The organism is Shewanella sp. S1-58-MNA-CIBAN-0166 (assembly GCF_040310085.1).
Lineage (GTDB): Bacteria > Pseudomonadota > Gammaproteobacteria > Enterobacterales > Shewanellaceae > Shewanella.
Genome location: NZ_JBEOPN010000016.1, coordinates 1 through 57,671 on the forward strand (window position 1 = coordinate 1; position 57,671 = coordinate 57,671).

The 57,671-nt window shown below is 41.8% G+C and carries 52 protein-coding genes and 1 riboswitch (1 of these 53 running past the window's edge); of the genes, 8 read left to right on the top strand and 44 right to left on the bottom strand.

Going from position 1 to position 57,671, the window contains the following annotated elements; all coding sequences use genetic code 11:
* Nucleotides 1–194 precede the first annotated feature (194 nt).
* From AAEY99_RS11205 to AAEY99_RS11225, 5 genes are all read right to left on the bottom strand, one after another.
* Nucleotides 195–926 carry a BUD32 family EKC/KEOPS complex subunit gene (locus AAEY99_RS11205; RefSeq protein ID WP_351010525.1) on the bottom strand — a complete coding sequence of 244 codons (732 nt, stop codon included), beginning with the start codon at nt 924–926 and terminating at the stop codon, nt 195–197.
* 407 nt (nt 927–1,333) lie between these two features.
* Nucleotides 1,334–1,510 (bottom strand): Trm112 family protein, encoded by a 177-nt coding sequence (locus tag AAEY99_RS11210; RefSeq protein WP_101086858.1) that lies wholly within the window; start codon nt 1,508–1,510, stop codon nt 1,334–1,336.
* A complete protein-coding gene (gene lpxK, locus AAEY99_RS11215) occupies nt 1,500–2,507 on the bottom strand; it encodes a tetraacyldisaccharide 4'-kinase (RefSeq protein ID WP_351010526.1) in 1,008 nt (335 codons plus the stop codon). The genes AAEY99_RS11210 and lpxK overlap by 11 nt, the downstream gene beginning before the upstream one ends.
* A 16-nt stretch (nt 2,508–2,523) precedes the next feature.
* Entirely contained in the window at nt 2,524–4,326 is a 1,803-nt protein-coding gene (msbA, locus tag AAEY99_RS11220; protein ID WP_101086856.1) for a lipid A export permease/ATP-binding protein MsbA, read from the bottom strand.
* Between the two features lie 37 nt (nt 4,327–4,363).
* Nucleotides 4,364–6,853, bottom strand: a complete 2,490-nt coding sequence (locus AAEY99_RS11225) for a DNA internalization-related competence protein ComEC/Rec2 (RefSeq protein WP_351010527.1) — start codon at nt 6,851–6,853, stop codon at nt 4,364–4,366.
* 31 nt (nt 6,854–6,884) lie between these two features.
* Here AAEY99_RS11225 and AAEY99_RS11230 point away from each other — a divergent pair, with 31 nt between their 5' ends.
* Nucleotides 6,885–7,391, top strand: coding sequence for a DUF2062 domain-containing protein (locus AAEY99_RS11230; RefSeq protein ID WP_101086854.1), 507 nt, complete (start codon nt 6,885–6,887; stop codon nt 7,389–7,391).
* A 188-nt stretch (nt 7,392–7,579) separates the two neighbouring features.
* Here AAEY99_RS11230 and AAEY99_RS11235 read toward each other — a convergent pair whose 3' ends face one another.
* The 4 genes from AAEY99_RS11235 to AAEY99_RS11250 all read right to left on the bottom strand — a co-directional run bounded on the left by AAEY99_RS11235 (nt 7,580) and on the right by AAEY99_RS11250 (nt 11,231).
* A complete protein-coding gene (locus AAEY99_RS11235) occupies nt 7,580–7,819 on the bottom strand; it encodes a DUF3624 domain-containing protein (RefSeq protein ID WP_351010529.1) in 240 nt (79 codons plus the stop codon).
* A 210-nt stretch (nt 7,820–8,029) separates the two neighbouring features.
* Nucleotides 8,030–9,271: a lipoprotein-releasing ABC transporter permease subunit LolE gene (gene lolE, locus AAEY99_RS11240; RefSeq protein ID WP_351010531.1), complete on the bottom strand. Its 1,242-nt coding sequence runs from the start codon at nt 9,269–9,271 to the stop codon at nt 8,030–8,032.
* Nucleotides 9,268–9,987 carry a lipoprotein-releasing ABC transporter ATP-binding protein LolD gene (gene lolD, locus AAEY99_RS11245; protein WP_351010533.1) on the bottom strand — a complete coding sequence of 240 codons (720 nt, stop codon included), beginning with the start codon at nt 9,985–9,987 and terminating at the stop codon, nt 9,268–9,270. The genes lolE and lolD overlap by 4 nt, the downstream gene beginning before the upstream one ends.
* Nucleotides 9,987–11,231, bottom strand: coding sequence for a lipoprotein-releasing ABC transporter permease subunit (locus tag AAEY99_RS11250; protein WP_350978132.1), 1,245 nt, complete (start codon nt 11,229–11,231; stop codon nt 9,987–9,989). The genes lolD and AAEY99_RS11250 overlap by 1 nt, the downstream gene beginning before the upstream one ends.
* A gap of 157 nt (nt 11,232–11,388) precedes the next feature.
* Between AAEY99_RS11250 and AAEY99_RS11255 the strand changes: the two genes are divergently transcribed.
* From AAEY99_RS11255 to AAEY99_RS11265, 3 genes are read left to right on the top strand one after another with little or no spacing between them, the layout of a single operon-like run.
* Nucleotides 11,389–11,988, top strand: a complete 600-nt coding sequence (locus AAEY99_RS11255) for a hypothetical protein (protein WP_162023358.1) — start codon at nt 11,389–11,391, stop codon at nt 11,986–11,988.
* 54 nt (nt 11,989–12,042) lie between these two features.
* Nucleotides 12,043–15,579 carry a transcription-repair coupling factor gene (mfd, locus tag AAEY99_RS11260; RefSeq protein ID WP_351010536.1) on the top strand — a complete coding sequence of 1,179 codons (3,537 nt, stop codon included), beginning with the start codon at nt 12,043–12,045 and terminating at the stop codon, nt 15,577–15,579.
* Nucleotides 15,569–16,561: a peptidoglycan binding protein CsiV gene (locus AAEY99_RS11265; protein WP_101086845.1), complete on the top strand. Its 993-nt coding sequence runs from the start codon at nt 15,569–15,571 to the stop codon at nt 16,559–16,561. Before mfd ends, AAEY99_RS11265 begins: the two co-directional genes overlap by 11 nt.
* Nucleotides 16,562–16,699: 138 nt before the next feature.
* On the opposite strand, the gene nagZ is transcribed toward AAEY99_RS11265, so the two are convergent.
* Entirely contained in the window at nt 16,700–17,725 is a 1,026-nt protein-coding gene (nagZ, locus tag AAEY99_RS11270) for a beta-N-acetylhexosaminidase (protein ID WP_162023361.1), read from the bottom strand.
* A gap of 233 nt (nt 17,726–17,958) precedes the next feature.
* Between nagZ and AAEY99_RS11275 the strand changes: the two genes are divergently transcribed.
* Nucleotides 17,959–19,335, top strand: a complete 1,377-nt coding sequence (locus AAEY99_RS11275) for an L-serine ammonia-lyase (RefSeq protein WP_101086843.1) — start codon at nt 17,959–17,961, stop codon at nt 19,333–19,335.
* A gap of 217 nt (nt 19,336–19,552) precedes the next feature.
* On the opposite strand, the gene AAEY99_RS11280 is transcribed toward AAEY99_RS11275, so the two are convergent.
* The 3 genes from AAEY99_RS11280 to trhO form a co-directional block, all read right to left on the bottom strand.
* Nucleotides 19,553–20,020, bottom strand: coding sequence for a CreA family protein (locus AAEY99_RS11280; RefSeq protein ID WP_101086842.1), 468 nt, complete (start codon nt 20,018–20,020; stop codon nt 19,553–19,555).
* A 325-nt stretch (nt 20,021–20,345) separates the two neighbouring features.
* Nucleotides 20,346–21,752, bottom strand: coding sequence for a molecular chaperone (gene yegD, locus AAEY99_RS11285; protein WP_101086841.1), 1,407 nt, complete (start codon nt 21,750–21,752; stop codon nt 20,346–20,348).
* 254 nt (nt 21,753–22,006) lie between these two features.
* Nucleotides 22,007–23,071 carry an oxygen-dependent tRNA uridine(34) hydroxylase TrhO gene (gene trhO / locus AAEY99_RS11290; protein WP_335691580.1) on the bottom strand — a complete coding sequence of 355 codons (1,065 nt, stop codon included), beginning with the start codon at nt 23,069–23,071 and terminating at the stop codon, nt 22,007–22,009.
* A 237-nt stretch (nt 23,072–23,308) separates the two neighbouring features.
* Between trhO and AAEY99_RS11295 the strand changes: the two genes are divergently transcribed.
* Together AAEY99_RS11295 and AAEY99_RS11300 are read left to right on the top strand one after the other, a co-directional pair.
* A complete protein-coding gene (locus tag AAEY99_RS11295) occupies nt 23,309–24,025 on the top strand; it encodes a glutathione S-transferase (RefSeq protein WP_351010539.1) in 717 nt (238 codons plus the stop codon).
* 176 nt (nt 24,026–24,201) lie between these two features.
* Complete coding sequence (locus AAEY99_RS11300) at nt 24,202–24,402, top strand: hypothetical protein (protein ID WP_101086839.1); 201 nt, start codon at nt 24,202–24,204, stop codon at nt 24,400–24,402.
* Nucleotides 24,403–24,606: 204 nt separating this feature from the next.
* Here the strand turns inward: AAEY99_RS11300 and AAEY99_RS11305 are convergent, their stop codons facing one another.
* From AAEY99_RS11305 to hinT, 11 genes are all read right to left on the bottom strand, one after another.
* A complete protein-coding gene (locus tag AAEY99_RS11305) occupies nt 24,607–25,155 on the bottom strand; it encodes an NAD(P)H nitroreductase (protein WP_351010541.1) in 549 nt (182 codons plus the stop codon).
* A 158-nt stretch (nt 25,156–25,313) separates the two neighbouring features.
* Nucleotides 25,314–25,907 carry an HvfX family Cu-binding RiPP maturation protein gene (locus tag AAEY99_RS11310; RefSeq protein WP_162023365.1) on the bottom strand — a complete coding sequence of 198 codons (594 nt, stop codon included), beginning with the start codon at nt 25,905–25,907 and terminating at the stop codon, nt 25,314–25,316.
* Nucleotides 25,908–25,999: 92 nt separating this feature from the next.
* On the bottom strand, nt 26,000–26,845 hold the full coding sequence (locus AAEY99_RS11315) for a DUF6279 family lipoprotein (protein WP_101086836.1): 846 nt from the start codon (nt 26,843–26,845) through the stop codon (nt 26,000–26,002).
* A 320-nt stretch (nt 26,846–27,165) separates the two neighbouring features.
* Nucleotides 27,166–28,164 carry a phosphotransferase gene (locus AAEY99_RS11320; protein WP_101086835.1) on the bottom strand — a complete coding sequence of 333 codons (999 nt, stop codon included), beginning with the start codon at nt 28,162–28,164 and terminating at the stop codon, nt 27,166–27,168.
* Between the two features lie 36 nt (nt 28,165–28,200).
* A complete protein-coding gene (pnuC, locus tag AAEY99_RS11325; RefSeq protein WP_101086834.1) occupies nt 28,201–28,911 on the bottom strand; it encodes a nicotinamide riboside transporter PnuC in 711 nt (236 codons plus the stop codon).
* Between the two features lie 5 nt (nt 28,912–28,916).
* Nucleotides 28,917–29,177: a hypothetical protein gene (locus AAEY99_RS11330; RefSeq protein WP_101086833.1), complete on the bottom strand. Its 261-nt coding sequence runs from the start codon at nt 29,175–29,177 to the stop codon at nt 28,917–28,919.
* Between the two features lie 53 nt (nt 29,178–29,230).
* Nucleotides 29,231–31,432 (bottom strand): TonB-dependent receptor, encoded by a 2,202-nt coding sequence (locus tag AAEY99_RS11335; protein ID WP_101086832.1) that lies wholly within the window; start codon nt 31,430–31,432, stop codon nt 29,231–29,233.
* Between the two features lie 55 nt (nt 31,433–31,487).
* Nucleotides 31,488–31,595, bottom strand: a riboswitch (TPP riboswitch).
* 125 nt (nt 31,596–31,720) lie between these two features.
* Nucleotides 31,721–32,113: a YcfL family putative periplasmic lipoprotein gene (locus tag AAEY99_RS11340; RefSeq protein WP_101086831.1), complete on the bottom strand. Its 393-nt coding sequence runs from the start codon at nt 32,111–32,113 to the stop codon at nt 31,721–31,723.
* Nucleotides 32,114–32,150: 37 nt separating this feature from the next.
* A complete protein-coding gene (locus AAEY99_RS11345) occupies nt 32,151–32,618 on the bottom strand; it encodes a PaaI family thioesterase (protein ID WP_101086830.1) in 468 nt (155 codons plus the stop codon).
* On the bottom strand, nt 32,615–33,124 hold the full coding sequence (locus tag AAEY99_RS11350) for a PaaI family thioesterase (RefSeq protein WP_101086829.1): 510 nt from the start codon (nt 33,122–33,124) through the stop codon (nt 32,615–32,617). Before AAEY99_RS11350 ends, AAEY99_RS11345 begins: the two co-directional genes overlap by 4 nt.
* On the bottom strand, nt 33,124–33,477 hold the full coding sequence (hinT, locus tag AAEY99_RS11355; RefSeq protein ID WP_162023370.1) for a purine nucleoside phosphoramidase: 354 nt from the start codon (nt 33,475–33,477) through the stop codon (nt 33,124–33,126). Before hinT ends, AAEY99_RS11350 begins: the two co-directional genes overlap by 1 nt.
* Before the next feature lie 203 nt (nt 33,478–33,680).
* Here hinT and AAEY99_RS11360 point away from each other — a divergent pair, with 203 nt between their 5' ends.
* Complete coding sequence (locus tag AAEY99_RS11360; protein ID WP_351010543.1) at nt 33,681–35,438, top strand: M61 family metallopeptidase; 1,758 nt, start codon at nt 33,681–33,683, stop codon at nt 35,436–35,438.
* A gap of 142 nt (nt 35,439–35,580) precedes the next feature.
* On the opposite strand, the gene AAEY99_RS11365 is transcribed toward AAEY99_RS11360, so the two are convergent.
* From AAEY99_RS11365 to fabG, 20 genes are all read right to left on the bottom strand, one after another.
* Nucleotides 35,581–36,432 (bottom strand): CsgG/HfaB family protein, encoded by an 852-nt coding sequence (locus AAEY99_RS11365; RefSeq protein WP_350997025.1) that lies wholly within the window; start codon nt 36,430–36,432, stop codon nt 35,581–35,583.
* A 2-nt stretch (nt 36,433–36,434) separates the two neighbouring features.
* Nucleotides 36,435–36,836: a curli assembly protein CsgF gene (locus AAEY99_RS11370; RefSeq protein WP_123776865.1), complete on the bottom strand. Its 402-nt coding sequence runs from the start codon at nt 36,834–36,836 to the stop codon at nt 36,435–36,437.
* A 12-nt stretch (nt 36,837–36,848) separates the two neighbouring features.
* Complete coding sequence (locus AAEY99_RS11375; protein WP_242445135.1) at nt 36,849–37,427, bottom strand: curli production assembly/transport protein CsgE; 579 nt, start codon at nt 37,425–37,427, stop codon at nt 36,849–36,851.
* The gene (locus tag AAEY99_RS11380; RefSeq protein WP_351010545.1) at nt 37,424–38,056 is read right to left on the bottom strand and encodes a LuxR C-terminal-related transcriptional regulator; all 633 of its coding nucleotides are present in this window, start codon (nt 38,054–38,056) and stop codon (nt 37,424–37,426) included. Before AAEY99_RS11380 ends, AAEY99_RS11375 begins: the two co-directional genes overlap by 4 nt.
* Nucleotides 38,057–38,209: 153 nt before the next feature.
* Nucleotides 38,210–39,754, bottom strand: a complete 1,545-nt coding sequence (locus AAEY99_RS11385) for a curlin (RefSeq protein WP_351010546.1) — start codon at nt 39,752–39,754, stop codon at nt 38,210–38,212.
* Nucleotides 39,755–39,795: 41 nt separating this feature from the next.
* Nucleotides 39,796–40,329: a curlin gene (locus AAEY99_RS11390; RefSeq protein ID WP_351010547.1), complete on the bottom strand. Its 534-nt coding sequence runs from the start codon at nt 40,327–40,329 to the stop codon at nt 39,796–39,798.
* A gap of 489 nt (nt 40,330–40,818) precedes the next feature.
* Entirely contained in the window at nt 40,819–42,609 is a 1,791-nt protein-coding gene (locus tag AAEY99_RS11395; RefSeq protein WP_351010548.1) for a bifunctional protein-serine/threonine kinase/phosphatase, read from the bottom strand.
* Between the two features lie 115 nt (nt 42,610–42,724).
* Entirely contained in the window at nt 42,725–44,191 is a 1,467-nt protein-coding gene (locus AAEY99_RS11400) for a NarK family nitrate/nitrite MFS transporter (RefSeq protein ID WP_101086823.1), read from the bottom strand.
* Nucleotides 44,192–44,202: 11 nt separating this feature from the next.
* On the bottom strand, nt 44,203–44,529 hold the full coding sequence (nirD, locus tag AAEY99_RS11405) for a nitrite reductase small subunit NirD (protein ID WP_101086822.1): 327 nt from the start codon (nt 44,527–44,529) through the stop codon (nt 44,203–44,205).
* Nucleotides 44,526–47,129: a nitrite reductase large subunit NirB gene (nirB, locus tag AAEY99_RS11410; protein ID WP_351010549.1), complete on the bottom strand. Its 2,604-nt coding sequence runs from the start codon at nt 47,127–47,129 to the stop codon at nt 44,526–44,528. The genes nirD and nirB overlap by 4 nt, the downstream gene beginning before the upstream one ends.
* Before the next feature lie 242 nt (nt 47,130–47,371).
* Nucleotides 47,372–48,064: an ANTAR domain-containing response regulator gene (locus AAEY99_RS11415; RefSeq protein WP_162023376.1), complete on the bottom strand. Its 693-nt coding sequence runs from the start codon at nt 48,062–48,064 to the stop codon at nt 47,372–47,374.
* Complete coding sequence (locus AAEY99_RS11420) at nt 48,052–49,272, bottom strand: glycosyl transferase (protein WP_351010551.1); 1,221 nt, start codon at nt 49,270–49,272, stop codon at nt 48,052–48,054. The genes AAEY99_RS11415 and AAEY99_RS11420 overlap by 13 nt, the downstream gene beginning before the upstream one ends.
* A complete protein-coding gene (gene cobA / locus AAEY99_RS11425; protein WP_351010552.1) occupies nt 49,265–50,149 on the bottom strand; it encodes a uroporphyrinogen-III C-methyltransferase in 885 nt (294 codons plus the stop codon). The genes AAEY99_RS11420 and cobA overlap by 8 nt, the downstream gene beginning before the upstream one ends.
* A complete protein-coding gene (locus tag AAEY99_RS11430) occupies nt 50,149–52,953 on the bottom strand; it encodes a molybdopterin oxidoreductase family protein (RefSeq protein WP_351010554.1) in 2,805 nt (934 codons plus the stop codon). The genes cobA and AAEY99_RS11430 overlap by 1 nt, the downstream gene beginning before the upstream one ends.
* A 511-nt stretch (nt 52,954–53,464) precedes the next feature.
* Nucleotides 53,465–53,800 carry a tetraheme c-type cytochrome CctA gene (gene cctA, locus AAEY99_RS11435; protein WP_101086816.1) on the bottom strand — a complete coding sequence of 112 codons (336 nt, stop codon included), beginning with the start codon at nt 53,798–53,800 and terminating at the stop codon, nt 53,465–53,467.
* 406 nt (nt 53,801–54,206) lie between these two features.
* Nucleotides 54,207–55,082, bottom strand: a complete 876-nt coding sequence (locus tag AAEY99_RS11440) for an NAD(P)-dependent oxidoreductase (protein WP_101086815.1) — start codon at nt 55,080–55,082, stop codon at nt 54,207–54,209.
* A gap of 13 nt (nt 55,083–55,095) precedes the next feature.
* Entirely contained in the window at nt 55,096–55,584 is a 489-nt protein-coding gene (locus AAEY99_RS11445; RefSeq protein ID WP_011636973.1) for an acyl-CoA thioesterase, read from the bottom strand.
* A gap of 149 nt (nt 55,585–55,733) precedes the next feature.
* A complete protein-coding gene (fabF, locus tag AAEY99_RS11450; RefSeq protein WP_351010556.1) occupies nt 55,734–56,972 on the bottom strand; it encodes a beta-ketoacyl-ACP synthase II in 1,239 nt (412 codons plus the stop codon).
* A gap of 162 nt (nt 56,973–57,134) precedes the next feature.
* Nucleotides 57,135–57,368 (bottom strand): acyl carrier protein, encoded by a 234-nt coding sequence (gene acpP / locus AAEY99_RS11455; protein ID WP_011496723.1) that lies wholly within the window; start codon nt 57,366–57,368, stop codon nt 57,135–57,137.
* Between the two features lie 163 nt (nt 57,369–57,531).
* Nucleotides 57,532–57,671 carry the end of a 3-oxoacyl-ACP reductase FabG gene (gene fabG / locus AAEY99_RS11460; protein ID WP_351010558.1) on the bottom strand. It continues 607 nt past the right edge of the window, so 140 of the gene's 747 nt are visible here — the last part of the coding sequence; its start codon lies beyond the right edge, outside the window; it ends in the stop codon at nt 57,532–57,534.

Consider the following 57,671-nt stretch of genomic DNA (forward strand, 5'->3'; position numbering starts at 1 on the left):
AACTAAGCCACAACTCAATATTACGAATGCTGAGTTTGGCGCTATTGTTGTTATGGCTTAAACCGATCTCAGGTTAACTAGATAATCCATTTCGGTATATCAATCAAGATCACTGCCGGTCTACATACAAAAAGCTTGCTGTCTAGGCAAGCTTTTTGTATAAAATACCAACGTAGTTAAAGGTATTACAGACACTATGCCAGTGTTAAAGGCGCTTGCCTGAAATGCCACAACACCCAATACACTGGCTTCAAATCTTTTCCACCAATATCTCGAAAAGGTCTCGCGAAATAATATAACCATTGCCAGGAAGCTAAAAATTGCTTGGCTTTTTGCCATATTGCTTCACCACCCGCTAAACGATAACAAGCAATAGCTTGATTAATCACATTATTATTGGGTCCAATATAGCGATATAAGCTATGGATAAACACCAACACATCTCGAATTTGTTGTGAGACAACTGATTTATGCTGTTGATTCGCCTCAAAATCGATAAATTTAACCTCACCGGCTTGCCAGCTAATGTCACGTAAGGCTGGACGACCATGAGCAAGCTGCATAGAGTGTAGTTTCGCTAATGCTACGCTGACATCATTTAAAATGGGTTGCCATAAGGTTTGGTTTGTACACTCGAGCAGATGATTAATGGTACTTCCAGCGTCTTCGACAACCATGTAACCGTCACCAAAATCGACAACCGCAGGCACTGGTGCACCTAAATGACTTAGCGTATTTAATACACCAATTTCTTTATGTAATGCAGCTGTGGAGTTTTGCTTTAATAAACGCATCGCCCCTGCAAGATGCTCTACTTGCTTCAACCAATATCGCTTACCTTTGTATTCGAAAGGCACTACACGTTCGCCACGGTGTTCACGATAAACCTTAGCCACATGTTGTTGAAAACTATCATTCTCAGCCATAAAACAACCTAGTCATCGACTCACTATTACTGATGACTAAATTATCTTACTAACGTTTATAGAACTCAATTAAATCAATGATTTTTAGTGCTTTTTGATAGAATATTAGCTTTATATAAAAACTTCATACATAGCTTGTATACAAACTAAAAACACAAAAGATACATTTGGTTACCATCGATATTAATCAGTATGAATATCCGATCAATTCATCATTAAATAGCACACACGATAAATGACCATGATTAATGACTAAGGTAAAAATGATTAGATAAACGGAGCTAAGAGCAAACTGTTGATAGCTGAATAAGAAAAATGTTGCAGCTCAATATAATGGCTTTCCTCAAACAAAAAAAGCGCCCTTTTGGGCGCTTAATCATTCAATCATTTTTCACATCATCGAACCGTTATTCAGTCACTAACGCTGTAGCACGATTTTCTAACAATACCGGAATACCTTCGGTAATAGGGTACGCTAATTTATCAAACTTGCAGATCAGTTGTTGCGACTCTTTGTCGTAATCTAGCTTGCCTTTACATACTGGGCAGGCCACAATTTCGAGTAATTTTTTATCAAATGCCATGAGACAATCCTTTTTTAGTTTGAGCCACTTGCTGTAATTGGCTCAACAATGCGTGATCAAATTCTGAGTTAAGCTTCGCATTTACAGGTAAATACCACCAGTTTGATTGTGCAAAATCGCGACATTTAACCGCATCTTTTTCAGTCATTAATAATGAATGCTGTACGGATAAGTCACTTAATTGCTTTGGGTCAAAAGCTTGGTGATCTGCGAACTCAACTGTTTGTACTACTTTATAGCCTAACTGGCTAATACTATTAAAAAAACGTTGCGGGTTACCAATACCCGCCATAGCAACGACACTATGTTGCTGATTAAACTTATCGTCTAGGTTATTGTCAACCTGACAAAGCGGCGCGGGCTCTAGTGCCATCAGCACTTCACCGGTTTGAGCTGGTCCGCCATTATTTATCACAAAATCAACTGAATTTAACCGCCACAAACCTTCACGTAAAGGGCCTGCGGGTAACAAGCAGTGATTGCCATAACGACGCTTACCATCCACTAAAGCAATTTCGATATCACGGCCTAAGGCATAATGCTGTAAGCCATCATCACTAATAATCACATCAACATCAAAGTCTGCTAATAATGTATGCGCTGCGCTCACTCTCTTGGCACCGACAACCATAGGTACTTGAGTACGAGCCACTATCATTGCAGGTTCATCCCCTACATCATTAGCTTTTGCATTAGGATTGACAGCAACAACACCATCGATATTAACTCCATAGCCTCGGCTTATCACACCTGGCTTGTAACCATGTTGGCGTAACAGTTCAATTAAATAAATTACTGTTGGAGTTTTACCACTGCCTCCCGCGGTGATATTACCCACCACGATTACGGGGACAGGTAATACTTGCGCTTGTTTTAGCCCACAACTAAACAGTAACCGCCTAATAGTGGATATTAACCAAAATACCCCAGATAACGGCAGTAATAACCATTTAGCTTGATGACCTTGATACCAAATGCGATGAATAAGCTGTTGCATCACAACCACCTAATCATTATTGACTGAACTGCATCTGGTAAAGATTCGCGTAAATACCGGCTTGGGCAATTAACTCACTGTGATTACCGCGTTCAACAATTTTCCCTTGATCGATAACCAAAATTTCATCAGCGCTTTCTATGGTTGATAAGCGATGGGCAATCACAATAGAGGTGCGATTATGACGAAGATTATCGAGGCCTTTTTGAATCGCTTTTTCCGACTCAGTATCTAATGCCGATGTTGCTTCATCTAAAATTAACACTGGCGCATCACGTAACATGGCGCGAGCAATGGCAATACGTTGGCGCTGGCCGCCTGAAAGCAACACGCCATTTTCGCCGACTTGGGTATCAAGACCTTCAGGTAAAGTATCAATAAATTCCATGGCATAGGCTAATTCTGCTGCATGCACAATTTGTTCGCGAGTCACTTCACCTGGATAAGCATAAGCAATGTTATTGGCGATAGTGTCGTTAAACAAGGTAACTTGTTGCGACACTAGAGCGACTTGATTACGCAGTGATTTTAGTTGGTAATCATAAATACTGGTGTCATCAAGACGGATATCACCGGTTGATAAATTACCATAAAAGCGAGTAATCAAACTGGCAATGGTCGATTTACCAGAGCCTGAACGGCCTACTAATGCAACCGTTTTACCCGGCTTAACTTCAAAATTAATCCCATTAAGTGCAGACTTTTCTTGGCCAGGATATGCAAATGTCACATTATCAAAGGTCAACTTACCTTCAACTCTATCGATACTAAATGCACCATTATCTGGTTCTGGTGGGGTGTCTAATAATTCAAATACTGTGGTACAAGCGGCAATACCACGCTGAAATTCCGCATTGACACGGGTTAAGTTTTTAATCGGTTGTAGCATGGCTAACATGGCGCCTAAAATAGCAGCAAAAGTACCAGCGGTTAAATCCGTTCTCATGCTATCCCAAGTAGCGGCATACAACACAAACGCCAATGCGAATGAACCAATCACCATAATGAGCGGCTGGCTGATTGACTGCGCAACCGCAAGTTTCATGTTTTGGTAGCGGTTACGATCGTTAACTTGGAAAAAGCGTTCAACCTCAGTTTTTTGTCCACCAAACACTAATACGTTTTTATGGCCCTTAATCATCTGCTCTGTGGTTGCGGTTACACCGCCCATTGCAGATTGAATTTGCTTAGAAACCTTGCGAAAGCGTTTGCTGACAACACTGATAACCACGCCCATGATGGGGCCTATCACCAAAATGCATAACGACAATTTCCACGAATAGTAGAACATAATGCCTAACATACCGATGGCCGTCATGCTGTCTCGGACGATTGAAATTAACGCACTGCCTGATGCTCGAGCAATTTGTTCGGTATCAAACGTAACGCGCGAAATCAAATTACCGCTATTTTCACGGTCAATATAACTCACAGGTAAACGTAGGTAATGCTCAAACACTTGTTGACGCATATCCATAATGAGCTGAGCACTCATGTATGACACACAATAGGTCGACACAAAGTTAGCCACACCACGTAAACTAAACATTAAAATAACCGCTATTGGGGCCATTAACATAATGTCTTTATTGGCGTTAAAGCCACCGTGCGTTGGTAAGTCGACACCGGCGACTATCGCTGGAGTTTGACTAAAACCTTCATCAATAAACGGCTTAATAAATGCGATAAACGCTGCATCGACAGCGCCATAAGTAATAAGACCTAGAACAGCCATAATAAACATGGCTTTCATCGGTACGACATAGGCCATCAAACGTTTGAAAACGACCCACATTTCATTTTTAGGTGATGCTGACATTGAATCCAATACTTAACTAGCAAACATGAATAACATTCTACTCTGCTTTAAGTGACTCACCAAATCTAAACAAACGGTTATACCAAAATGGGGCAATTTGCTGACGATAAGTGGTCACTTTGTATCCTTCATCAGTGAAGTTGATGCTTATTTGGCCGACATGGCCAGTTTGTAATATTTTACTGCCTTGTTGTTGATACCGCGCCACAATATCCGGTTTAGGAAAACCATATTGATTAGAGAAACCTGCGGTAAAAATAGCTAATTGGGGGTTAACACTATCAATAAAGGCTTGGGTAGATGAGGTTCGACTACCGTGGTGCGGAACGAATAAAATATCGGCTTGAATATCTGCATTTACCGCCAAAAGTGCTTGCTCTCGTGGAGCTTCAATGTCTCCGGTTAACAACACCGTTGACTGACCGTCAAACAATTTGACCACGCAGGAACGGTTATTATCATTACTATTGGCGCTTAAAATATTTGGGATAAAACTCAATTGTACACCGCGCCACAATAATTCACCGTCACAAGTTTGCACGCTATGTGATGATTCAGTTAACGCTGACGCTGAAAAATCAGCAATTAATGTCGCCTGCGGAAATTGTTCGACTAATACGTTTAATCCACCAGCATGATCATTATCGTCATGACTCACGACAATATAATCAATATAACGAATCCCCTTACTGGCCAAAAAAGGCAATATCGCACGTTGAGCATAACTGAACTCGCCATATGCAGCGCCAGTGTCGTAAATAACCCCATGCTGCCCTTGCTGTAAAACCACAGCCATTCCTTGAGCCACATCGATGGCATGAAGCTGCCATGGTGTTGAAACTAACGAAGACGCTGGCGATAACAATATCTCATGAGTCACTAACTTGTTCATGATGACTGGCAGCATAAGCACTGACACTATAACGCGATAACCCCACTTGCGCTGACTCGGCACATAACCGCGTAACATCAACAATATCAGCGCCAAAACAAAAAAGACTCCCGCAGCTAACTCTTGTTCGGTTAACACCAGTTGTTTTAACGGCAAGCGATCACTCAACTGTAATAACCACGCAAAGGGCTCCAAACTAAAATTAGCCCACTGAAATATCATTACGCTTAGGCTTTGCAATGAAACAATATCAATCGCTAACAACCATAGGATGCACAACGCTAGCAACCAAATGCAAAAGCTCAGCATGGTTAATGGAATAACCACCAAACTAAACCAAGGTACCAGCAGCATATTCAACCAGATACTATGAGGTGCAATGCCACCAAATAATATCCCTTGCAAAACACCGAGTAACAGCGCTAAACGCCATTGAATAGACCACAATATAATAAGTCCATGTAAAATTTTATCCTTAAGCTGTATAGCTTTTTGAATACATTTGTCCCTCAAAGTGAACTTAGAAACTTCAATGTCTGGGTTAACAAGAGCAGTGCCTAAGCTAGAACGTTGATCTACCGAATCAGGTTTCACCGACAATAAAATAATCACCAATGCACCAAAAGATAACCACAACCCAGCACCTAGTGACGCAAAAGGATCGACCAACAATACAAAAAACAATGCATATACAAGTCGATCCCAATGATGACTAAATTGTTTAATAAAGCTGAATATCATCAATAAAAATAGCATCAGCAATGCGCGTTGAGTGGCAATAGCAAACCCAGATAAGTAGCCATAACCTAAGGTAAATGCTGCCGCAAATACCATTGCCAGTTGGATTTTAGCCAAATGCTGCCAAGAGAAAACATAACGACTTACCCCAATCAAAATGCCATAGAATAAACCGAAAACCACCGCCAGATGTAAACCTGAAATCGCGACTAAATGCCCTGCCCCTGTCTGCCGCAACTGCTGCCAACGTTCAGAGGTTAACGCGCTTTTATCACCAAAAATCAACGCTTGTAAAATATCGCCCTGAGAAAAGTGTGCCAATAAAGGCGATAATGTTTCCATGATCTGTTGACGTATCGATCCACTGTGACTAAGCAACTCAGCTTGCTTAACACGACCTTTGGCGACAATATGTTTACTAATAAAGTACTTTTGCTGGTTAAAACCACCTTGATTTTGGATACTCGAAATCCCTTTAACCTTTGCACTAAATTGCCATATTTGGCCAACAACAATTTTATCTGGCTTTTGCCATGTTAATCGGTAATATCGCTGCACATTATTAAGCGACAACGTCTCTAAAAAAGCGTCTTGATAAGGTTTTGCCATGACGCGCACATCAAAACTAATCCAGTCGCTGTTTTGGCTAACTAGTGATACTATCTGCGCCTTAAACTCGATTTGTTGCGACTTTTCAGCATATTGATGCATATATAGACAATGAAACAACAGGCTCAGCCAAATGACGGCGAATAAACAGCCAGCCATAAGCGGCCCTTTGCGAAGGCAAAGAAGCATAGCCAAGAATAGAATGGGCAAACACCATATTGGTGCCAGCGAAGGCCATAACATCGCTGATAAAGAACAGGCGCAAAAGCCATAGATAAATCGATTCATAATGAATTAGTTAAGACATTAATCGACAAATATGCCAAAAAAATTAATACAAAGATTTATGCCAAAACCAGAAACACTTCGTGAACATAAGTATTTACGGATGTTTGGCACACTATTGCACAAACCTAATTTATGGGTATTAAATCGCAAATCAGCGCCAGGAGCCTTTGCTGTTGGGCTATTTGTGGCTTGGATCCCAATGCCATTTCAAATGGTCGTTGCTGCTGGATTTGCCATTATATTTAACGTCAACCTTCCGGTTGCTGTGGCGCTGGTATGGATAACAAATCCACTGACGATGCCTATAATGTTTTATGGTGCCTACTTGTTAGGCGCTAAAATCCTAGGTCATAAAGCACAAGCATTTCAGTTTGAAGCCAGCTGGGCATGGATTGAAGCATCTGTATCAACCATCGGCCCACCCTTTCTCGTTGGTTGCTTAGCTCTTGGCATTATCAGTGCGCTAGTTGGGTTTATTGTCATTAAAAGTATGTGGCGCTATTCAGTTTTGTTTAAATGGCAAAAGCGTAAAGGTTAGTAAGCCATCAATAGATTGATCAACTTAAAACCATTAAGGCCGCTTCTGCGGCCTTAATTATTGATAAGCTAAGGATATTAATTTATATTTGTGCCATTGGGCTTGGCCATCCGTGAATATAAACGATGGGGTGGCTCAACATATGCCTATGACGATAATCTATTAATAATACGGCAAAGGGATGTTGGTTATTGTTGCTTTGTAACCGCTCGATAAGCCCACACCATCAAGTGCAGAATCAGTAAGCCGGTAAAGCTAGTAGCAAAGAAAAGTAGCGCGATAGACTCGACCGTCTTGGGCGTATCGGCGTAGTAATACCACCACAGTGGCCAGGTGAATAAGCTAAGAGCCGTTAACTGCCACATACAGCGTTTACAACGGCCAATTTTCTGTTTAAAAACCGAATCAGTGCATTGATTACAAGACATAACACATCCTTATAAGCCATACACAGGCTGCAAATTAACTCGCTAACTAGCAAACATGACGTATAAATACTCATACACCACCATGGCTCAACTCAGGTTGTTTACGCTATCACTCATTGGCTCGATAATTCAATAAGCGACGATGTTACAACCCAATTAAGCCCTAAAACCGAATGAAGCGCTACAACCAAGTGTTCATCTGCACCTAAACTATCGGCCCGCTAATGCTGTCGCTGGTGCTATTTTAGTGGCTTTCCATGCGGGGTAAATAGTCGCAAGTAAGCTCATGACCAATCCCATAACAATAACGACTATCACATCTTGACCATGAAGTTGTGACGGTAAAAAGTCGATAAAATAAATATCTGACGCCAATAGTTGAATACCCAAAAATTGCTCAAAGCCATTTGCTATCGCGCTCAAGTTATAGGCAAAAGCGACGCCAAACACACCGCCAATAGTGCACCCCATAAGCCCATTTAATGCACCCTGTAACATAAATATGGTCATTATAGCGCCACGACTGATGCCCATTGTCATTAAAATAGCAATTTCAGAGGCTTTATCACGCACTGCCATAACGAGTGTCGACACAATATTAAAACACGCCACAGCAATAACCAGCGCTAACACCAAATACATCACTAAACGAACCAGCTGAATATCTTGGTATAAATGCCCTTGCGTGCGAGTCCAATCATTAATGTATAAATACTGCTCTTGGGCAAAACCTAAATCACGAGTAATGCTCGCCGCATTAAACACATTATTGACTTGAATTCGTACCCCAGAAACGGCAGAACCCAGCTCGAGTAAATCGGCTAAATAATCAAGCGACACATAAGCTTGAGTCGATTCAATTTCGCCACCTAGCTCGTACACGCCAGACACCACAAAGCGATGGCTTTGGGCCGACGTTAACTGACTGTTATTGGCATCTGGGGTATACATTGCCAAGGTGTCACCTACCTTCAAGCCCAACTTAGTTAATAAGCTGCGGCCAAGCACGATATGATTTTCATCACTGCTTAATGACTGCCATGCATCGACAGACATATAATCAGCAATGCTGGACACGTCAGATTCATGTTTAATATCAATACCGTTGACGATTAACCCTTGAAACCCGCCAGGTTTTTGCACTAACCCTTGCAAGCGCACAAAAGGGGCAACACCAGTAATTTGCGGCATATTTGAAGCACTTTTGGCTATATCTTGCCAATCGGCAATGGGTTGGTTAACCCCGACGAGTTCGCCGTGAGACACCACGCCTAATAACCGGTCTTGTAATTCTTTTTCAAAACCATTCATGGCAGATAACACCACAATCAGTACACCCACACCTAAAGCAATACCCGCAGTTGATGCAAATGAGATAAAGCCGATAAAGCCATTAGACTGCCTGGCACGGAAGAAACGCCAGCCAATTGTTAACGGTAACCACTTACTCATTCGGCTAGCCCTGCAGGAGATGAAGCAGCAACAACTTGCAAAATGCCGTCTTTCATTGTCAATTGACGATCCATCTTGGCTGCTAATTTATGATCATGAGTGACCACCACGAACGCCGTACCAAATTGCTGTGCTAACTCGCGGATCATCGCATAAACGTTATCACCACTGCTGGCATCCAAATTACCTGTAGGCTCATCGGCTAATACTAACTTTGGTTTGTTGATGAGTGCTCTGGCAATCGCCACTCGTTGGCGCTCACCACCCGACAATTGTGCTGGGATATGCTGCAAACGATGACCTAACCCCACTCGTTCAAGTAAATTTTTGGCGTCAACCAAGGCTTGCGTTTTATCTCTACCTTGAATAAATGCTGGCATCGCCACGTTTTCAATCGCGGTAAACTCTGGCAATAAATGATGAAATTGATAGATAAAGCCCAAATCCTGATTACGTATTTGTGCCTGACGCGCACTAGACAATTGATATAAATCTTCGCCGTCTAATAACACGGTTCCAGACGTGGGCGTGTCTAAGGTTCCCATGATATGTAAAAGTGTACTTTTACCCGATCCAGAACTGCCTACAATGGCTAACTGCTCACCCTTATAAACGGTTAAATCAACACCCGATAATACCTGAGTGGTCACTTCACCGTCATGATAATGCTTACTGACGTGTTGAACTTGTAATAACGCTTGTTGTGTCTGGCTCATTATTCGTATCTCAAAGCGGTAGCAGGTTGAACCCTTGCGGCGGACAACGCTGGATAAAGAGTGGCAATTAAAGTAATCAATAACGTGCCTAAGATGATGAAACTCAATTGCGCTAATGACAATTCCACCGGTAGCGTCTGACCGACACCTAATATAGAAATACCAAGAGTGGTTAATATTTCGTTCAAGTTAAGGGTTAACGCAATGCCCGCAATTGCGCCAAGCATTAACCCCAGCATCGCATTAAGCGAGCCTTGCACAATAAAAATATTCATCACCGAAGTGGTCGTTAACCCTTGGGTTTTTAGCACCGCAACATCAGTTGTTTTATCCACCACCATCATCACCAATGCTGACACAATATTAAATGCCGCTACGGCAACAATTAAACTGAGCATGAGTGACATCATATTTTTCTCCATTTTTACGGCGGCAAATAAATGACCAAAATCTTGGCGCCAATCACGGGTTTTAATGTCGATATTTTGCTTAGCAAATCCAGCAACCACTTTGGGTGCTAACGCTGGCGCGGAAAATGGATCGTTCAAATATACCCGTAATTCATTAATGGTATTACTGTCTTGGCGCATCAATTTACGCGCATCATTATAATGCACATAGGCAACACTGGAATCGACTTGCGAGCCCATTTCAAATACACCTGCAACGGTAAATTTGCGCTGACTCGGCACCGGGCCCATGGGTGAATAGACCACCCCGTCACCGCTTAACACTCTAACCTTATCGCCCGCTTTAACGTCTAATTTGCGAGCTAGATCAGTGCCGAGCACAATTGAATACTTGCCAGCTTGTAACGTTGAAAAAGCATCTGAATAAGTATGAGCCGCAATGCTCGACAATGATTGCTCAAGCTCTGGGTAAACCCCATACATTTGTATAGCTTGAATGTTACTGCTCGATTGGATCATGGCTTGAGTGGTCGCACTAGGCACAATGCCACGAATATTTTGTAGTAAATATTTATCCGCCAACAGGCTTTGGCTACTTTGTTGCCAATCCCTAAATCCCATATCACTGATAAGGGTCATTTGTGGCACAGCCCCTAAAATGCGATTTTTCAGTTGGCCTTCGAGTCCATTCATCACTGAACTGACCACAATCAATGCTGCAACACCTAAAAAAATACCCGATACCGCAAAGAAGGTAATAAAAGAGGCAAAAGCATTCGCTTTTCGGGCTCGCCAGTAACGGTAGCCAATAAAAAAAGAAAATCCTAAATTCATAAAAAAATACTAATCCTGTGCGCCTATTGGGGCGTATAAGTCAGACAATCAGGCAAAATGTGAATATGAAAACAACAAGCCAGCGTGTATGACTTGCTAAATCATTAAGTTGGGCACGATAATAGGGCTATTAGTGTGATAAATAAAGAGGCAAACCTTGATACCTGACAGCAATTCTTATTTTAGTGTGCCTCACCACTTTAATGTGTACTTAACTTCGTGGGATGCAAACCAAGCTTTACCCACAGATGATGAACTCCGCGACATGCAATCTGTTGGGTTAAAACTACTGACCGAAGTGAAAAGTCTTGAAGCAAATTGTTTACTGCAACTGCGCAATTTAGACAATGATGCTAAAGCCGTAGTGGATTTTTTAAAGCTACAATCGCGTAAAGTCGATTTAGTATTGCAACACGTGTTGGAAAAAGAAGTTCAAGATGGTGAGTTATTTAAAGGTGATCAATTTGGTGGCAGTGGAATTAGTATCCTTTCTTCACGTCCATTAGTTGTAAATGAATACGTTAAGACCCACATCTATTTGCATACAGAATTAGTGGCACTGCTGTGTCTGTGCCAAATACAAAGCTGCACCCCAGTATCAACAGATGACGCCATCGAAACCGCATATTGGCGCTGTGAACTTGAATTTAGCCAAATACTTGAAGATGATATTGAGCAATTAGTTAAAGCAAGCTTGAATGTACAACAAAAAATGCTCAAAAAACGTAAACAGAATATCGATAAACAGCGTAGCTGAAGCCTCGCCTCATTCAATACGACTTGATCGCAAACGGAACTGACAAAGATTTCAATGAACCTATTTAGTGTACTCACGCCGCCGAGTGTAAAAAAAGGCCAACAAACGCAAACTTTGGCAACATTGGGTGGCGTGTCGCAAGCCATCACCCTCGCCAACTTAATCAATAACCATCCTGGCACCAGTATTATTGTCACTCACGATACGCCTAGTGCGTTATCGCTTGAGGTCGAACTGAGTTATTTATTAAACCACATCAATGTGAATGTATGTTTGTTCCCCGATCGTGAAACCTTGCCTTACGATAGTTTTTCGCCGCACCAAGACTTAATATCGCAGCGACTTGAAACCTTAGCCAATATTGGTCAAAGCCAGCACAATGTGGTCATCGTACCGGTAAATACCTTAATGGTTCGCCTACCTCCTAAATCATTTATGACTGCCAATGTCATGGTGCTTAATAAAGGCGACACATACAGTTTACAGCAAGCCAGACAACACCTTACTGATACCGGTTATCATATTGTCGATCAAGTATATGAACATGGTGAGTTTGCTATTCGTGGCTCTATTATCGATATTTTTCCTACCGGCTCAAAACAACCATTACGCATAGAGTTGTTTGATGATGAAGTTGAATCGATACGTTTTTTTGATGTTGACACTCAGCGTTCAGGCATGGCTCGCGATGCTATTCGCATGCTGCCAGCCAAAGAATTTCCCACCGACAGCAATGCTATTGAAGGTTTTAGACAACGTTATCGTCGTCGCTTTGAAGTAATTTCAAAAGAGGCCGAATCAGTTTATCAACTCGTCAGCCGTAATTTAATGCCCGCAGGCATTGAAAACTACTTACCGTTATTTTTCGATGACACGGCCACATTGTTTGATTATTTGCCGCAAAACAGTCAACTGCTCACCTTAGGCAATATTGAAAAAGCCAGCTTAGCGCACTTACATGAAGTCAATGTCCGTTACGAAGACCGACGAGTTGATCCACTAAGGCCGTTATTGGCGCCCAAAGAACTTTACTTGCTTAATGATGAATTATTCGCGGCATTTAAATCTTTTACTCGTACCCAATTATTACAGCAATATATTGCCACCGACACCAATAATGCCGGCGAGCCGCTAGCTGAAGTTGCACTTCCAACGCATACCCTCATCGCTAACGTTGAAACACTGCCTGACATCAATGCTAACCATAAACTCAAACAACCACTCATTGCGTTACAAGAGTATTGTCAGCAGCATCCAAAATTAGTGTTTAGTGCCGAATCGGAAGGCCGCCGAGAAGCCCTGTTAGACTTGTTTGCCAAAATTGACATTAAACCCAAGCAGTTTGCTCATCTTAACGACTACCTCGCAGCCAAAGACAATATAGGCTTAATCGTGTCGCCTTTAGCGCGAGGTTGTGTGCTAACCGACACCGCAAAAGGTGCAGTAAGCATCATTTGTGAAACCGAACTGTTTGGTCAGCGTATTTCGCAGCAACGTCGCCGCGAAAAACAAAAACAAGTTAGCACCGATGTTTTAGTCAAAAACCTGGCTGAACTTAAAGTCGGTCAACCTATTGTCCACCTAGAGCACGGTGTTGCGTTATACCAAGGATTAGAAACGCTTGATACTGGCGGTTTGGTTGCAGAATATTTAAAACTGGAATATTCAGGTGGCGACAAGTTGTATGTGCCAGTGTCGTCACTGCACCTTATCAGTCGCTATAATGCCAGCGGCGATGGTAATACTCACCTCAATAAGTTAGGTAACGAAACCTGGGCTAAGGCCAAGAAAAAAGCCATAGAACGTATTCGTGATGTGGCCGCTGAATTGTTGGATGTCTATGCCCGTCGTCAAGCTCGTCCTGGCGATGCAATGAGTATTGATGAAGAAGAATACGCCCAATTCAGTCAAGGTTTCCCCTTTGAAGAGACCGTCGACCAAGAAAGTGCCATTCACGCAGTACTTGAAGACATGCAAGCACCACGCGCAATGGATCGCTTAGTCTGTGGTGACGTAGGTTTTGGCAAAACAGAAGTGGCCATGCGAGCAGCATTTGTCGCCGTGAATGCCGGTAAACAAGTGGTGGTGTTAGTGCCGACTACCCTGCTTGCCCAGCAACACTACGAAAACTTTAAAGACCGTTTCGCTGATTGGCCTATCGTTATTGAAGTGATGTCACGCTTTAGAACCGCTAAAGAACAAAGCAGTGTTGTTGAACAACTGTCTGAAGGTAAAGTCGATATCGTTATCGGCACTCATAAATTACTGTCATCAGAAGCTAACTTCGACAACCTCGGATTATTAGTCATCGACGAAGAACACCGCTTTGGTGTGCGTCAAAAAGAAAAAATTAAAGCATTACGTGCCAATGTCGACATTTTAACCCTCACCGCCACACCGATTCCGCGGACATTGAACATGGCCATGTCGGGTATGCGAGATTTATCGATTATCGCCACCCCACCAGCTAAACGTTTGGCAGTAAAAACCTTTGTGCGTGAATATGACAAAGCCACGGCACGAGAAGCCATCTTGCGTGAAATTTTGCGTGGTGGCCAAGTGTATTATCTGCATAACAATGTTGAGACCATTGAAAAAACCGCGCAAAACATTCGCGATTTACTTCCTGAAGCCCGCGTCATAACCGCCCATGGGCAAATGCGAGAACGCGATCTTGAAAAAGTCATGACCGACTTTTATCACCAACGTTTTAACGTGTTGGTATGTACTACCATTATCGAAACCGGTATCGATGTGCCCAGTGCTAATACCATCATTATCGACCGAGCCGACATGTTTGGTTTAGCACAATTGCACCAGCTTCGCGGCCGTGTTGGGCGATCGCATCACCAAGCTTATGCTTATATGATGACGCCTCATCCTAAACGTATGACCCCAGATGCCCGCAAACGCCTTGCAGCCATTGAAGCCCTAGAAGATCTTGGCGCAGGATTTTTACTCGCCACTCAGGATTTAGAAATTCGCGGTGCGGGTGAATTGCTCGGCGATGAACAAAGCGGCCATATCTCAAAAATTGGTTTTAGCTTATACATGGAAATGCTGGAATCTGCCGTAAAAGCCCTCAAAGAAGGGAAAGAGCCTTCTTTAGCCTATATGATGAGTGCCAAAGCAGAAATCGATTTACGCATTCCGGCGTTATTACCAGAAGATTACGTCAGTGATGTTAATATGCGCTTATCATTGTATAAACGTATCGCTAACTGCGAAACCGACACCATGCTCGATGAACTTAAAGTCGAATTTATTGACCGATTTGGTATGTTACCTGTGCCAACCCGAAATTTAATGGCGATTACTCTGTATAAACATCAAGCAACCGCGTTAGGTATTGTCAAAATAGAAATGCACGCCAAAGGTGGCAGTGTCGAATTTGGTCAAGAAAATCACGTCGATCCGATGTTTATTATTGGTTTGTTGCAAAACCAACCACAAATCTATCGAATGGACGGGCCAAATAAGTTAAAGTTCAACATTCCTGCTGAGACAAGCAAAGAGCGTCTTGAGTTAATCAACACCCTGCTTGAACAGTTCGCTAAACATCAAATTTTGGAGACAAATAGTGCTTCGTAAACTTGCGATTTCTATCGCCGCTATCACAGCGCTATCCCACAGCTTTTCAGCCCATGCAGAATCATGGTTTGAAGTTGAAGTGTTTGTATTTGAACGCCAACAGCCGTCTGTTGAAAAATGGCTCAATGCCACACCACCAAAGCTCAGTAAAGACACTGTGGATATCATTACGCCAGTGATCAGTACCGACATAACCGGGGTTGCCGTTGGCTTAAATGGTTGTACTTCAACCGACTGGACCAATGGCGCCAGTAACTGTAATGACCCAAAAGTCAGTAACAGTATCGCGGCCCATCCAAGCGAAGTTCCGTTTAATATCGGAGCCAACAAGCCGCAATCCGCATATTTAGGTCAAGGCCCATTACTGCTGGCTCAAAGCCAAGGTAAGTTTAATGACTTAATTCGAACGATCAGTCGCGAACCTTATGTTAAAAGCCTAGTACATTTAACCTGGCAACAAAATATGCAGTCGCGTAGACGCGCTAAACCAGTGCGTATATTTGGTGGTAAGGATTTTTCAAAGAATTTTGAATATCATGGCTTAGCGGTCAAAAAAGCAACTCAAACAGAAGCCATGCCAAGCACAGAATTTGGTGCCTTAGGTAACGCTTATGAAGCGCCAAAAATAGGTCCTGTATGGGAATTAGATGGCTCGATAAACATTTATCTCAGTCATTATCTGTATATTGAAAATAATCTGGCTTTGCGTAAACCGACTCAAAAAATGCTTGAATCAAGTCCTTTAGAGTTTAATGAATATGCCGCTCTAGAAATAGAAGGTAAAAAGCAACTAGCACCTTATTTAGAAAGCATCCCGCTTATCCAGAATCGTCGTGTGCGCAGTGGCGAGATCCACTACTTTGATCACCCGCAATTGGGTGTTGTGATGCAAATTCGAAAAATGTCTCAACCGACTAATGTTAAACCCATTGATTTAACCGAGCGTGCTACCACTAGCCAACCAGCACCTTATACTGGTTAACAGCTCGATAGCTTAAGACTAAAAAACCGGATCAATTGATCCGGTTTTTTTGCTTAATGGCCTGCTCATTTACTCGACAACCTCTGCCCGGGAGAATAAATACGCCCCCTTAACTCGAGCTGTGGTTATTGAGACAATCTACAATGATTGTGCAATGCGAGTAATGTCCATCGTCAATTGCTGCGCAGCTTGCCAACGCGATTGTTGCTCAAGCGCCTGCAAGGATTGTGCAGTATTACCCTTTAGCGATAATGCGGTATGTGTAGGCTCTGCAGCAGGCCAATCAAACTCGGTTAATAAAGCATTAACACCAACAGGATCATTACAGACCAAGATCATATCACAACCAGCATCTAATGCCGCTTTAGCACGGCCAAGGTAATTACCAGCAAAACTGGCGCCCTTCATGCCTAAGTCGTCAGAAAAAATCACCCCATCAAAACCTAATTGTTGACGTAAAATAGTTTGTAGCCAGTAAGATGAAAAGCCAGCGGGATTAGGATCAATATTTGAATAAACCACATGTGCTGGCATCACACCTTGTAGCTGCTGAGAACCTATCAAGAGCTTAAATGGCTGCATATCAAAAGCTTCCACCTGCTCTTTAGTCCTTGGATCAACTGGCATGGCAATATGTGAATCGGCAGCAACACTGCCATGACCAGGAAAATGTTTTCCTACCGCAGCCATACCGGCCTCATTCATGCCAATGATAAACTGCTGAGCTAATGCACTGACTTCATCAGGATTTGCACTAAAACTGCGCTTTCCAATCACTTCACTTATACCATTTACGTCTAAAACAGGCGCAAAACTTAAATCAATATCACACGCTAACAGCTCAACTGCCATTAAAAAGCCACACTCTTTCGCCCATTGTTTAGCTAATGTTAAATCGCCTTTAGCGGCAGGTAAAATATCACCCATGGCAGGAATTAAACTAAAACCTTCACGAAAACGTTGAACTCGGCCACCTTCATGATCGACCGCAATTAATAATTCAGGGCGAATACTGCGAACACTTTTAACCAATTCAATTAATTGACTTTTATTTTCACAGTTGCGACTAAACAATATAATACCACCCACTTGCGGATGCTGTAATTGCTCAGTTTCTGTTGCAGATACAGTTAAACCTGCAAGATCCATCATTAAATAGCTCAAATCTTTCCCTTATCTATATAGCTGACAATCATGCCAGGTTAATCCAGTCACATTATGCATCAAGTATAAGGCTGGCTAATGTGAGAATAATGCATCAAAAAATCTAATGAACTGTCATTGATTAATGTGTGGGATACTCTACCAAGAATAAGAGATAAACCGCCAACATTACTTTTGACGATTATACTCACTTATAACGAAAACAATAAACGACTCAGCAAGGGTTAAACAACATGATTAGCGTATTTGACATGTTCAAAATTGGTATCGGTCCTTCTAGCTCACATACAGTGGGTCCTATGAAGGCAGGTAAAATTTTTATACAGCATGTCGCTGATAATAATTTATTAGCGAATACCGATGAGTTACAAGCAGAATTATTTGGATCTTTAGGCCAAACAGGTAAAGGTCACGGCACAGGAAAAGCGGTCATTTTAGGCCTGATGGGTGAAGATCCAGAAACCGTAGATACCGATGGGATTGATGCCATTTTAGACATTGTGTCTACGACTCAAAAACTTACCTTAGCAGACGGACGTCAGGTGAAATTTACTCGCGAAGAAGGGGTAACCTACCACAGACGTAAAACCTTACCTGCACATGCTAATGCCATGACCTTATATGCATTGTCTAAAGGCGAATGCATATATCAGCGTACCTATTATTCAGTTGGCGGCGGGTTTATTCTTGATGAAGATGAAATCACTCAACGTAATGCGTCTCCAGCAACGCCAATAGAACAAGCACCTTACGACTTTAATAGTGCATTGCAATTGCTGCAATTGTGCTGCGACAACGGCTTAAGTATTTCATCATTAATGATGGCCAATGAACTTAGCATTGCCAGTGAAGATGATATCAAGCAAGGTTTGTGGAAAATTTGGCAAACCATGAAAAACTGCGTTGAACGTGGTTATCACAAAGAAGGCATATTGCCAGGCGGTTTAAAATTACGCCGACGTGCGCCAGCACTCTACCGTCGTCTAAAAGCGGAAGGGCGAAATAACACTGACCCATTGACCGCTATGGACTGGGTCGATTTATTTGCTTTATCGGTTAACGAGCAAAATGCCGCAGGCGACCGCGTTGTTACAGCGCCAACAAACGGCGCAGCAGGGATTATCCCATCAGTATTGTGTTACTACGATATGTTTGTGCAAGAAGTCGATATCGATGTGTGCAGCCGCTATCTGTTAACCGCTGCTGCCATTGGTATTTTGTACAAGAAAAATGCCTCGATTTCTGGCGCTGAAGTGGGTTGCCAAGGTGAAGTGGGCGTAGCCTGTTCAATGGCAGCCGGTGCGTTAACTGAAATCATGGGCGGAACCGTGGAACAGGTTGAGAACGCCGCTGAAATTGGCATGGAACATAACTTAGGTTTAACCTGCGATCCAGTTGGCGGCCTAGTCCAAGTACCTTGTATTGAACGTAATGCTATGGGTGCTGTAAAAGCGATTAATGCTTCACGCATGGCACTTCGCGGTGACGGTAATCACAAAGTGTCACTGGATAAAGTCATTAAAACGATGATGGAAACCGGTAAAGACATGCGCAGTAAATACAAAGAAACAGCAAAAGGCGGTCTTGCGGTGAATATCGTCGAGTGTTAATTCACGTATTCATTTAATCTGCTCAATTCGACATGCCTGTTAGCGAACCTAACAGGCATTTTTGTATGCCTTAAATGGCGAGTTAACCTGTTAATGATTCATCGTGAAATCAATTAACCGAACAACCTATTTTCCCTTGTACCATAACCAGATAACCAGACAACAAGATGGTAGAAAATGCATACGAATATGCCCGAAGCAAGACAGACCTTTGCCCTTAGTGAGCTGGTGCGAGGTCAACATAAGCTTTGGTTCCCCAAAGTGGAACGGTCGAAAGGCTGTGTTTGAAGCTTCCCGATGTTTCTTTGGTAGAGTAAGAGACATACATTAACGTTTGATTTTCAGCATCGAATATTCTTCTGATTTTCATGGTTTTGAAAAATATACTTTTTGATTTTTTAAACACAACTTCACCAGATTTACTTTTATCTATTTGTGCAATCATATCGGTGGTGATTTCCCCTGTTTGTCTGCAAGAAATAGAACTATCACTTGGATCTGAAAAACTAAGATTTTCTTCTATTGAGGCGATGTGACAAGTGACACCTGTTACGATGTCATCCTTTAAAATGTTTAATTTTATGTCTTGTGTCGTAAACATCCCAAGTGATACATCACCGACTTCATTGTCAGAACAAGCCGTAAGAAGTGCCGTTAACCCTAGCACTATTAGCATTTTTTTCATCGGTAACACCTTTTAATATTATGAGTTTATATCATCAAAATAGGTTGTTATAAAAAATTGAGATGTTCTGTCATTAAAGGTAAACCATTATGGCTATGCCTTTAATGACAAATAAGTCCACACTGACGCGCGGCCACCGCAGGCCATAATAATAACTAACATTGTCATCATTATGGTGAGCACGATAATCAAATTAATTAATCATATTGGTGGCAGACAAAGCAAGCTTGTTGATCATTCTACTATTAGCACAATGATCAACCTTTAGCATAACCATCAGCCTTTAACATAACCATCAGCCTTCGCGAGCTAAGTGCAATGAATTTTAGTTAAATGCACTTTGAGCACAACGGGTTAAACCTGCTGTTACCGAACCGAAATGGTCACCCACCACCACTTTGGCATTGGGGTAAACACTAGCAATTTTATTGTATATAGCTGGGCTTCGGGCCGTACCGCCTGTTACATATACAATATCAGGACTGGTTGGCATATCGCAATCTTGTTGCTCCGCTTTGGCGATAGCCGTTTGCATCGCTTGTTTCATTAATGCTTCAACTTTCGCTAAGGGATCATTAATGGCTTGCTCAAACTGTGCTGCTGTTAATGGGACTAACAGCCCCTTTTCAATAAAATCTAACGAACATAGAATGGTATCATTGTCTGACAAACTGATTTTCGCTGCTTCAGCTTGGCGTACCACTTGATAACTCATTTGATTCTTTTGTACTTTTTGTAAACGAACTAATAGTTCAGGCTGCTGTGCTTCTTTGATTAGCTGCTCAACTAACTTACGAGAAGGTAAACTAACAAAGTCACGTTGGGCACTAATATCATTGACGGCCACCGCGTTCCAAAAAGGTGTTCTTGGCATAGGTTTACCGTTAATCATTAACGTGTCTGCACCAAAGCTTGGCATCAATCCAGTCATCGCTAACGCGATATCTAAATCGTTACCACCAATCCGTTGACCTGAATGGCCAAAGCAGTCTGGGCTGCGGTCTTGTTGCTTAATGTAGGACGGCCCCATCTTTACCACTGAACAATCTGTCGTACCACCGCCAACATCGACCACTAACACGGTATTGTCATCGCTAAGGTTTGATTCAAAATCCATACCTGCAGCTAAAGGTTCAAATAAAAACCTCACATCAGTAAAGCCTGAACGAGTAGCCGCCAGGCGTAAAATGGTTTCAGCTTGTTGATTACTGTCTTGGCCACCTATGCCTTGAAAATTAACCGGCCGACCTATCACCGCATGGCTCGCTGCGCTAAGCGATTTTGCGTTTAACGCTTTATCGGCTAGTGTTTTAACATGCTGCATCATCAAGGTGACAATGTCTTCAAATAAGGCTATTTGTTCAACACGTAATCCGTTGGCACCTAAAAAAGACTTTGGAGAACGGACATAGAAACCTTCTTCAGGCATGTCTAAATAAGCATCTATCGCAGCTTGGCCAACAAATACGGCTTGTTCATTCGGCGACAGATCAAGCTCATGACGCATTTGTTTTGCACGCATTAACTGAGAACTGCGCAGATGAGAATACTCTGCTTTTAAGTGTTCTGGTAATCCTTGGTATACCGCCTCGGCAATAAGCTCGCGATCCATTGCGTACAACGTTGAAGGCATAAAATCCGAATGAGTTGATAATGGTAATAACGATACCGCATCATCAATCATTACCCCAATCGCACAGTTGGCACTGCCGTAATCAAATCCAACAAACATTGACTTACCTTCTGTCATCTAATCGAAAAAAGCGCTCAAAATAACACACTTATGACACTTGCTAAACCCTTTATCACTGTTTTATCTCCCGCTTGGGTAAAGCGAGTCCCTTATCTTAAAAGGCAACGCTGTATATGGCGTTTAAAATGATAAAAATCTAACTAACCTGAAATAGGGTAACTGTTAATACTGTGCCCATAACAAAAAAGCCCAATCTTATGTAGATTGGGCTTTCGTTTTAGCAAAGGTATTCATTAGCCTTTGTTATTCATTTTTTCTTGTGCTTTACGCTGAGCTTCTTTTTGTTGGCGACGAGCATCAATCACTTGCTTTACATCGCTACCAATATGCGCTTCACCGCGTTGCTTGGCTAATTGTACTTGACGCTCACGCTCAATAAACCGCTGACGTTGTTCTTCAGGCACCTTATCAATGCAATGTGGACAGCTGACTCCTTGAACATAGGCTTCAGTTTGTTTTTCTGCTTCAGTAATTGGCATACGACAAGCATTACACTGATCGTATTGACCTTTTTCTAAGCTGTGATTTACCGCTACGCGGTTATCAAACACAAAGCATTCACCTTCCCATAAGCTTTGCTCTTGCTCGACTTCTTCAAGATATTTTAATATGCCGCCTTCAAGATGATATACCTCATCAAAGCCCTGCTCTTTCAAATATGCAGTAGATTTTTCACAGCGAATACCACCGGTACAAAACATCGCCACTTTTTTGTGTTTAGCCGGATCTAAATTTTGCTTCACATATTCAGGAAACTCACGGAAAGTCTCGGTTACTGGATTAACAGCATTTTTAAAAGTACCAATCTTCACTTCGTAATCATTACGGGTATCAACCAACACCACATCTGGATCTGAAATAAGTGCATTCCAGTCTTTAGGTTTCACATAGGTCCCGACGACTTTACGAGGATCAATACCTTCAATACCCATAGTCACAATTTCTTTTTTCAGCTTCACTTTGGTGCGATAAAACGGCATTTCAGCGTCAAAAGATAGCTTAGTCACGATATTATCTAAACCAGGTTGAGTGCCCAACCAGGCCAATAAAATATCAATCGCTGATGAGGTTCCTGCAACAGTGCCATTAATGCCTTCTTGAGCAAGCAACAAAGTGCCTTTGATTTCGTTTTGTTCCATGACACTCAGCAATGGCTGACGAACTGCCTCAAAATGCGGTAATGCCACGAATTTATATAACGCGCACACAGCGACTTGGGCTTGAGATGCAGCTGTTATAGCTTTTTGAATAGGTTCTTGTTTAGGCTCTTGTTTAGACGCTTGTTTAGGTTGTTGCATAAAAATGAGGTCTCCGCTGGCTGGAACTTAATTTCCAGTGCATATTACTGTGCATATAAATAAGGTCTGCACACTGTGCACAGACTCAAAAAAACGGCCGAAAGTATACCTAAATCACAGTCAAAAAAATACTAAAACCAGCAGATGTACTTTTTTACAATGTTGGTAGCGGTTAATTTTGGGTTTTCAGCCAAGAAACGTTACTCTATTAGCAAGACATCATTTTATAGACACCTAATGAATTCTGCCATTTTGTACACCTTTCGTCGTTGCCCTTATGCTATGCGAGCACGTATTAGTCTTCATTTGAGCCAACTGAATCCGTTAGTGCGTGAAATAGAGCTTAAGAATAAACCCGCAGAGCTGATCGCCATTTCGGCCAAAGGCACAGTGCCGGTTTTAGAGTTTACTAACGGCCAAGTGATCAGTGAAAGTCTAGATATTATGCGCTTTGTATTAACTGAACACCCAGCGCCAGAAAACCATTACTTAACCACAGAAGAGTATCAAGTCCTGCAATACTGGTTAGATAAATCAATGACTGAATCGCTCATTAATGCCAATGATAATCAATTTAAACCATGGTTAGATAAATATAAGTATGCCGACAGGTTCCCTGAATACAGTCAACTTTGGTATCGACAACAGGCAGAGCAGTTTATTCAGTTGTTGGAAAGGCAGTTGCTGCAACACAACTATTTGTGTACCGACAGCCCAACACTAGCTGATTTTGCTATTTTTCCGTTTATTCGACAGTTTGCTAATGTTGAACCTTCGTGGTTTAACACCATGCCATACCCTAAAGTTAACGCTTGGTTAACCACATTAATCAATAGCCCGCTATTTAACGTGACCATGTGCAAATATCCATTGTGGTTACCACAAAAAACTATGATTGACCTCAAACATTCAGTACGTAATGATGGACAAGTAATACCTTTGTGCAAAAATTAAAAAATTATGAATATTTAATGGTTTACGGGCTATTAATCGGATAATTTTTAACGTAAATTAAAGGTGTTAGCAGTGAATAGCTGTTTAAGAACATGGATTTCTATTATTTTTACTGCAGATTTTAATTTTAAGCTTACACTTAGATAAGTCATTGCTGGAACGCAAAGGAACATGACATGAATAATATGGATATTACGTTAGTATTAATGCTCATTGCATTACTGATTTTACATATTCACTTTTGCTATCGAGCCTATACCTCGAAAGCACATATCAAACATGGTCAACGTGTAGTGTGGTCTATGCTGAGTTTGTTAATGGGACCATTAGGCTATTATGTCTATCAAAACATGATCCCACTCGAGTTCTACGAATAGATTTGTTTTAGAGCTTTGCTTTGAAGTTCAGTGAATAAAGTCTGATTGTTTCTTAACACATTATTGAACAAGAGCTTGTTAACCCCCTTCTCGTCGTCCCGGTAATGCTTTTGAGCCGAGATCTTGGTGTTTGTTTTGCTTTGTACTTATGGCCTGCGGCCACCAACGTCGTGGCCCATTGGTCATACCCCAACCTTGCAATGCTTACAAATATCGCGCAAATTGCTGGCCACTTTTAAGCGGTTTAGTGGGAGCGAGCACTGCTGAGGTGCCAACATATAAAAAGCCAACAATTTGATCGTCTGCTGCTAATCCTAATGCGTTATTCACATTAGCATCAAAAGCAAAATCGCCTGTACGCCATACCGCACCTAGCCCAATCGCAAATGCCGCCTGCTGCATTGCCATCGTGGCGCAACCCGCTGCTATATGCTGTTCTAAAACGGGTACTTTATCATGCGTTTGTGTTTTGGCGACGACCGTAATCACCATAGGCGCACGATAAGGCATGTTAGCTACTTTAGTCAGAAAAGTATCATCTGCACCACTTTTTTTAGCCGCATCAACAAAAATATCTGCCAACTTAGCTAAGCCATCATCTACCGCAATAATAAATTCCCAAGGCGTTAATGCACCGTGGTCTGGTACTCTTGCTGCTGCATCAAGCAAAAAAGTGAGTTGTTCGGCATTTGGTGCTGGGGCAACTAGGCGAGGCGTCGATTGGCGAGTCAATAACAGTTGTTTGGCGTCCAAGATACAATCCTTTTGAGTAAATTATGCTGCCGATATTAGCAAAAATCCCACGTATTAGGTGGGATTTTTTAGGGTTGTTCTATGTAACCTAAACTCGAAATAACAAACGCCTCTCAAACAGCCCTTTTTTATACTGAGATCAGGTGATGTAAACAAGGTTACTTTAACAACCGGCGTCCTATAAAGTAATCAACGCTGGTGTAACGGCCGCCACCAATCACAAATAATGCCAATAACATAATTAGATACGTCATCGCGAATTCAATACCATTATTTAAAATAACAAAATTACCTGAACTGGTTAGCCATTCATAATTACCATGCTCTTGTAAAATAGCTTTCGCCGCAGAAAGCTTTTCCGCTGAAGCTAACACTTGCTCATTCGCCAACCACGAACTTGGGTCGGCAATAGCCAACCAACCATTGGGTAAATGCACCGCAAAAACAGCAACTAGCATTGTGACCATCATTGGCAATGCCACGATTCGAGTGGCTAAACCGATCAACAGTAAAAAACCACCGAACAATTCAGTGCCTGCAGCTAACGCAGTCATGACTTCTGGCATAGGTAAACCCAATCCCCAGTCAGGATTGCCGAACCATGCTGCGGTGTCTTCAAAATGTGACAATTTGTTGTATCCTGCCTGCATTAGCACTGGCGCAAGATAAAGCCTTAGCAGTAAGGCGGCTAAGCCTTCTGTATGTTTAATCACATTTAAAAATTGTTGATAAAATCCACTTAGTGTCTGCATAAATAATCCTAGCTGAAATCGTTGTTGTAGTAATAGACCCGCTGAAGATTAAAATTATTTCAGCTTTGGAGACTAACGGATAAAAATAGATATTATCTGTCTAAGTGTAATTCAGTTAAATCTTCTACTAATTCAGCTAATTTTTTATCAAAGTGCTTACGTTGTTTTTGACTAAATGTTTGATTAAGCGTAATCAACATTGAGCCAAACTTACGGGTATTTCCGGTAACATTATCGCGATAAACCTCTGATTTCAGTTCATCTGGCGAGATCATTAATAATTTCATTTGTTGGGTAAAATAATCAGTTTGCTGACGGCGTTTCAGTGCTTGTTCAAATTGACTTAGCCATTCATGGCGATACTCAAGCCACATGTCTAACGTGGCTAAACGCTGCGTATTAGCTTGATGAATAATGTTTTTTTGTTCATCTGTAGCATCGCCAGTCCATTCAGATAATTGCTTGGCGATTCTTTTATCGGAGTCTTTTATCAATTCAGCTTGATCTTTGCCGGCGTATTCTTCGATTAATTCTTGTTGTTCTTTTTTTAGCTGCGCCAGTATCTGATCAACTTGTCCATCAGATAAGCTCGCCATAATAGGTAACAGATCAGGCATAACAAAATCGAAAATTCGGGACCAATGTGCCTTCGCCATTGACACTTGGTTAAGCCATAGCTCTGGGGTCATTGTTTGTTGATTAGTCAATGTCGATAATAAAGACAGTTGATCACGATAACGCGGTAATTCTTGTTGGCGATGCCAGACTAAAAACGATTCAATAATAATATCAAATTTATCTTGCTGTTCTGAGGTTAACTCTACGTACTCTTCAACTTCCCACTCTATCGCCCAATCCAGAAAGAAATAGCTTACTTTGGTTGAGCAGCCGACAAAAAATAAGCTACTTAACAGTAGGATAATCAATTTTTTAGACACAGATAATTCCTTTATCAAAATTTATATCAAATCCAGTAATGATGTGATCAATCAGAGTCACTCAGATTTTTCAGTTTGAGACGCATTGTTGAAAGAATGGTTGTTCCCTTATGAAACAATGCAACAAAAATAGAAAGTCTGAATGACTCCCGCAGGACGGGTTTCAGAACCTTCTATGCTGCTTAATATGATTTTGACGTAGAAAAACTATGTCTATAATCTTATTACTTGTCTAGTAGGCGCTGAATGACCAGATATTTATTAGAACTGGTATTACTTCACTTATACTTTATCAGAAGCTTGTACTTTATCAGAGCATATTAGCAAGTGATTAATGTAAAATACTTTGTAAAGTATTGTAAGTATTGTGTAGATTTTTGCGGTTCTTTGGCTGCCATTAATAACGCCCACATTGCCGAGAATAACCAAAAACAATTTATTGCGGCGGGTAATGCCGCTTTGGCCGCAGACACATCGGTGAGGCTAGCAACCTGACAATATTGCATAATCACGTTATCGATTAATTGGTTAGCTTGCATCGTTGATAGTTGATGACTAGCCACGACGCTGGCTAAATCGAACAACGGATGGCTCGCCACAGCATATTCATAGTCTATACAAAGCAGTTGCTGAGGGGCACTGCCGCTAAGCAGTAAATTGTGTGGAGTTAAATCTCTATGACAAAAAGTCGGCAGCAACACACAGGCTTCTAACTGCGATAACCAATGTCGAACAAGCCCATTTAAGCGTAACAATTGCTGCCTCGCATCATGCCATTGTGGATCTTTTTGCGACCCCGTTAATGAATCTAATTGGTATGCATATTGTTGCCATTGCTCACTAACGGTAATGCTTTTCTCCGGCACCGGCAACACACTGAGTTTACAAAATAATGCACTAAGTAAAGGAACGGCATCCACAGCCGAAATGGATTGATTTGTCGATTGCCCAAGCGATAAGTGACTGCGCATTGAGGCAAATATCGACCAGTCTGTCTCTGGTTGATCAATAAACTCACTCAGATACACTTGCTTATCATCACTGACCCAAATCAATGCAGGTGCAATGTTAGCCACAATTGCAGCTTGCCAACATTCAACTTCAAGCGCTCTATCGCACCAATTACTGTGAGGCTGATTTACTCGTAAGACCTTATCGCCATCTTCACAAGATAACTTAATATTAACATTACTGATCCCTGTGTTAAGAAAAGACACCGCAGTACATTGCGTAGCAAGCTGCTGAAATAATGTGGTTGGCATGGCTTTGTTGATTATATTAAGCACATCGATAGGTAGAGATAACAACGGCTGGGACATCAAATATTTACTCTAATAAAATGATATTATGGTTGGTTATGCACCAACCACCTCTTGACTCGTATTGTGTTGCGTTATTATATGATGACGATATTTCTTACGCCACATCATGTATCCGCCAACTGCCATTGCGACGTATAAAACAAACAAACCCGATGTCAGCATTAAGCCTTTTTGGAAGTAAAGGTAAATAGACACAAAATCAATGACGACCCAATAGAGCCAATTTTCCAGCACTTTTTTCGCTACTAGATAGGTTGTAACGATAGCAAAACAAGTGGTTGCCGCATCGATATAGGGAAATGCGGCCGACGTGTAATGAGCCATTAAATATCCCACCAGCATAGACACTAATGATGTCGCGCCGATAAGCCGAGCGTGAGTACTCCAAGACCAACTGGTAATATTAAGGTGATTGGTTTCTATGTTGTGCTGAGTACCATTATGCAGCTCAGAATTGTGCAAATTGCTTTGCTGAGAAGGTGGCACGTGCAACCACAGCCAATAACCATATACCGCCATCCCCATATAATAAATATTAAGGACTGACTCCATCAATAACGATACATTCCAAAATAGTACAGTGTAAATGGCGGTACTAATAAATGCTGCCGACCAACACCAGATATTAGTCCGCATAGCAAGAATTAAGTAAGCAAGCGCTAGCATAACGGCAACAGCCTCCCAAAACGTCATTAATGACGCTTCACTAAAGGCTTGTTGTAGCGTTATAAATAGATCATTCATTGTGGTTATTCGCTATGAGCTAGGTTGAGCTCACCACCGATAAATTTACACACAAAAACAGCTTTGCCCCACTTTTGATGTGCGGCTTGCATTTCAACGGCTAGCATCGACATTACATCAGCATACTCGCCACAGACTTGGGTTGCCATCGCGTTAGTCACTCGTTGAATATTGTCATAACTATCCACTCTGCCGATAAACCATTGGATAGGATCGAGATAGTTTTCATTGAACGGATACATACTGATTTCTGCAGTTAACTTCATTTCTATTCCTTAATAAAAACCGCTGCAACAAAGGCTACAGCGATTTTGTGTCATTACATAAATTGAACTTCTAATGTCACACCAATTTGGCGCGGATCACCGTAACGAATATATTGTTTATCGACCCAATCTTGATCTGGTTCGTTGCCAAAGTAAAAGCCTCGCACACCATATTGTTCATCAAACAAATTGCGGCCCCATAAATATGCCGACCATGTTGGCGTTTCATAGCCTAAACGGGCGTTATAAATGGTATAGGCTTCTGACTGAGATTCATTGCTGTCAGAATAATAAAACTGGCTTTTACCACTGGCATTCACGTTTGCAAACCAACCAGAATCAGCAACATAAGTCATACCAGCACTGTAAGTAAATTTAGGTGAATGCGCTAAGTCGCGCCCAGATAAATCGACGGTAGAACCGTATTTGTCACTGTATTGATATTGGCCATATTCAGTTTCCAACCAACCGAAACTACCGTAGAACTCAATATTTTCTGTTAAATACCATTTTGCATCGAGTTCCGCGCCATAGTTACTTGAACTGCCAGCATTTTCGGTAAATAGAATAAAACGCTGCGGGCTATCTGGGTCTTGTAAAGAGGCGGCAACTTGTTGGTCTTGGCGGTCCATATAAAATAGCGCCAAGGTAGAATCCACTTCTCCATCAAACCAGCTCGATTTTAAGCCAACTTCATAGTTATATAAAATCTCAGTGTCGAACTGTTTCTTGTCAGACAATTCAGCAGGCAGTGTCATATTAAAACCACCCGCCTTATAACCGCGGGCGACACGAGCATAAGCATTGTGATTAGGATTAATGGCTTTTGACAACGCAATATGGCCGCCCCACATATCTTCTGATGGGGCAAAGTCATCTTTATTGCTGTCACTATAATCACTATCGCGGCGCTCGAAACGCAACCCAGTCGACAATAAGTAATCATCACCTAAATGGCTGTCTAATTGACCAAATATGGCATAGTTTGTCGCCTCATAGTTTGACTGCAACACTTCATCTGGCCAGGTGTTGTATTCCGAGTATAAGTCGTTATCTTCTTTCAAATTCATCGCGTATACACCCAATAACCAGTCGGTACTACCGGCGAAGATGCGTCCTGCATCTTTGGATGATAAACGGAACTCTTGGGTAAAGGTTTTACGATCGCCCTTTTTGTCCCAGGTGTAATCATAAACACACGGCTCAGTACCTGAGGCCGCTCCTGCGTCGTCATACACAGTACATGCTTTACTCGCCCAATAATCCGAATTGGCCCAATCACCATCATATCCATTATGATGATCAGTTTGCGCAAATGATGTTAATGATGTGAAGTCAAATGCTTGCATACCCGTGTATATGAACTTAACCCCTGCTCCAGTCGTTTTTTGTGTATCAACACCGGGTTGGTCAGTTAAGGTATTACTGCGATTATTATCTAATGTCCACACATCGTAACCATTATCAAAATTGGCATGCAATAAGGTTAAATCAACTTGAAGATCGTCAGTAGCGTACCAACGGAACTTAGCCCTAGCCGTTAACTCATCACGTTCATTGGTATCATCACGGTTAAGATAAAGGTTGTCACGGTAACCATTTTGATTGTGCTGTTCTAGTGATACACGGTAGAGCAATTTACCTGAGTCATTGAGTGGACCAGAGCTAAAACCAGAAAGAGTACGAAGATTGTCATCACCTAAACTGACTTTTGCGCCATGTTCAAATGATTCGGTAGGGTCATTACTTTTTAAGTAAATTAATCCAGCTAGTGCATTAGCACCATATTGAGTACCTTGTGGACCGCGCAAGACTTCAACTTGCTGCATGTCGTACATACTCGACACCATGCCAAGGCCTGATAGGTCGATGTCGTCGACCACAAAGCCAACCGATGAGTTAGGTGCACCTTGATATTGTTCTTGTTCGCCGACACCACGAATTTGGAAGTATTTAGGACGAGAACTGCCACCAGACCAGTTAAAGTTGGCAATAGAATTGAGCACATCTTCAAAATGTTGCGCCCCTTCGTCTTCTAATTGCTGGGCATCAATAACCGTCACGCTTGACGGCATTTTATCAAGGCTGATATTACTAAAATCAGCATTAACAACAATCACTTCCATTTTTTCATATTCGGGAGTGACATTTTCAACATCGGCCGTTTTAGCCATAACCACAGGCGAGCTTAATGCCACCATTACCGCTAAGGCAATAGGTGTTTGGTGTAACCTAGTAGAGTTTTTCGTAAACATAGGACCTCAAATAGTGATTTTGAGATCCGGCAAGAGTAGCGAATAAGAGGTGCACATAAATAGTGTGGCCCATTCCTACGCCGGTATAAGCCGGATCAGGTTCTAAGGGTTCGTCATACAGACATCTCAGTTCAGGTTTTACTGAACACCCCTTGGCGATCACGATTATAAACTAACTTCACCATGAATACACGAGCAGCGATACAATTTGATAACGCAAAAATATAATTGATTAACTTTATATTAAATATCAGTAATCATGTCTCTTCAAGTTCTCTGTAGCGTGGCTTAATTTGAGAAAGCTTCGCGCACATAAATCTCAAATCGAATAGCTTGTGTATTGGGCGCTACCGCACCCACTTGCAACTGCTGTTTACCATGTAATTTAACCGACTTCCAACTGCTTGCTTCATCCTCAACTGTAAATCCGCTAGCATCGTACCAAGTGAATTTATATTGTAGACGTAGGTCAGTGCTCGATTTGCTTTGAATTAGCGCCGATGCTTTGATTAAGTCAGCAACCATGACAGATGAAATATCCACAACATTGACATCACTGGCAAAAGAGCTGCTATCGACTCTAACCTGCCCGCTTGAGTCTACCGAAATACCTGCCGTGTTATGCGCACAGGCGCTAAGCAACAATGCTAATGCGAACACAAATATTGACGTTATTTTCATGCTATCTCCTTATTTGCTGTTAATGTAAAGCGTTGACTTAATCTATCAAAAAATGTGCTCTGGCAGTGGCTATCAATTGTTTACGGTTGGTTTGCCAACAGTTCATACTGACGTTAGCCACACGGCGGCCTTGGCGAGTAATTTTACATTCTGCAAAGGTATCTTGATGTAAACCTGCGCGTAAATAGTCAATTGAGAAATCAACAATTTTAGGTACTTTCTTGGCTTGCATAAATACCATTAATTGCACAATTGCCGACATTTCCATAAACCCAGCAATCACTCCGCCATGTATTGCAGGTAAAATCGGATTACCAATGTTGTCATCTTTAGCCGGCAGTCTAAATACCATTTCATCACCAAAACGGGCCACTGACATGCCAATAAATTGTGAGTAAGGTACTTTCTCAAGTAGGTAACTATAATCATTCAGTTCAATGGCACGTTTAACCACATCTTGAACATCTAAACCCTTTTGTGTCTCTATTTGGGTTGGCTCACTCATGATTTCGCCCCCGGTAAATTCCCCATTAACACTTGACGAAACTCTTCGCCGACCATTTCTGGACTAATTCGCATAAAAGAACCCACCGCGTGAGCGATAGGTTCATCAATACTGTCTTGATATGCTATCGCACGGGTAAAAGCAACGCTTGACGATAAACGATAGCATTCAGCAAAGGCATAAACCGACTTATGAGGCTCTGCGGGTTTCATGTAGTCGACACGTAAATCCAATGTTGGAGACAACTCTAACGATTGGTACTTCTTCAAAATGGCGCATACCACGGCTGTGCCACAAGCGGTATCTATCAAGGTTGTGATCACCCCACCATGAATGACTCCGGTGTCGGGGTAACCAATAATATCTTGACTGTAAGGTAACTCAATTAACACATGATGCTCACTGGCTTCTTGCACTGAAAGCCCTAAACGACGGCACTGAGCTAACTGGTTGACAAAACGGGTGGCGACTTCAGTTAATGGAAAAAAATCACTGTTAATTTTCATTATCCACGACTCAGCATTGGGCCTAATGGTTTACCCCCTAAAAGATGCATATGAATATGGTACACCTCTTGACCACCATGCTTATTGCAATTCATGATTAAGCGATATCCATCTTCAGCAATACCGGCTTCATCGGCAAGTTTGGCCGCTACTGTTATCATCCGCCCTAATGCTAATTCATCAGACGCTTTAACATCATTTGCTGTCGCGATTAAATGATTGGGAATAATCAGAATATGCGTAGGAGCTTGCGGAGCAATATCCCGAAATGCGGTGACTAATTCATCTTGGTATAAAATATCCGCTGGAATTTCACGGCGGATAATTTTGCTAAATATGGTTTCTTCGGCCATTTGGATGCCCTCATTAGATAACTGCATTGATGCTATTGATAATACTATCAACTCTTTGAACTATCACTCCAGTAAAAACGCTTTTTATGGGTAATATTTTGCCTAAAATGGGATTCGTTTGCTTAAGTGAGTCAATTTTGGCAGCATTGGTTATTATAGCTCAATCGTTTTGATTGCGACTTGCCACTCATTCGGAATTCTTTATGCATTATCATATTCATGCGGTCGACCCAAAAGCTCATTTATTTGAAGTGACCTTTACGCTAAAAAACGCCAATCCATCTCAGATTTTTTCATTACCAGCATGGTTACCTGGCAGCTACATGATCCGCGATTTTGCCAAAAATATCATTGAAATTGATGCCAAAGAGAATCTACAATCGCTTGCAGTCACTCAATTAGATAAACAAACATGGCAATTGAATAACCAAGGCAGTGATATCACTCTGTGTTATCAAATTTATGCATGGGATTTGTCTGTTCGCACTGCACACCTTGATACTAATCATGGCTTTTTTAATGGCAGTAGCGTGTTTCTAGCGGCTAATGGTCTTGAGTCACAATCACATACCGTCACCATTGCCAAACCTGCACTTGCAGAATTAGCTCATTGGACGCTAGCCACCAGCATGACTAGAGCATCAGGTGAACAATTTAGCTTTGGTGATTTTAGCGCTGAAAACTACGATGACTTAATTGACCATCCCGTTGAAATGGGTGAACTGACCGTCGAAACCTTTTTCGCTGCTGGTGTGCCACACGATATCGTACTCAGTGGCAAACACAGGGCAAATATGGCTCGATTAGCCAAAGATTTACAAGCGATTTGCGAATATCAAATCAATTTGTTTGGCACTCCAGCACCCTTTAAGCGTTATGTGTTCATGACCACCGTTTTGGACAATGGTTTTGGCGGTTTAGAACATAAAGCATCAACAGCGTTAATGTGCTCTCGCAACGACTTACCTTTGTCACTCGATGCGCCAGTAGATAAAGGTTATCGCACTTATTTATCACTGTGCAGCCATGAATATTTCCACTCATGGAACGTTAAACGGATTAAACCTGCTGAGTTTACGCCATTTGATTTATCACAAGAGTCTTATACTTCTCAATTGTGGGCATATGAAGGTATCACGTCATATTACGATGATTTAATTACCTTTAAATCTCAGTGTATTGATGAGAAAGGTTACCTTACTTTACTCAGTCAAATTATGACTCGAGTATACCGAGGCGAAGGTCGCTTTAAACAAACCTTAAAGCAATCAAGTTTTAATGCTTGGACTAAGTTTTATAAGCAAGATGAAAATGCCGCTAATGCAATTGTCAGCTATTACACTAAAGGCGCACTATTTGCCTTGTATGTAGACTTAACTATCCGTATTGAAACCCAAGGTAAATACAGCCTTGATGATGTTATGCGTACACTTTGGCAACAATATGGTTTAACGGGTATAGGTACTGAATCGTCAAGCCATCAACAGATTGTTGAAGCGCTATTAAATCGCCCTTGTGACGATATCTTTACTTATCTCGACAACACAGACGATTTGCCACTAAAAGAATTACTGGCTCAAGTGGGCGTGAATATGAGTTTACGGGCCAGTGAAGGTGTAACTGATTTGGGTGGTGCTGATGCTACAGGTTATAACATTGGTTTTGGTGCTAAAACAAAAGCGGAATCATTAGGGTTAAAAATACTAACGGTTAGTCAACACAGTCCTGCACATCAAGCGGGATTAAGTGCGGGTGATTTATTGATTGCAGCAGACCACTTGCAAGTAACCAATCAATTTGAACAGCAACTGCAAAGTCGAACCCTTGGCGAACAAATCACTTTGCATTGGTTTAGACGTGATGAATTGATGCAAGGAACATTAACGATCAGTGAAGCGGCTTTAGACACAATTTCGCTTAGCATCATTGATGCGACTAAAACACAATTGTGGCTTGGTTAAGACTAAGAAACAATTATCAAATTTGAGAATTGATTTACTGAGTGCCATCAATATTAATCGCAAATTTGAATTAAAAAAGGATATCAATTTGATATCCTTTTTTATAAATATTCTCTATTACTATACAAATGTATCAATACGACTAGCTTTGCTTAATCCGTTCTAATACTTGATTTTCAGTATGTGCTTCTAACCAGTATTTTTGTAATGTTGGGTTTTTTACTCCAGATGCTGCATCAAGTAAATTCCAAGCTCGTTTCCAAATACCGTCGGCAATCATATGTACGACCGCACTTTCTATTGCCGCGGCAATACACAAACTCACAGGTTCATTTGAGGTATAACCCGCCTCTGACTCTAATAATTCTTGCGCATCAATAAATTTAAATACACCAGCAGTAATTTCTTTTGAAATAACGGCCTTAGTGGTTGTTACACTGCTTAATAATCGACCGGTACGGATATCAACCGCGCGTAAATTAACCGTTATACTATCGACACGGTATTGACCCGATACGCCGATCCCCAAATAACGAGCACCTGCGCCACCGGTTTTAATATTGGTATCGTAAGCCACTATGCCACCTTCCATAAGAATTTGGGCACTGTTTAATTGTGGCAACTTACTGGCATCACCATTGAGTCCTGCACGAACAATTTTTCGTTCTGTCAGTAAATTTTGTAACCCTTCACGCTCAACAGGCACAAACCAAGCAGAATCATTGAGCGCCTGAGCTAAGAAAGCCGTTCCAGACTGAGGTACTGCAGTTGAAAAGTTACTCGAAGGTATCGGCTTGTATTGGCCCGTTTGATCACGGAAATCATACACTGCAGCCACCATACTTCCTTGGGGGGATGGTAAACTGACTAAATCGTAATAAGTCTCGCCCTTTGGCATTAAACTCGTGGTAGCTTCAATACCGTCGAATTCACTTTCTATCGAAGAACACGCGCTCAAAGATAGGATAAATAAGCTAAGCAGTAGTCTTTTCATGATTAGCCCCCTGTTGATGCGCCGACAATACCACCAACTTCGATGATGGTCGTCTCGCCGGTTAATAAATCAGTAATGTGAACCAGTAACGATCCATCTTCATTGACCACATTTATCTCAAAGTCATCGGTTTTTAAATAACCTTCACCACCATTTGCCGCATCATTAAACAGTTGGCTCATTAAGCGTGACTGTAATGAACTAGCAAGCCTGTCCAGCGCAGTAGGGGCAACATAGGAGGAACCACCTTGATGTTCATTTTGCGCTGACGCATTTGCCAATAAATAACTACCATTAAGGTAACTGCCCCCAAACGCAGGGTTAACTGGGGTATATACCAGTTGCGTCGCGGCTAAGGGAAAACTAAATGATGTTATTGATAAAATTAGTAATAATTTTTTCATATACATTCCCTACTAAAACTCATCAGGAGCAAGATCGGGGTCTGAAAATGCCGCCCATCTTACCTGTTGTTGATATTGCAACAGGGAAGCATTGACCCGCTTTGCTGCCATGTTCGCTTGTGCATCAATATTTCGCGATGCTGGGGATAAAAACGTCACAAAAACCGGCTTGCGATTATGCAACACTAAAATTTTACTACCACTTCTTGCAGTGGCTTGTTCTACAACAGTGAGCCCCGAGTGGTTGCTCATGCCATTGATATCACGATAAGCGCTAACAAATTCTCGATAAAAACGGTGGCCAAATCTTGTCATGGCTCTATTTAAGATTAATCCGTCAATTAAATCAGCTTCACGCTTAGGCTTTGCATCACTGACACTCGCTACAGGTTCAATTGACTGCAATAAATTCTCTTGAGCTTTTGAGGCGGTGGATTCTGGAATAACTTCATCTGTGGTGGGGGCAATGTTAGCTTTTGTAAATTCTGGAACATTAACGTCAACATCTTTACGATCATCAGCGATAGCATCACTTAATAAAACGGCTTGACTCGCAATCAAGCAAATGAGTATCACTGATGGATATTTCACACTCTCACCTCATGCATGTGAGTTTGTGCCCAAGCAATGGCTTGACCACGACTAGACACACCAATTTTTCGAAACGCACGATAGAGATGCGTTTTAATGGTAGATTCACTGACAAATAGTTGATTAGCGATATCGAGATTAGTACTACCAGACAATAACGTTTGTAATACCTCACGTTCACGAATGGTCAGTTGCTCACTGTCATCGTCATGGTTAATACTCATTAACGATTGATAGAGATCTTGAGGGATGACACTACGGCCTTTGAGTATTTCATTTAAGCCGCTACTAACATCAGCTAAATTAGCATTGGTATAGAAGACACCCGTTGTGGTCGATGGATGAATTAAAAATTTTGCATCAACTTGTTTGGGGAAATTTAGAAAAACGGTACGAACACCACAATATTCACGTTCAATAACACGCTGTAATTGATATGCTTGCTGGAGATCAATCGTTGCTAAATCGAAAACCACTATTGAGTTGGTTTGTGTGGAAAGTAACTTCGACATATTACTCGGCTGAGCCTTGGTTAATCTAACCAAAAATTCTTGTGGCCAGCGTGATTCGAGTAAGTCAATGAGCAGCTGCGAACGCGAAACGATCATCCAATTTTCAACTTTAAACATTCCTAACACTCCATGTGGTATGAATAAACGGTGGTATAAAGAAACTATCATATTGATATTAAGTCCATATCAACATCTATAAGTTTAGCAAGTGGATTACTGCATAACAATTAGTCAAAAGGGTGCTTACACACCCTTCATTATACTTTAGTACTACATACCTTGAGTAATCGTCACTGTATTACCAAACCCTATGCTGCTTACAACTGCTGAATTATTGATATCGGTTTGGGTAACATAAACCACATTGCTGCCATCACCAGAGACATATACATCAGCTAAATGATTGCCACCAGTTTGATCGATAACAATTTCGTTAGCTTCGCCCCATTCAGATTCAGCATATGCTTCGTTATGATGTCCAGACTGGTCTATATCAATAACTGATGACAAATCAGCAGCATCAGCATAGGCCTTGTTATGATGGCCATCTTGATCAACCATAACGACATTATCGGCCCCCCACGTTCCAGCACCGATCCCTTCACCATAAAAGTTGCTGCCATTGGGTTTGCTATTAACTTCATTATGATGCCCAGTTTGATTTACTGTAACGGTACTTAATCCGCCATCGTCAGTTGATGCACCTGCATAGTTATGATGACCCGACTGGGTGATTGTAATTGTGTTATCAAAACTGTACTCCCCTTGAAACACTACGGCTTCGTTTGCGAAACCCGCTTGCGCAACCGTAGCGGTATCATCCATACCCTCTTGGTCTACAGTCGCACTATTACCAGAACCTGAATTACCGTTACCGTTGCCATTCCCAAGAGTTAAAGAACTTTGAGTCACTGTCGCAGTGTTGCCTACATTGGACTGATTGACGGTTGCAACATGCTCAAAGTCCATTTGCATTACCGTTGCGACTTGATTTAAACCATATTGGTTAACTTGAGCTTCATGATTACCGCCATTTTGTGTCACATGTGCATCATGAGATTCACCATTTTGATATACATCAGCCATGTTAGACAAACCTGCTTGCTCAACTAAACCAATGTTACCATTACCTATCTGCTCTAATGTTGCGACCGTATCATCGCTACCTGAGCCGCCATAATTCTGGTTATTTTGCAATATATCACCATCGTTGTTTGAACCAATTTGGGTTAACGACGCACTTGCAGCATCTGACGCTTCCTGTTGAATATAAGCATTATTGCTAGAGTTGCCGGATTGATTAATGGTTGCATCTGCATAATCTGACCAATGATTATAAACTTCAGCAGTATCCTCACTTCCAGTTTGATTAACCGTAGAATGTGCACCATCACCATCATTTTGAGTGATGGTTGCTAAGTTACCGTTGCCCATTTGATTAACAGTTGCTTGCGCATTTTCACCATTAAAAAATTCTTGTGTTATATCTGCTTCGTTACCGTCACCAACTGATTTTACAAAGGCACTAGCTGTACTTGTTGCATTATGTTGGTCAATCAAAGATGTATTATCATTTCCCTCCTGATTTGATGAAGCTTGGGAGTTTGCCGTTTCTGCCTGTAAAATAGTTGAAAGATTATTATTACCGAGCTGCTCAATAGTTGCATTATTAGCAACACTATTGCTTTGTTGAACAACCACCGCGGTATTTAGCTCTCCCTCTTGACTAACATCGGCTTCGTTACTGCCTGCATACGCACCAGCAGAGGTCAATAAAGCTGCTGAGATTAATAAAGCTAATTTAGAATATTTCATCTTTGTATTTCCCTTCATTTGGTTGAAATAAATAACTCAAATTAATTACTCTGAGTCACGCTAACGTTTTGCATTGTTCCCCATTGAATAACGCCAACAGCACTTCCATAACCATTCTGCTGGATCATAATGGTATTATCACTTCCGGTCTGACGAATAACTGCTAAGTTGTGTGTTCCAATTTGACTCACATCCATTAGCAAATTGCTTCCTGCCTGACTGGCAATAACTCGATTACTAAACCCTGATTGGTAGATACTGGCTTCAATATCCGTCCCGGACTGGAATACAGTAACGCCATTGAATATGCCTTGTTGATGAGTAAAAATTTGATTGTTGTAGCCAAATTGACTTGAATCAAACTGATTATTGAAACCGCTTTGATTTAAATTAATGGATAGTGCATCACCAAACTGAGTTACATTGGCTGTATTATTAATGCCTATGGCAAGTTCATTAATATCACTCAAGTCTTGTTGGCCAAGGCTAGAAAAAGACATCACACACAGAAAAATAGCTAGAACCTCAGTTGTTGCATTAAGGTAATATTGATATTTACGCTTGTTCAAGGTCATATTCATGTCCCCGGGTTATTAAACATCAAGAACATCTTATTCATGTCGCTTAATAACTTTTACATTCATTGTTTCGATATTGTGGCTCTGTCATACCACATTCGAATCAACCTTGAGTATTAAACCAACATAGACCTATAGGTTATATTAATTCCACCCCCAGACTTAATTGCAATAGTTCATCTAATAAATTGATCTAAATCAATTTTATGTTAGTTTTTTGAAAATAAAAAACAACACGTATGACAAAAAATTTATTTTTTAAATAATGGAATTTTATTTTTTAATAATTAATGCTATTTACGTTTTTTTGATGTAGGCGGATAGTAGATATGAATAGCGCTATTGATATAGATAGGGTTATAAATAATTATTTCAATGTGAAAAATTATCACATAAAATATAATTATTTATTAATAAGTTAATTTATTTATACGTATTAATTTACTACTCACTTGTAAGCTTTATGTTTAAAACGCACTCTCATAATCAATTATTCAGCAAAGAAGCCACTAAACATATAAACAACACGATTGAAATCACTTGCCAAAAACGTACTGGGTTGCGAGTTATAATGGGCACATAATCATTTATTGTGTGATTCGCTTTGGCAGTGGTTAATTGATGAATTAATTCACAGGTATCCGCTTGGCGTAAATTAGGTTCAACATTGAGTGCTTTTTTTAATGCTACGTCAATCCACTCTGGCACCATTGGGTTTAATTTATGTACACTAATATATTCTAAACGTTGGTAATCCTGCCGCGTTCGGCATTTCTCGAGTTTGCCTTTAAAAGGCAATTGCCCAGCCAACATCTCAAAAGCAATCACTGCAAGCGAAAATAAATCGGCACGACCATCGGCCTTATAACCCAGTATAACTTCAGGGGCAGTGTAATCAGCCGTACCCAAAATACGATCTCGAGTTAACGGACTACTAATTTCTGCCACTCCTTTGATATAACAAGAACCAAAATCGATGATTTTAACTACCCCTTCTCGGGTGATAAAAATATTATCCGGTTTTAAATCTTGATGCAGCGTTTCGCGACGGTGAAATGCTCTTATCCCTAATTCGATTTGTTTTAGCAACAGTAACACCTCTTCTACTGGGGCCTTTTTATGTTGAGTTAACCATTCACCTAAGCTTATCCCCGATAAAAACTCGGTGACATAATACAAAGCGGACTTTATGTTATGTTGCTCTACAACCTTAACGACATGAGCACTGCTAATGCGCTGCCCTACCCAGCTTTCTAACATAAAGCGCTCTATGTAAGCGGCATCATCTATGTAATTGACGGAAGGTGTTTTCATGCAAAAGACTTGGTTTTGCCCATTGACGACTCTATACACTTGGCTGCGTTGTGATTGATGAAGTATATGAGTTACCTGATATCCATCAAGTTTCATTCCAACGCTAAGTGGGGGGGGGAATGGTTGACGCGACAAGCTTTGGTACACATCATCGATAGCTTGTTTAGGTAATTGTCTGACACTTAATAACTGCGCACTGAGATTATCTTTACTGCCTAAATCGAACGCCTTTTTATTCAACGCTAAGCAGAATTGTTCACACAAATCATCGCTAAGCGTTGGATGTTGCTGACAAAGAGCTGTCAATTTTCGGTGTATTTCAAATTCAGTGAGTACGTCATGAACTCCATCCGTTGTCAGTAAATAGAGGTCGTCAACTTCAACTGACAAGCTTTTATAGTCCACATCTAATTTAACATCCATCCCCAAAGCACGAGTAAGATATTGGTTTGATGAGTTAATATTAGTACTGTGATCATGAGTTAATTGCAGTAATTCGCCTCGGCGAAAACGATAAATACGTGAATCGCCCACATGCAACATGTGCACTGAACAAGACTTAAATACCAATGCACTAAAGGTACATACAAAGCCACGTCTGGCATCGCGATAGTCTTGCCCCAATCCATACAGCCAACGGTTTAATGCTGTTAATACTTTGGTACTCGATGTTTGCACACTCCAAGTTTCTGGGGTCGAATAATAATCTGCAAGAAAATTACTAACACTAATGGCAGACGCATGAGCCCCACCTTCAGCGGTACTGACACCATCACTGATAACACTAACAACACCTTTCGACGTAAGTGGTATCCCTGAAGGAATACGAATACCTATGGCATCTTCATTTTGCAGTTTACGTCCTTTTTCAGAAGCTTGGCCTACAACAAGCTGCAAAGTTGCAGCAAAAGGAAGCATGGCATCTACACTATCCATCGTTTGTTCTAATGACTCTGAAGCCATAAAACCTCTCACTCTAAGATTAAGCTGTTTTATCAATATAAAAACTCAAATTGCTTAAACATAAACAATTTGAGTTTTTATGGCACTATGTTGCTCTGGCTACTTTACTCGAGCACTAACTTACGCTGATTAAAGTGACTTCGCCTTGATCGTTTACTTCAGCAATATGACCTTTGGGTTCTTTCATAAAAAATAATGTCACAAAACCAAATACGGCACTTATCGCAATCACATAAAAGAAAATTTGAGTGGATACGATAGAATATACGGTTAAGAAAAACACTGCACCGACGTTACCATAAGCCCCTGTCATACCCGCTATTTGCCCTGTTAAGCGACGCTTAATCAGCGGCACAGCAGCAAACACAGCCCCTTCGCCACCTTGAACAAAGAATGAACATGCCATAACGACTGCGACAGCCAAAGGTAATGACCATGACGAGTCGATTTGTGCTACCGACAAATAACCAATCGCTAACCCTGCCGTTAATATTAACAAGGTGGTTTTACGACCAAACTTATCACTTAACCAGCCACCGCCAGGACGAGACATTAAATTCATAAAGGCATAGCTTGATGCCAACATACCCGCTTGTGCCATGCCAAGCTCGAACGTTTCTGCAAAAAATAATGGCAACATAGATACCACGGCAAGCTCAGAGCCAAATGTAGTGAAATACAGCACATTCAATACAGCAACTTGCTTAAATTGATAGCGTTCAAACTCAGGTACTTCCATTGAAAACAAATGTTTATTCACTTGGTATGTTTGGTAAAAATCGAACAAGAACACCACCACCAACCCAAGATAAATAAGGTAGGTTGCATCTTGAGTAAACATACTCACACCTGCTGGAGACAGTTTCCAACCTAACAGCGCTAGCGTGGCATACATTGGCACCTTCATAATGATCAGTAACACATAGTCACTTTTACTGGTCACTTCTAAGCCGCCGCCCTTTTTGGGCTTAAAGTAAGTCGAACCTTTTGGGGTATCGGTCACATTGAAGTAATAAACAAATGCAAACAACAAACTCATTAAGCCGGTAATGCCAATGGCATAGCGCCATCCGTCTGGGCCACCAAAAGCAAGTGCAACAGCAGGTAACGTAAAGGCTGCTGCAGCTGAACCAAAGTTACCCCATCCGCCATAAATGCCTTCTGCTGTACCTAACTCTTTTGCCGGAAACCATTCACTCACCATACGGATACCAACCACAAAACCAGCACCAATAAAGCCAATCAGAAATCGGGCTAAGGCTAACTGCTCAAAAGTGTCGGCTACCGCAAACATAAAACAAGGGATTGAACAGATACCCAATAAGGCAGAATAGGTGATCCTTGGACCATATTTGTCGGTTACCATACCAATGATAATCCGCGCCGGGATTGTTAATGCCACATTGAGGATCAACAAGGTCTTAATTTGTGATTTAGTCAGCCCTAAACTGTCGGCGATCACGCTAACAAGTGGCGCTGCGTTAAACCACACAACAAAGGTGATAAAAAACGCCATCCAACTTAAATGCATGATTTTCATCTTGCCGTGGAAACAGAAAATATTAAATTTTTCAGCACTCATATTGCACCCCTTTATGACTGAGCCAAGACAAAAACATTGCCTTGTTCAGTTTTAATTTCGAATGGTTTAACCACTAAATCAACATTTTCAATACAACGTCCGCTATCCAAGCGGTAATGTTGTTTATAAAGCGGCGAAGCAACACAAAGCTCACCATCGATTTCACAAATAAGTCCTCGGGACAATAAACTCACACCACTGGCAGGATCTACATTATCAAGGGCAAATAAACCGTCATCCCCTAAATTGAAAATGGCAACCGCACGTCCTGCTACCCAAGCCGCTATTCCGGTGCCTTTTGGCATGCTTGCTTCGCTACACACATTGACCCAAATCATGCTAATTCCTCCACAGCGAGTTGTGCTGCATCGTCTGTAATATCGTTAATAGCTATCGTTCCTGCCCCTGCGTCTTTAACACTCGGGAAACGTTGCTCACGAATTCGTTGGTAAGCACTGGTATCTGCTTCTGGCGCATCATTTGGATTAACAAACTCATTAAAGCGCGCCAAAAAGGCCGGTTGTTCAAGGCTGGTTTTCCACTCACATTGGTATGTCGCGGCAATATGGTCCATCTGCTGCTCTAAGGTCGAGTTAATCCCCAATGCATCGTCAATAACGACTGATTTTAAATACGCTAGACCACCTTCTAATGAATCCATCCAAGTCGAGGTTCGTTGTAATTTGTCTGCAGTTTTGACATAGAACATCAAAATGCGATCGATATATTTATAGAGATCTTCAGTGGATAAATCAGTGGCAAACAAATCACCATGACGGGGGCGCATACCGCCATTGCCAGCAACATACAAGTTCCAACCTTTGTCGGTTGCGATAATGCCAATATCTTTGCTTTGTGCTTCAGCACATTCACGAGTACATCCAGACACAGCAAATTTTAATTTATGTGGACTGCGTAAGCCCTTGTAACGGTTTTCTAAATCAATCGCGAAACCAACGGCGTCTTGCACCCCGTAACGACACCAAGTGCTGCCAACACAGGATTTTACCGTGCGCAATGATTTACCGTAGGCATGGCCTGTTTCAAAACCAGCATCAATGAGTTTTTTCCAAATTTCGGGTAGCTGCGATAACGTTGCGCCAAACATATCAATACGTTGGCCACCGGTTATTTTGGTATAGAGGTCATATTCTTGGGCAATTTGGCCCATGGCTATCAGCTTAGTTGGGGTAATTTCACCACCAGCGACTCGCGGCACAATAGAGTAAGTGCCGTTTTTTTGGATGTTGCCTAAGTAAGCATCATTGGTGTCTTGCAGTTGCACATGACTGCTATCTTGATTCAACACATATTGGTTTTGTAAGCTAGCAAATATGGACGCGGCGGCAGGTTTACAAATATCACAGCCATATGTATGACCACTAGCTGAAGGTTTTCCATGCTGAGTGATTAAGGTATTAAAATCATTAATGCCTTCGACTTGGCATAAGTGATACAAGGCTTGTCGGTCATGATCAAAATGGGCGCAAATTCCGGCATTAAAATCGAGTCCTGCAGCTTGTAAGGTTTGATCAATAATTTTTTGAACTAACGGCGCACAACCACCACAACCCGATGCCGCACGAGTACATGCTTTAATCTCAGCTATTTTATGGTTGCCGGCGGTCACGGCCTCAACAATGTCGCCCTTGGTTACTTGATGACAAGAACACACTATAGAAGTGTCTTTTAAATCGGCTTCGTTTTCTGCACCGGCTAGCAATAACTCAACTGCGGAACCTTCAATCTCGTCTTGAGACAAATAGCTATCGAGCAAGCGGCTGTAATCGCTGTTATCACCAATCAGCACTGCACCTTTTAAAAATTTACCGGTTTCGTCTAACCATAATTTTTTATAAATACCCGCTTGGTTATCAGATAACTCAACAAACTGTGCGTTATCAAAACCACGGCTAGCACCAATAGCGGCCACATCAACACCCAATAATTTAAGTTTGGTACTCATGTCTGCGCCGGTAAATGACTGCGACACGCTATTAGATGTTAATGAAGCAATATGCGAAGCGACCACTCGGGCCATTTGGTAACCAGGTGCAACTAAACCAAATATTTTTTGTTGCCATAACGCACACTCACCGATGGCATAAACATCGGGCGCTGAGGTTAAACAGTAATCGTCAATTTCAATGCCGCCACGTTCACCGATACAGATATTTGAAACTCGAGCTAATGAATCTTGTGGACGAATACCGGCAGAAAACACAATCATGTCAGTTTCAAGATAAGACTCATCATTAAAGGTCATTCGGTGCATTGCCGTTTCACCGTCAATAATCGCAGTGGTGGCTTTTGAAGTATGTACACTCACGCCGAGCTGTTCAATTTTACTGCACAGTAATTCACCCGCTTTATCATTTAGCTGAACGGGCATCAATTGTGGTGCAAACTCAACAACGTGTGTTTTTACCCCGAGCTGCATCATGGCATTGGCGGCTTCTAAACCTAATAGTCCACCACCAACAACCACCCCAACTTGACTGTTTTGAGCTGCGGCCTGAATCGATTCAAGATCTTCAATGGTGCGATACACTAAGCATTGAGCACGATCGTTACCTTGTATCGGTGGCACAAATGGAAATGATCCCGTTGCAAGCACTAAGCGGGTATAAGAATAATGATCACCTTGCGCGCTAGTCACCGTTTTGGCGGCAATATCAATTGCCGTAATAGGTGTGTTTAAGTGAAGCGTAATGCCCCAATCTTGATAATCTTGCGCGCTGGTTAACATCAGTGGATCGGCGCTACCGGTCTCGAAATATTTTGACAGCTGCACTCGGTCATAAGCTGGACGCGGCTCTTCACCAAACACGTGCACATCAAACGTTTTATTGAGACCTAAACTGCACACTTGCTCAATAAAATGATGACCAACCATGCCATTACCAACGACCACTAACTTGGGTTTTGAGACTGCCATATCCAACTCCTTCATGCCTTGGACCGTAAAAAGCAAAATGGCGCCAACTCCGCTTAAGGAGTTGGCGCCATTGCCTGTTGAGATCCAAATTTTTAAAATAAATTGTTGAGGTAAACGACCCCGTTAATTGCTGCCATTCACACTATCGTCAATCTGATACTTTATTCATTATATGTATTGTTTGCAGGCTCTATGCCAACTACAAAAAAGACTTAAACTATTGATTTATTAGCCTTAAAAAATCAACAGCCTTTACTAAATGCTCTACTGTTGTCCATCTTGGTCACAACCGCACCAAAGTGAGGCGCACCATCGTTGTTCACTGCGGTGTTTAGTGATTTTGACTTACCATGATGCTGAGTCACAATAGCAATAATTTGCGCTGACATTTGAGCTAATGACAAACCTTTTTGCATCGCTTGTTGTTGAATAATCTGGTGCGCTTTGGTTTCATCGAACCCTTGCTGCATAACGATAAGCTTGGCCTGACTAAGTAGTTTTATACTGCGGATTTCATCATCCAGTTTCTTAAATTCGGCGAGTGTTTTACTCGCAGCATTAAAACGTGCTTGGGCCAAACTAATGACACTGGTTAAACGATTAACACTTAACATCTCAGGAATAAAAGTGATGCGACCGCAATCAAGTAACTCGGTTAATGCTGTCTGCTGCCATGTTTTGGCATTGACAACTATCACCATTGGCTTACTGGTTAATGTACGCTGAATAAGTCCTTGGATTTGAGCGTGCAATGTATCGGTTAATATCAACAAGGTATCAAATGTTTGTTGATGTAATCGTTGCTCAATTTGGCTCACAGAAGTTAACACCGTGACATGTCCAAACGCTGCCAAACAAGCTTGGTACTTTACAACTTCACAATCGACCACTGGCACAGCTGAAAAACTCAGGTCACAAAAAATTAAACTGCGCATAACCACTCCTCGTTCAGCCATTTGGCTAATGGATTGTTTGTTGAACTGAAGCGGTTTGCCCAACATTGTTGACTCAAGTAAACGGCTTGCTCCGCTGCCATAATCTTCTGTGAATTTGATTTTTGTGAAATGGATTCTGGTGAAATTGATTCCTGTGGAATAATCGCTGTATTTAATTTGTGGTTAAGTAATAACAATACTGCAGCCAACGTTGCCGTCATACTGCTAAGCGCCTGCTCAATCATGGTGCGCGACATTAATGATGTCAGCGCATCAGCAGAAAAAGGCTCTTTTTCGCGCCATAACAGCGCAAGAATGTCGCTAGATAATTCAGCTTGACCCACTTTTGCACCAGAAAAGCCTTCTAATAACGTAGGGATAGATAAGCTCGATACCGCTATATTATCTGTCTGTCCGTTGACGACAGTTATCGTGGTAGCCACTCTTGGATTACACTCGGTTTCACCTTGTAAGCCTTTAAAAATAGCCACACTGCCGGCGTGATATTCGCTTTTCTCAAATAAAATTTCGCATATTCCTTGGTGTACCGTATCTAACCCAGGGTGAAAATAACTGCGAAGGCTTATAGGTGCATTAGTTGGGTTCATGCAACGCGCTGCGGTTTGAATCAAACTGCGTAGACCTAATTCTTGATGTAATTGACGACACTCATCTAACACTGGTGCTAAGTCACCCGCTCGAACATAAACAATATTATCTGACTGCAATACCACTTTGGCCATTTGTGATGATGTACAACACGCAATATTAAGTGATGCTAAACATGATTCAACATGACGGCGATGAGGTAACGCTTGGCTGTCACCGTGTAACATCACCCGAATACCTTGTTTCGCCAATAACTTAGCAACCAGTAAAAGCCAAGGTAACTGTTCGCGCTTGCCCGCATACACAGGCCAATCGATATCAACCTCAAGCGAATGCCAACCTTTATCGACAGTACGACGTAAACCGGCCACCATCCCTGCTATTTCTTCAGTCGTTTCACCGCGCACGCGCATGAGCATCATGGCACTGGCCATTTGCACACGCGATACTTTTCCTTTGGCAAAACCTTCAAGCAGCAAGCAAGCCTCATCAAACGTTAATGCACGTGAGCCTTTTTCGCCCTTACCTAATGCTTTTATCAGCAAACGAAAGTCAAACTCATCCACGGATGTCAGCGTTAACTCACCAATTTTAGGCATATAAAGCCTCACGCCCATATTCAAATGAGGTTTGTGTTGCAGCTACATCAATATCGGCAAGCAAAGCATTCAGCTGTTGACCAACAGACACCACTTCACCAATGATGATTAACGTCGGCCCAGAGTCTTTAATGGTTAACGCGGCATCGGCCATAGAAGCGACTGTGGCATAAGTAACAATTTGATTCGGTCTTCCACCATTGGTAACAAATGCTACCGGCAGATTAGCCGCACTTTGAGCATCGAGTAACCCAATTGAAATGCTTGCCGCTTGTTCTTTACCCATATAAAACACCAAGGTTGATTGCGCTGCTAATAATGCTTGCCACTGCGTAGGTGCATTTGCATTATCGGCATCGGTCATTTTGGTGCCGGTGATCAGCGTAACACTGCGAGCCATACCACGATACGTTAATGGAATTCCGGTACTTGATGCACAACCTAACGCCGCGGTAACACCAGCAATAAATTGCGAACGGATACCATTTTGTGCAAGGTAAAGCGCTTCTTCTACACCTCTACCAAAAATATGCGGATCGCCGCCCTTTAAGCGCACCACTTTTAATCCTTGCTGCGCCAATGTCAGCAATAAGGCATTAATGTCGTCTTGCTTTTTACTCGGTTGACCACAGCGTTTACCCACAAAGTGACGCTGACAACTAGGGGTTACTAACGTCAAAATGTCACTACTCACCAGACTGTCAAACACCAACGCTTCAGCTTGTGCCACTATTCTAGCGGCCTTAAGTGTCATTAACTCTAATTGACCACAACCCGCACCAACAATAGCCACATCACCCGCGTGTAATTCATTCGCCGCATGTCCTAAAGTACTTATAGGTTGACGACCTTTTATCATTGCTTCTACGGTATTCATTAGGCTACGTCCTCTGCTACTGATGGTTGATCTTCAATGCCGGAATAAGATAAGGCGTCTTGCCAACTTTGCTTGGCACACTGCTTAACTTCACTATGACAACTGCCACATTGACGGCCGCAACCGAGTAATAACTGGGTGCTATCTAACGCCTGCTCAAAACTGATATTCGCTAAACCGTCACTCATCACTTGGTCGTTAAATTGTTGATTGATTTCGTCGTTAATGTTCGCTTCGATTACCCCTGTACAAGCGCAGATTAACGGACTATTTCCGGCTTTTATTTGCTGATGTAGCTGCTTAATTAACTGTTTATCGACAGGCTTACCAATAAAATCATTCATCTGATATAGGGCCACATTGACTTGAGTATGAGACAAGACGTTTAATGCTTTAAGTAATCCTTTATCCATATTGCATTGGATATATAAAGGCTGGCCATCTACCGTTAAAGTCCACTTAAGTGAATGCACAGTCGCTTGATACGCAAAGCCGTCGTCGGTATCAGTAAAACCGATGTGATGACACACTCCGTTCTCTAGCGTTTGTGCAACTTGCCAACATAGCCCGTGAGCAGAAGAGTCGTGTTGACCAAAAACCACCCCTTGCAGCGCCAGTTCAACAGAGCTTAATGTCACAGGTTGACACTTAAACCCTGGTTGTTTTGATATTGGGTCGACGCGAGCATCTAATACCTGATTCACGCCTTTGGTCAGCGAAAACTGCGCAGACCAATGCATTGACATCAAAGCCATATTTGTCGGTATGTCATCATCGACAACAGCGCGAGCCATCGTGAATGAGGCATGGGTAAAAAGGTCGGGGTTAGCGGTCTCTGTGGAGTATTGTTCAATTTGATTTTGAATAGCTTCAATGCGGACCAAGCCACCTTCGGTTAAAGAGAATGCACTGAGTTGTGATGAATGCAGGTGAACGACAGGCTCAGGAATACTGGCTCGTAAGCTAGCAATATGTCCGGTGCGAGTCATGGTATGCCACTGATCTCGGCTGCGGCCAGTGTTTAATAACAAGGTGTTACTCGGTAATGATTGTTGCGAAACACTAACAACCGCAGGCGCAACAAACTGAGCTTTACCCGTCGCGGTAGCAAACTCTCCCTGGCTAAAAACTCGCACGTTTTGTTGACCAATTTGTGTCGCCGAAGCAATAGGCCATTGTGTCGGTGCTAGTGCATCATATTGCGCTTTGGATAAATCTGTTAGTCCAGTGAGATCAAACACCTTAGTCGGAAAAGCTTGTTTAACTCTAGCGGATAAAGCTGCAAACTCGCTAAATACACTGGCATTGTCATCAAAATTAAAACCATCAAAGCCCATTTTGTTCGCGACTTGGCTAACCGCCCACCAATCAGGTTTAGCTTGGCCTTTGGCTGTGATAAAGCCACGTTGACGCGTAATAGTGCGCTCACTATTAGTGACGGTACCGCACTTTTCTGACCAGCCTTGAGCTGGGAGTAATACATCAGCAAGTTTGGCAGTATCAGAATCAGGACTGATTTCAGACACCACCACAAAAGGACAATCGGCTAATGCTTGTGCTATTTTTTCACTGTTGGGCAAAGACACCACAGGATTGGTGCCCATAATCCAAATCGCTTTGATTTTACCTTCGGCAAGGGCATCAAACATCTCAACTGCTGCTAAACCTTTTTGATCTGCAACACTGTCAACTTGCCAAAAATCAGCTAATAACTGCTGCTCCGATTGTGAAAACCCCATATGACACGCTAACTGAGTGGCTAACCCACCGACCTCACGACCGCCCATGGCATTGGGCTGCCCTGTTAACGAAAAGAATCCACAGCCAGCTTGACCGATGTGTCCTAACGCAAGGTGACAATTAATCATCGCATTGGTTGCATCGGTGCCAATGGTTGACTGATTAACCCCCTGACAAGATGCCGTAAGTACTTTTTTATTGTTGGCTACCAGTTGATAGAATTGCGTCAGCTGAGTGACAGAAACACCGACTTGTGTGGCAAGATCGGCTAAATTGACACTTAATTGTTGCGCCTGCAAAACCACGGTATCAAAGCCTTCTGTGTGTGCGGCAATATACGCGTGGTCGACACGATTTTGATCTGCTAGGTAACCGAGTAAGCCATGAAACAAGGTTAAATCAGCGCCCGGTTTAATGGCTAAATGTAAATCTGCTTGTTTTGCTGTGGCTGTTGATAACGGGTCGATTACCACTAAACGAGCATTATTGATTTTTTTTGCGGCTAAAATCCGTTGAAAAAGAACGGGATGAGTCCAAGCAGTATTGGCCCCTACAAGCACAATCACATCAGCTTGCTCTAGGTCGTCGTAACAACCAGGTACAACATCTTCACCAAAGGCGCGTTGCATCGCACTCACCGCTGACGACATGCATAACCGTGAATTAGTATCGACGTTGGCTGTCTTTAAAAAGCCTTTGGCAAACTTGTTGGCTACATAATAATCTTCAGTGAGTAATTGCCCTGATAGATAAAGCGCAACAGAGTCTGGGCCGTGCTCAGCAATGGTTTGTGCAAATGTATCGGCAATCAAGGTGCTAGCACGGTCCCAATCAAGTGGCATACCAGATCGTAGTTTAGGGTAACGCAGTACATTCGGTTGGGCTAAACTGTCGAGTAAGCGTTCGCCTTTGGCACATAAATGACCGTAGTTAGCAGGATGCATGTTATCGCCGACTAATTCTAAATCTACAGCATCGATATCGGTCCAATCCGCTTTATTTGAAGACACGCTAATGCCGCATCCGACACCACAATAAGCACAACTAGATTGGATTGCTGACATACATCTACCCTTTCACATTAACGATTACATAATTGAAATACTGCGAAAGATGTGCCAAAAAAATAACTTACTGATTTACAATAGAAATAGAAAATACCTAGGTATTTTAAAACAACATTTGTGCAACAAAAGTGCGCAGCCTGCGCCCTTATGTTGCGCATCTACTTGAAAATAAAAGAATTTAAATACCTAAAAAGAGGTATACCACTGCAAGTGAAAACGTTTTATATATGTGTTTCACTCAGCCTCATGATTTTCTAACTTGACGAATTAACGTTAAGTGATGAATTTCTTCAAAGCATGATAAAGGTTGAGGAGAGACAATTAATACACGAGGGTGAGATATTTTATTAGACTGACTAAAATCCGCTGCATCATCTAATAAGAGCAAGTTTGTATACAAATTGATTCAATTGACTAGTGCACTTTATGCGGAAGATCGTAAAGAATGATTGGGATATTAAAACAAAATACCGACATTACGTCGGTATTTTTCAGCTACTAAAATACTTTATTTAGCAACACGGCCATCATCGTGGCATGTATCACATGTTGGCATTTCGCCTACTTTAGCTTCATGTGGTGCATGACAATCTGCGCACATTAAAATACCATCATGCGGCTTATGGTTATCATCCATTTCGGCAAGTGTACCATGGCAACTTTGACATTGTTCAAATTCATAAGCGCCATCTTTTGATGGTTCGCCATCAGCGTGACAGTTTTCACAGCCACCCATTTCAACGTGAAACTCTGCGAGGGTCTCATCAGCAGCAAATGATGCAGAAGACATCATCATTACCGCGAAACCAGCCGCAAACAATGCACTCAGTAGTTTATTGCTCACTATTCATTCCTCCAATTTTAGTGTGTGTCCGCATTCTTTTATCTGACACAGATCATCACACTGCAGCACGACACTTTGCTTAAGGGTTATTTAACAACTTTGTTTATAGACCGTTTATCAAAAAATTTATAAACAATCTCAAATTGACTGACAATATAAACGTAGTTAATCAATCCACTTTAAGCAAAATTAATTTAGATTAAACAATAATAGCAGCGATAATTAGATGAAGATGTGCGCTATATCATGTAACTCGATGGTTTTTAGTCAATAAATCAACTTAAGGTCAGAAAGTAGCTAATAAAGCAAAGGCTAATGTTTGTGGATTTGTAGCCAATAAAAAAGCCCCAATCTATATTGGGGCTACATCCTCGCAATAATATGTTACAAGCACTGTGTGTTGATATTAACTGCGCGACTTTTCTAAGCGGGCAAGTAAGCTAGAGGTATCCCAGCGATTACCTTTCATTGCTTGAACTTCTGAATAAAACTGATCAACTAATGCGGCCACCGGTAAATGGCTACCATTACGACGAGCTTCGTCTAATGCAATACCCAAATCTTTGCGCATCCAATCGATAGCAAACCCGAAATCATATTGACCTTGCCACATAGTTTGATAGCGATTTTCCATCTGCCAGCTTTGTGCCGCACCTTTGCTGATCACTTCAATCACTTTTAAGCCATCTAAGCCCGCACTCTTAGCAAAATGAAGTCCCTCAGCTAGACCTTGCACTACACCAGCAATACAAATTTGATTAACCATTTTAGTCAACTGCCCAGAACCAACTGGCCCTAACAGTTCAGCGCAGCGGCTGTATGCCGCAATAACAGGTTTAACGGTATCAAAATGAGTCTGTTCGCCACCCATCATCACTGTTAACGCACCATTTTCTGCTCCAGCTTGACCACCAGATACAGGCGCATCTAAAAAGGCAATCTGAAGTGGCTCTATGTGCGCAGCAATTTCACGCGCAACATCAGCAGAAGCCGTAGTATGGTCAACCAAAATAGCACCTGCATGCATACCATGAACAACACCTTGTTCACCTAGTACGACCTGACGTAAGTCATCATCATTACCCACACAGGTAAAAACAATATCTTGGCCTTTGGCGGCATCTTTTGGTGTATCGGCCTTCTTACCACCATATTGTTCAACCCACTGAGCCGCTTTAGCCCCTGTACGGTTATACACAGTAACGTCATGACCCTGTTTAACCAAATGTCCCGCCATCGGGAACCCCATAACGCCTAAACCAATAAATGCTACCTTGGCCATGATTTCCCCTTATTTATTCAACTGAAGGTTTAACGTGAGCTTCCATTTCGGCACCGATACGCTTACGCATATCCATTAGTCTCAATGCACTATCACGTAAGCGAACATCATCGGCAGTAGCTGGTATCCACTCAGGAACCGATGTGGGATGACCTTCATCATCAACGGCTACCATGATAACGATACAGTGTGTCGTCAGATGACGTTCAGACTCTTTAGGATCGCCCGCCTTTACATCAATCGCAATATGCATAGACGTTGTACCGGTATAAATAACTTTACCAGTCACTTCAACAATATTACCCACATGGATAGGCTTAACAAATCGAATGCCGCCAGCATACACAGTAATACAATATTTACCGCTCCAGCCTGCTGCTGCTGCATAAGCGGCTAAATCGATCCATTTCATTACTGCACCGCCGTGAACCTTACCGCCAAAATTGACGTCTGCAGGTTCGGCCAAAAAACGTAATGTAAGTTGTCTATCTTTACCGGCCATAATAGATCCTATTAGATAAATGTCATTACTTATCAGTCTACGCTAAATCATCATTTAGCGGGAATTGATAAATACTAATGTGACAAAAAAACAAACCAAATAAATAAAAAAGGGAAGATTTTCATCTTCCCTTATTGGCATAAACTCGATTAAATTCTCTTAAACAATAACGAACCGTTTGTGCCACCAAAACCAAATGAATTACATAAGGCATAGTCAAACTGATGACGACGTGAGGTATGAGCAACAAAATCTAAGTCGCAACCTTCGTCTGGGTTATCTAAGTTGATTGTTGGCGGTACGTGCTGATCACGCAGTGCAAGCAAAGTAATAATGGCTTCAACAGCTCCAGCTGCACCCAACAAATGTCCAGTCATTGATTTAGTTGAACTTACAAGTACCTCGTAGGCATGTGGTCCAAACACCGATTTAACTGCTGCAGCTTCTGCTTTATCACCCGCATGAGTTGAGGTGCCATGTGCATTGATGTAACCCACAAGCTCTTTGTCAATTTGGGCATCATTAATGGCGTTAACCATTGCCGCTGCGGCACCAGCACCATCACTTGGAGGTGATGTCATGTGAAATGCATCGCCGCTCATACCAAAACCAACTAACTCACCGTAAATTTTAGCACCACGAGCTTTAGCTCGTTCATACTCTTCCATCACAATAACACCGGCGCCATCGCCAATAACAAAGCCATCACGGTCTTTGTCCCAAGGGCGACTTGCTGCTGTTGGATTGTCATTACGAGTCGATAATGCTTTAGCAGCACTAAAACCTGCAACGCCTAATGGGCTAGTAACATCTTCTGCGCCACCAGCCACCATCACATCAGCATCACCGTAAGCAATGGTACGTGCTGCAAAACCAATATTGTGTACACCCGTTGTACAGGCTGTAGTCACAGCAAAATTAGGACCTGTCATGCCATACATAATCGACAAGTTTCCGGCTATCATATTGATAATGGTGCTTGGCACAAAAAATGGCGACACTTTACGTGGCCCACCATTTAATAATGCAGAATGGCCTTGTTCAATTAACCACATACCACCCATACCAGAACCAATAGCAGTACCTATACGAGCTGGATTTTCTTGGCTCATATCTAAGCCTGAATCTTTTACTGCTTGAATACCCGCAGCCATGCCGTATTGGATAAATAAATCCATTTTACGAGCATCTTTTTTGGTTAGGTATTGTTCGACGTCAAAATCTTTCACAGAGCCACTGAAACGAGTACCAAATTCACTAGCATCAAACTTAGTGATTGGAGCTATACCACTCTTACCAGCCAATAAGGCATTCCAAGTAGACTCGACATCATTACCCACAGGAGTCACAAGACCAAGACCTGTGATGACGACACGACGTTTAGACATGATATTCACCTTTAAATAAAATCTGCCACGATGCCATTATTGCGATTTAGCTAAAGAAGTATAAGGAGGGATGTTCTAATGCAATTAAATGGAACGAGCGTTTACAAATGCTTTAAACAAAAACAGGCGGCATAAATGCCGCCTGTTGTTGTGAATTCTTGATTACTGATTCTTAGAAACGTAATCGATCGCTGCTTGAACAGTAGTGATCTTTTCAGCTTCTTCGTCAGGGATCTCGGTATCAAACTCTTCTTCTAGAGCCATAACCAATTCAACAGTGTCTAGAGAATCAGCGCCTAAATCGTCTACAAAAGAAGCAGCTGATTTAACGTCTTCTTCTTTAACGCCAAGTTGTTCGATGATGATTTTCTTTACACGTTCTTCGATGTTGCTCATTAGTTTTCTTTCCTATTCAAATTACGCACTTGCGTAAGATTGCGAGTAGTTTATTCGAATTAGATAACAATGCAAGCTTAGATTTTGTGGTCTAACCACAAAAATTAACATTGAATTGTCACTAACACTGACTCAAATGAAGGTAGTTACCTACCTATCGCCCTTAAACCATGTACATACCGCCATTCACATGCAATGTTTCGCCTGTGATGTAAGCGGCTGAATCCGAGGCCAAAAACAATACTGCATTGGCAATTTCTTGTGCTTGCCCTAATCGTTCCATCGGAACTTGCGACATAATAG

Coding starts and splice junctions, on each gene's coding strand:
- AAEY99_RS11205 (WP_351010525.1), bottom strand. CDS start 926: ATGGCTGAGAATGATAGTTTTCAACAACATGTGGCTAAGGTTTATCGT.
- AAEY99_RS11225 (WP_351010527.1), bottom strand. CDS start 6,853: ATGAATCGATTTATCTATGGCTTTTGCGCCTGTTCTTTATCAGCGATG.
- AAEY99_RS11395 (WP_351010548.1), bottom strand. CDS start 42,609: ATGGCTTCAGAGTCATTAGAACAAACGATGGATAGTGTAGATGCCATG.
- AAEY99_RS11210 (WP_101086858.1), bottom strand. CDS start 1,510: ATGGCATTTGATAAAAAATTACTCGAAATTGTGGCCTGCCCAGTATGT.
- AAEY99_RS11250 (WP_350978132.1), bottom strand. CDS start 11,231: ATGAATTTAGGATTTTCTTTTTTTATTGGCTACCGTTACTGGCGAGCC.
- AAEY99_RS11340 (WP_101086831.1), bottom strand. CDS start 32,113: ATGAAAATAACGTCAATATTTGTGTTCGCATTAGCATTGTTGCTTAGC.
- AAEY99_RS11350 (WP_101086829.1), bottom strand. CDS start 33,124: ATGAAAATTAACAGTGATTTTTTTCCATTAACTGAAGTCGCCACCCGT.
- lolD (WP_351010533.1), bottom strand. CDS start 9,987: ATGAGCCAGACACAACAAGCGTTATTACAAGTTCAACACGTCAGTAAG.
- AAEY99_RS11370 (WP_123776865.1), bottom strand. CDS start 36,836: ATGAAAAAATTATTACTAATTTTATCAATAACATCATTTAGTTTTCCC.
- AAEY99_RS11280 (WP_101086842.1), bottom strand. CDS start 20,020: ATGAAAAAAATGCTAATAGTGCTAGGGTTAACGGCACTTCTTACGGCT.
- acpP (WP_011496723.1), bottom strand. CDS start 57,368: ATGAGCAACATCGAAGAACGTGTAAAGAAAATCATCATCGAACAACTT.
- cobA (WP_351010552.1), bottom strand. CDS start 50,149: ATGAATACCGTAGAAGCAATGATAAAAGGTCGTCAACCTATAAGTACT.
- AAEY99_RS11415 (WP_162023376.1), bottom strand. CDS start 48,064: ATGCGCAGTTTAATTTTTTGTGACCTGAGTTTTTCAGCTGTGCCAGTG.
- AAEY99_RS11275 (WP_101086843.1), top strand. CDS start 17,959: ATGATTAGCGTATTTGACATGTTCAAAATTGGTATCGGTCCTTCTAGC.
- AAEY99_RS11380 (WP_351010545.1), bottom strand. CDS start 38,056: ATGTTTAAAGTTGAAAATTGGATGATCGTTTCGCGTTCGCAGCTGCTC.
- AAEY99_RS11300 (WP_101086839.1), top strand. CDS start 24,202: ATGAATAATATGGATATTACGTTAGTATTAATGCTCATTGCATTACTG.
- AAEY99_RS11330 (WP_101086833.1), bottom strand. CDS start 29,177: ATGAAGTTAACTGCAGAAATCAGTATGTATCCGTTCAATGAAAACTAT.
- AAEY99_RS11230 (WP_101086854.1), top strand. CDS start 6,885: ATGCCAAAAAAATTAATACAAAGATTTATGCCAAAACCAGAAACACTT.
- pnuC (WP_101086834.1), bottom strand. CDS start 28,911: ATGAATGATCTATTTATAACGCTACAACAAGCCTTTAGTGAAGCGTCA.
- nirB (WP_351010549.1), bottom strand. CDS start 47,129: ATGGCAGTCTCAAAACCCAAGTTAGTGGTCGTTGGTAATGGCATGGTT.
- AAEY99_RS11440 (WP_101086815.1), bottom strand. CDS start 55,082: ATGGCCAAGGTAGCATTTATTGGTTTAGGCGTTATGGGGTTCCCGATG.
- AAEY99_RS11385 (WP_351010546.1), bottom strand. CDS start 39,754: ATGAAATATTCTAAATTAGCTTTATTAATCTCAGCAGCTTTATTGACC.
- AAEY99_RS11430 (WP_351010554.1), bottom strand. CDS start 52,953: ATGTCAGCAATCCAATCTAGTTGTGCTTATTGTGGTGTCGGATGCGGC.
- AAEY99_RS11235 (WP_351010529.1), bottom strand. CDS start 7,819: ATGTCTTGTAATCAATGCACTGATTCGGTTTTTAAACAGAAAATTGGC.
- lpxK (WP_351010526.1), bottom strand. CDS start 2,507: ATGCAACAGCTTATTCATCGCATTTGGTATCAAGGTCATCAAGCTAAA.
- AAEY99_RS11335 (WP_101086832.1), bottom strand. CDS start 31,432: ATGTTTACGAAAAACTCTACTAGGTTACACCAAACACCTATTGCCTTA.
- AAEY99_RS11445 (WP_011636973.1), bottom strand. CDS start 55,584: ATGGCCGGTAAAGATAGACAACTTACATTACGTTTTTTGGCCGAACCT.
- AAEY99_RS11390 (WP_351010547.1), bottom strand. CDS start 40,329: ATGACCTTGAACAAGCGTAAATATCAATATTACCTTAATGCAACAACT.
- yegD (WP_101086841.1), bottom strand. CDS start 21,752: ATGTTTGTTGGATTTGATTACGGCAGTGCCAACTGTGCGATTGGGGTA.
- lolE (WP_351010531.1), bottom strand. CDS start 9,271: ATGAGTAAGTGGTTACCGTTAACAATTGGCTGGCGTTTCTTCCGTGCC.
- msbA (WP_101086856.1), bottom strand. CDS start 4,326: ATGTCAGCATCACCTAAAAATGAAATGTGGGTCGTTTTCAAACGTTTG.
- trhO (WP_335691580.1), bottom strand. CDS start 23,071: ATGCAACAACCTAAACAAGCGTCTAAACAAGAGCCTAAACAAGAACCT.
- hinT (WP_162023370.1), bottom strand. CDS start 33,477: ATGGCCGAAGAAACCATATTTAGCAAAATTATCCGCCGTGAAATTCCA.
- AAEY99_RS11295 (WP_351010539.1), top strand. CDS start 23,309: ATGAATTCTGCCATTTTGTACACCTTTCGTCGTTGCCCTTATGCTATG.
- mfd (WP_351010536.1), top strand. CDS start 12,043: ATGAACCTATTTAGTGTACTCACGCCGCCGAGTGTAAAAAAAGGCCAA.
- AAEY99_RS11420 (WP_351010551.1), bottom strand. CDS start 49,272: ATGCCTAAAATTGGTGAGTTAACGCTGACATCCGTGGATGAGTTTGAC.
- AAEY99_RS11345 (WP_101086830.1), bottom strand. CDS start 32,618: ATGAGTGAGCCAACCCAAATAGAGACACAAAAGGGTTTAGATGTTCAA.
- AAEY99_RS11310 (WP_162023365.1), bottom strand. CDS start 25,907: ATGCAGACACTAAGTGGATTTTATCAACAATTTTTAAATGTGATTAAA.
- nirD (WP_101086822.1), bottom strand. CDS start 44,529: ATGATTTGGGTCAATGTGTGTAGCGAAGCAAGCATGCCAAAAGGCACC.
- AAEY99_RS11400 (WP_101086823.1), bottom strand. CDS start 44,191: ATGAGTGCTGAAAAATTTAATATTTTCTGTTTCCACGGCAAGATGAAA.
- AAEY99_RS11360 (WP_351010543.1), top strand. CDS start 33,681: ATGCATTATCATATTCATGCGGTCGACCCAAAAGCTCATTTATTTGAA.
- AAEY99_RS11320 (WP_101086835.1), bottom strand. CDS start 28,164: ATGTCCCAGCCGTTGTTATCTCTACCTATCGATGTGCTTAATATAATC.
- fabF (WP_351010556.1), bottom strand. CDS start 56,972: ATGTCTAAACGTCGTGTCGTCATCACAGGTCTTGGTCTTGTGACTCCT.
- AAEY99_RS11365 (WP_350997025.1), bottom strand. CDS start 36,432: ATGAAAAGACTACTGCTTAGCTTATTTATCCTATCTTTGAGCGCGTGT.